At 69.2% G+C, this 57,245-nt stretch carries 47 protein-coding genes and 2 pseudogenes (1 of these 49 running past the window's edge); 32 read left to right on the top strand and 17 right to left on the bottom strand.

What is annotated here, in order from left to right:
* The 3 genes from AB0L65_RS53520 to AB0L65_RS53510 form a co-directional block, all read left to right on the top strand.
* Window positions 1–816 carry the 3' portion of a trypsin-like peptidase domain-containing protein gene (locus AB0L65_RS53520; RefSeq protein WP_364263596.1) on the top strand. The gene continues 411 nt to the left of window position 1, outside the view, so the window shows 816 of its 1,227 coding nt (coding positions 412–1,227); the start codon falls outside the window, past its left edge; its stop codon occupies window positions 814–816.
* 210 nt (window positions 817–1,026) lie between these two features.
* Entirely contained in the window at window positions 1,027–1,764 is a 738-nt protein-coding gene (locus AB0L65_RS53515) for a thioredoxin domain-containing protein (RefSeq protein ID WP_364263593.1), read from the top strand.
* Window positions 1,745–2,356: a vitamin K epoxide reductase family protein gene (locus tag AB0L65_RS53510; RefSeq protein ID WP_364263590.1), complete on the top strand. Its 612-nt coding sequence runs from the start codon at window positions 1,745–1,747 to the stop codon at window positions 2,354–2,356. The genes AB0L65_RS53515 and AB0L65_RS53510 overlap by 20 nt, the downstream gene beginning before the upstream one ends.
* A gap of 39 nt (window positions 2,357–2,395) precedes the next feature.
* On the opposite strand, the gene AB0L65_RS53505 is transcribed toward AB0L65_RS53510, so the two are convergent.
* On the bottom strand, window positions 2,396–3,250 hold the full coding sequence (locus AB0L65_RS53505) for an NAD(P)H-binding protein (protein WP_364263587.1): 855 nt from the start codon (window positions 3,248–3,250) through the stop codon (window positions 2,396–2,398).
* A complete protein-coding gene (locus AB0L65_RS53500; protein ID WP_364263584.1) occupies window positions 3,247–4,278 on the bottom strand; it encodes an NADP-dependent oxidoreductase in 1,032 nt (343 codons plus the stop codon). Before AB0L65_RS53500 ends, AB0L65_RS53505 begins: the two co-directional genes overlap by 4 nt.
* 91 nt (window positions 4,279–4,369) lie before the next feature.
* On the opposite strand from AB0L65_RS53500, the gene AB0L65_RS53495 reads away from it, so the two are divergent.
* Both AB0L65_RS53495 and AB0L65_RS53490 read left to right on the top strand, forming a co-directional pair.
* Window positions 4,370–4,807 (top strand): MarR family winged helix-turn-helix transcriptional regulator, encoded by a 438-nt coding sequence (locus AB0L65_RS53495; protein ID WP_364263581.1) that lies wholly within the window; start codon window positions 4,370–4,372, stop codon window positions 4,805–4,807.
* A 134-nt stretch (window positions 4,808–4,941) separates the two neighbouring features.
* Window positions 4,942–5,055, top strand: a pseudogene (locus tag AB0L65_RS53490) (helix-turn-helix domain-containing protein); the annotation flags it as partial.
* Here the strand turns inward: AB0L65_RS53490 and AB0L65_RS53485 are convergent.
* The 3 genes from AB0L65_RS53485 to AB0L65_RS53475 are packed head-to-tail and all read right to left on the bottom strand — an operon-like array spanning window position 5,046 to window position 6,814.
* The gene (locus AB0L65_RS53485; RefSeq protein ID WP_364263608.1) at window positions 5,046–5,531 is read right to left on the bottom strand and encodes a DUF6069 family protein; all 486 of its coding nucleotides are present in this window, start codon (window positions 5,529–5,531) and stop codon (window positions 5,046–5,048) included. The pseudogene AB0L65_RS53490 and the gene AB0L65_RS53485 sit on opposite strands and share 10 nt — an antisense overlap.
* Window positions 5,532–5,552: 21 nt before the next feature.
* Window positions 5,553–5,810 (bottom strand): hypothetical protein, encoded by a 258-nt coding sequence (locus AB0L65_RS53480; RefSeq protein ID WP_364263578.1) that lies wholly within the window; start codon window positions 5,808–5,810, stop codon window positions 5,553–5,555.
* A 5-nt stretch (window positions 5,811–5,815) separates the two neighbouring features.
* Entirely contained in the window at window positions 5,816–6,814 is a 999-nt protein-coding gene (locus AB0L65_RS53475; protein ID WP_364263575.1) for an RNA polymerase subunit sigma-70, read from the bottom strand.
* A 410-nt stretch (window positions 6,815–7,224) separates the two neighbouring features.
* On the opposite strand from AB0L65_RS53475, the gene AB0L65_RS53470 reads away from it, so the two are divergent.
* The 7 genes from AB0L65_RS53470 (at window position 7,225) to AB0L65_RS53440 (ending at window position 16,491) form a co-directional block, all read left to right on the top strand.
* Window positions 7,225–7,503: a hypothetical protein gene (locus tag AB0L65_RS53470; protein WP_364263572.1), complete on the top strand. Its 279-nt coding sequence runs from the start codon at window positions 7,225–7,227 to the stop codon at window positions 7,501–7,503.
* 61 nt (window positions 7,504–7,564) lie between these two features.
* Window positions 7,565–8,668 carry an HEXXH motif-containing putative peptide modification protein gene (locus AB0L65_RS53465; RefSeq protein WP_364263569.1) on the top strand — a complete coding sequence of 368 codons (1,104 nt, stop codon included), beginning with the start codon at window positions 7,565–7,567 and terminating at the stop codon, window positions 8,666–8,668.
* Window positions 8,669–8,686: 18 nt separating this feature from the next.
* Window positions 8,687–8,842: a hypothetical protein gene (locus AB0L65_RS53460; protein WP_364263566.1), complete on the top strand. Its 156-nt coding sequence runs from the start codon at window positions 8,687–8,689 to the stop codon at window positions 8,840–8,842.
* 64 nt (window positions 8,843–8,906) lie between these two features.
* Window positions 8,907–10,394 (top strand): hypothetical protein, encoded by a 1,488-nt coding sequence (locus AB0L65_RS53455; protein ID WP_364263563.1) that lies wholly within the window; start codon window positions 8,907–8,909, stop codon window positions 10,392–10,394.
* A complete protein-coding gene (locus tag AB0L65_RS53450; protein WP_364263560.1) occupies window positions 10,391–12,034 on the top strand; it encodes an ABC transporter ATP-binding protein in 1,644 nt (547 codons plus the stop codon). Before AB0L65_RS53455 ends, AB0L65_RS53450 begins: the two co-directional genes overlap by 4 nt.
* Window positions 12,027–13,796, top strand: coding sequence for an ABC transporter ATP-binding protein (locus AB0L65_RS53445; RefSeq protein WP_364263557.1), 1,770 nt, complete (start codon window positions 12,027–12,029; stop codon window positions 13,794–13,796). Before AB0L65_RS53450 ends, AB0L65_RS53445 begins: the two co-directional genes overlap by 8 nt.
* On the top strand, window positions 13,789–16,491 hold the full coding sequence (locus AB0L65_RS53440; RefSeq protein WP_364263554.1) for a thiopeptide-type bacteriocin biosynthesis protein: 2,703 nt from the start codon (window positions 13,789–13,791) through the stop codon (window positions 16,489–16,491). Before AB0L65_RS53445 ends, AB0L65_RS53440 begins: the two co-directional genes overlap by 8 nt.
* A gap of 595 nt (window positions 16,492–17,086) precedes the next feature.
* Here AB0L65_RS53440 and AB0L65_RS53435 read toward each other — a convergent pair.
* The 3 genes from AB0L65_RS53435 to AB0L65_RS53425 all read right to left on the bottom strand — a co-directional run bounded on the left by AB0L65_RS53435 (window position 17,087) and on the right by AB0L65_RS53425 (window position 21,429).
* The gene (locus AB0L65_RS53435) at window positions 17,087–17,251 is read right to left on the bottom strand and encodes a hypothetical protein (protein WP_364263551.1); all 165 of its coding nucleotides are present in this window, start codon (window positions 17,249–17,251) and stop codon (window positions 17,087–17,089) included.
* 363 nt (window positions 17,252–17,614) lie between these two features.
* Window positions 17,615–18,610: an AraC family transcriptional regulator gene (locus tag AB0L65_RS53430; protein WP_364263548.1), complete on the bottom strand. Its 996-nt coding sequence runs from the start codon at window positions 18,608–18,610 to the stop codon at window positions 17,615–17,617.
* Window positions 18,611–19,140: 530 nt separating this feature from the next.
* Window positions 19,141–21,429 (bottom strand): hypothetical protein, encoded by a 2,289-nt coding sequence (locus AB0L65_RS53425; RefSeq protein ID WP_364263546.1) that lies wholly within the window; start codon window positions 21,427–21,429, stop codon window positions 19,141–19,143.
* A 172-nt stretch (window positions 21,430–21,601) separates the two neighbouring features.
* Between AB0L65_RS53425 and AB0L65_RS53420 the strand changes: the two genes are divergently transcribed.
* The 8 genes from AB0L65_RS53420 to AB0L65_RS53385 all read left to right on the top strand — a co-directional run bounded on the left by AB0L65_RS53420 (window position 21,602) and on the right by AB0L65_RS53385 (window position 32,402).
* A complete protein-coding gene (locus AB0L65_RS53420; RefSeq protein WP_364263543.1) occupies window positions 21,602–22,966 on the top strand; it encodes an extracellular solute-binding protein in 1,365 nt (454 codons plus the stop codon).
* The gene (locus AB0L65_RS53415; protein ID WP_364263541.1) at window positions 22,963–23,829 is read left to right on the top strand and encodes a sugar ABC transporter permease; all 867 of its coding nucleotides are present in this window, start codon (window positions 22,963–22,965) and stop codon (window positions 23,827–23,829) included. The genes AB0L65_RS53420 and AB0L65_RS53415 overlap by 4 nt, the downstream gene beginning before the upstream one ends.
* Before the next feature lie 38 nt (window positions 23,830–23,867).
* The gene (locus AB0L65_RS53410) at window positions 23,868–24,680 is read left to right on the top strand and encodes a carbohydrate ABC transporter permease (RefSeq protein WP_364263538.1); all 813 of its coding nucleotides are present in this window, start codon (window positions 23,868–23,870) and stop codon (window positions 24,678–24,680) included.
* Window positions 24,677–25,525: an NAD(P)-dependent oxidoreductase gene (locus AB0L65_RS53405; RefSeq protein ID WP_364263535.1), complete on the top strand. Its 849-nt coding sequence runs from the start codon at window positions 24,677–24,679 to the stop codon at window positions 25,523–25,525. The genes AB0L65_RS53410 and AB0L65_RS53405 overlap by 4 nt, the downstream gene beginning before the upstream one ends.
* Window positions 25,522–26,778, top strand: coding sequence for an enolase C-terminal domain-like protein (locus AB0L65_RS53400; RefSeq protein WP_364263532.1), 1,257 nt, complete (start codon window positions 25,522–25,524; stop codon window positions 26,776–26,778). The genes AB0L65_RS53405 and AB0L65_RS53400 overlap by 4 nt, the downstream gene beginning before the upstream one ends.
* A 25-nt stretch (window positions 26,779–26,803) precedes the next feature.
* The gene (locus AB0L65_RS53395) at window positions 26,804–27,829 is read left to right on the top strand and encodes a LacI family DNA-binding transcriptional regulator (protein ID WP_364263529.1); all 1,026 of its coding nucleotides are present in this window, start codon (window positions 26,804–26,806) and stop codon (window positions 27,827–27,829) included.
* Between the two features lie 21 nt (window positions 27,830–27,850).
* Entirely contained in the window at window positions 27,851–29,452 is a 1,602-nt protein-coding gene (locus tag AB0L65_RS53390; RefSeq protein ID WP_364263526.1) for an FAD-dependent oxidoreductase, read from the top strand.
* A 550-nt stretch (window positions 29,453–30,002) separates the two neighbouring features.
* Window positions 30,003–32,402, top strand: coding sequence for a CHAP domain-containing protein (locus tag AB0L65_RS53385; RefSeq protein ID WP_364263523.1), 2,400 nt, complete (start codon window positions 30,003–30,005; stop codon window positions 32,400–32,402).
* A gap of 178 nt (window positions 32,403–32,580) precedes the next feature.
* Here AB0L65_RS53385 and AB0L65_RS53380 read toward each other — a convergent pair whose 3' ends face one another.
* Genes AB0L65_RS53380 through AB0L65_RS53370 form a run of 3 tightly spaced genes read right to left on the bottom strand, consistent with a single transcriptional unit; the run spans window position 32,581 to window position 35,337 of the window.
* Window positions 32,581–33,348 (bottom strand): phytanoyl-CoA dioxygenase family protein, encoded by a 768-nt coding sequence (locus AB0L65_RS53380; RefSeq protein WP_364263520.1) that lies wholly within the window; start codon window positions 33,346–33,348, stop codon window positions 32,581–32,583.
* Window positions 33,349–33,379: 31 nt separating this feature from the next.
* Window positions 33,380–34,369: a Gfo/Idh/MocA family oxidoreductase gene (locus AB0L65_RS53375; protein WP_364263517.1), complete on the bottom strand. Its 990-nt coding sequence runs from the start codon at window positions 34,367–34,369 to the stop codon at window positions 33,380–33,382.
* Window positions 34,366–35,337: a Gfo/Idh/MocA family oxidoreductase gene (locus AB0L65_RS53370; RefSeq protein WP_364263515.1), complete on the bottom strand. Its 972-nt coding sequence runs from the start codon at window positions 35,335–35,337 to the stop codon at window positions 34,366–34,368. The genes AB0L65_RS53375 and AB0L65_RS53370 overlap by 4 nt, the downstream gene beginning before the upstream one ends.
* A 255-nt stretch (window positions 35,338–35,592) precedes the next feature.
* Between AB0L65_RS53370 and AB0L65_RS53365 the strand changes: the two genes are divergently transcribed.
* The 6 genes from AB0L65_RS53365 to AB0L65_RS53340 all read left to right on the top strand — a co-directional run bounded on the left by AB0L65_RS53365 (window position 35,593) and on the right by AB0L65_RS53340 (window position 44,083).
* Window positions 35,593–37,575 (top strand): hypothetical protein, encoded by a 1,983-nt coding sequence (locus AB0L65_RS53365; RefSeq protein WP_364263512.1) that lies wholly within the window; start codon window positions 35,593–35,595, stop codon window positions 37,573–37,575.
* Between the two features lie 226 nt (window positions 37,576–37,801).
* A complete protein-coding gene (locus tag AB0L65_RS53360) occupies window positions 37,802–38,842 on the top strand; it encodes a LacI family DNA-binding transcriptional regulator (protein WP_364263509.1) in 1,041 nt (346 codons plus the stop codon).
* Window positions 38,843–38,953: 111 nt separating this feature from the next.
* Window positions 38,954–40,765, top strand: coding sequence for an endo-1,4-beta-xylanase (locus tag AB0L65_RS53355; RefSeq protein WP_364263506.1), 1,812 nt, complete (start codon window positions 38,954–38,956; stop codon window positions 40,763–40,765).
* A gap of 51 nt (window positions 40,766–40,816) precedes the next feature.
* Window positions 40,817–42,277, top strand: a complete 1,461-nt coding sequence (locus AB0L65_RS53350; protein WP_364263503.1) for an extracellular solute-binding protein — start codon at window positions 40,817–40,819, stop codon at window positions 42,275–42,277.
* Between the two features lie 4 nt (window positions 42,278–42,281).
* Complete coding sequence (locus AB0L65_RS53345; protein WP_364263500.1) at window positions 42,282–43,262, top strand: sugar ABC transporter permease; 981 nt, start codon at window positions 42,282–42,284, stop codon at window positions 43,260–43,262.
* Window positions 43,259–44,083, top strand: a complete 825-nt coding sequence (locus tag AB0L65_RS53340) for a carbohydrate ABC transporter permease (protein WP_363964505.1) — start codon at window positions 43,259–43,261, stop codon at window positions 44,081–44,083. Before AB0L65_RS53345 ends, AB0L65_RS53340 begins: the two co-directional genes overlap by 4 nt.
* A gap of 36 nt (window positions 44,084–44,119) precedes the next feature.
* Here AB0L65_RS53340 and AB0L65_RS53335 read toward each other — a convergent pair whose 3' ends face one another.
* A complete protein-coding gene (locus AB0L65_RS53335) occupies window positions 44,120–44,938 on the bottom strand; it encodes a phytanoyl-CoA dioxygenase family protein (RefSeq protein WP_364263497.1) in 819 nt (272 codons plus the stop codon).
* Window positions 44,939–45,018: 80 nt separating this feature from the next.
* On the opposite strand from AB0L65_RS53335, the gene AB0L65_RS53330 reads away from it, so the two are divergent.
* Complete coding sequence (locus tag AB0L65_RS53330; protein ID WP_364263494.1) at window positions 45,019–45,852, top strand: AraC family transcriptional regulator; 834 nt, start codon at window positions 45,019–45,021, stop codon at window positions 45,850–45,852.
* Between the two features lie 27 nt (window positions 45,853–45,879).
* Here the strand turns inward: AB0L65_RS53330 and AB0L65_RS53325 are convergent, their stop codons facing one another.
* The 4 genes and pseudogenes from AB0L65_RS53325 to AB0L65_RS53310 form a co-directional block, all read right to left on the bottom strand.
* Entirely contained in the window at window positions 45,880–46,935 is a 1,056-nt protein-coding gene (locus AB0L65_RS53325; protein WP_364263491.1) for an MBL fold metallo-hydrolase, read from the bottom strand.
* Between the two features lie 98 nt (window positions 46,936–47,033).
* A pseudogene (locus AB0L65_RS53320) lies at window positions 47,034–47,531 on the bottom strand (alpha/beta hydrolase); the annotation flags it as partial.
* Between the two features lie 50 nt (window positions 47,532–47,581).
* On the bottom strand, window positions 47,582–47,728 hold the full coding sequence (locus AB0L65_RS53315) for a hypothetical protein (RefSeq protein WP_364263614.1): 147 nt from the start codon (window positions 47,726–47,728) through the stop codon (window positions 47,582–47,584).
* Window positions 47,729–47,749: 21 nt separating this feature from the next.
* Window positions 47,750–48,799, bottom strand: coding sequence for an alpha/beta hydrolase (locus tag AB0L65_RS53310; RefSeq protein WP_364263488.1), 1,050 nt, complete (start codon window positions 48,797–48,799; stop codon window positions 47,750–47,752).
* Window positions 48,800–48,946: 147 nt separating this feature from the next.
* On the opposite strand from AB0L65_RS53310, the gene AB0L65_RS53305 reads away from it, so the two are divergent.
* From AB0L65_RS53305 to AB0L65_RS53285, 5 genes are all read left to right on the top strand, one after another.
* Entirely contained in the window at window positions 48,947–51,235 is a 2,289-nt protein-coding gene (locus tag AB0L65_RS53305) for a helix-turn-helix domain-containing protein (RefSeq protein WP_364263485.1), read from the top strand.
* A 158-nt stretch (window positions 51,236–51,393) separates the two neighbouring features.
* On the top strand, window positions 51,394–51,528 hold the full coding sequence (locus tag AB0L65_RS53300) for a hypothetical protein (protein WP_364263482.1): 135 nt from the start codon (window positions 51,394–51,396) through the stop codon (window positions 51,526–51,528).
* Window positions 51,529–51,579: 51 nt separating this feature from the next.
* A complete protein-coding gene (locus tag AB0L65_RS53295; protein ID WP_364263479.1) occupies window positions 51,580–54,465 on the top strand; it encodes an AAA family ATPase in 2,886 nt (961 codons plus the stop codon).
* Window positions 54,466–54,527: 62 nt separating this feature from the next.
* Window positions 54,528–55,292, top strand: coding sequence for an alpha/beta hydrolase (locus AB0L65_RS53290; protein ID WP_364263476.1), 765 nt, complete (start codon window positions 54,528–54,530; stop codon window positions 55,290–55,292).
* Between the two features lie 25 nt (window positions 55,293–55,317).
* Window positions 55,318–56,118 carry an alpha/beta hydrolase gene (locus AB0L65_RS53285; protein ID WP_364263473.1) on the top strand — a complete coding sequence of 267 codons (801 nt, stop codon included), beginning with the start codon at window positions 55,318–55,320 and terminating at the stop codon, window positions 56,116–56,118.
* 296 nt (window positions 56,119–56,414) lie between these two features.
* On the opposite strand, the gene AB0L65_RS53280 is transcribed toward AB0L65_RS53285, so the two are convergent.
* A complete protein-coding gene (locus tag AB0L65_RS53280; RefSeq protein ID WP_364263470.1) occupies window positions 56,415–57,122 on the bottom strand; it encodes a class I SAM-dependent methyltransferase in 708 nt (235 codons plus the stop codon).
* Between the last annotated feature and the right edge of the window lie 123 nt (window positions 57,123–57,245).

The following is a 57,245-nucleotide window of genomic DNA, read 5'->3' as shown; positions in this document are numbered from 1 at the left end:
ACCAACAACCACGTGGTCGAAGGGGCCAGCCAGGGCGGCGGGCAGATGACCGTCAAGTTCAGCGACGGCAAGACGGCCAAGGCCGGCGTGGTCGGCACCGACCCGGCCACCGACCTCGCCGTCATCAGGGCGGAAGGCGTCTCCGGGCTGGCCAAGGCCACCCTCGGCGACAGCGGCGCGCTCAAGGTCGGCGACCCGGTGCTGGCCATCGGAAGCCCGCTCGGGCTGGACGGATCGGTTACGGCGGGCATCGTCAGCGCGCTCGACCGTACCCTCACCACCGGCCCTGACCAGCGGCAGCAGATCCCGCCGGGCTTGGGCCAGGAGCAGCCGCAGAGCGCTGGGACCACGATCGGCGGCGCCATTCAGACCGACGCCGCCATCAACCCCGGCAACTCCGGCGGCGCGCTGGTGAACGCCACCGGCGAGCTGATCGGCATCAACACCGCGATCGCCTCGAACGCCGCGGGCGGCGGCGTCGGCTTCGCCATCCCGGTCAACACCGCCAAGCAGGTCTCCGAGCAGCTCATCAGCAGCGGCAAGGTCACCCACGCGTTCCTCGGCGTGAGCGTCACCGACGCGACAGGCGACGTTCCCGGCGCCCTGATCGGGCAGATCACCGCGGGGAGCCCGGCGGACAAGGCGGGCCTGAAGCAGGGAGACCTGATCACCAAGATCGGCGACACGACGGTTGACGCAGGGGAAACAGTGGTGGGGCAGGTGAGAGGTTTCAAACCGGGCCAACAGGTCAAGATCACGTACATGAGGGACGGCAAGCTCAACGAGGTCACCGTCACCCTCCAAGAGAAGAAGTAGCGGCACTCCCCTGCCCGTCGGACCTTGTCCATCAGGAGAAGGTCTGACCTCATCTTGCGCGACCGCAGCGGACGCCGCCCGACCATCGAGCTTGACGCCGAACCGACAGCAGCCCAAAGCGATTTATGTCGAGAGTATGCCCGCATCTTCTACACTGCGTAGAACTTCGGCCACCCCGGGCCGATCAGACGTGGTTGGGAGGAGTTGCAGGTGTCGCGAGAGCAAGAGCGGACCGAGACCCGGCGCGCCAAGGTAGAGGCGGTCCGGGAGGAGGGTAGACGGCAGGACGCTCGCCGCCGCAATCTCAAGGTCTCGCTCGTGGTGGTCGGCGTGTTCGTCATGGTCGTGGCCGCGTTCGTGTTGATCAACCGGCTGGACGCCGCCGGCGAGCAGGCGGGGCAGCTGGCGGCAGGTGAGACCCAGTTCGTCCGCAAGGACAGCCACAAGCTGCAGACCGCCCCTGACGGCAAGGTCACGCTCGTGGAGTTCCTCGATTTCGAGTGTGAGGCGTGCAAGGCGTACTTCCCGACCGTGGAGGAGATCCGGAAGCAGTACGCCGGGAAGGTCACCTTCGTGGCGCGATACTTCCCGATCGCCAGTCACTTCAACGCCGAACGGGCCGCCCGCGCGGTCGAGGCGGCCGCGCAGCAGGGCAAGTTCGAGCCCATGTACCAGCAGATGTACGAGACCCAGAGCCAGTGGGCTGAGAAGAAGGTGGCGGCCGATCCCTTCTTCCGCCAACTCGCTCAGCGTCTGGGACTGGACATGGCAGCCTGGGACAAGGCCTACGACGACCCGGCCACGCTGGCCCGGGTGAAGAAGGACGCAGCCGACGGGCAGGCTCTGGGAGTCCAGGGCACCCCCACGTTCTTCCTGAACGAGAAGAAGATCGAACCGCGCTCATCCGACGAGTTCAAGGCGGCCATCGATGCTGCGCTCGCCAAGTAAGCTCGACGAGCCGCGGGCGGCCACCGATCCGTTCCCCCGGCTCCTGCCTCGGCTTCTGCTGGTCGGCGGCTTGATCGGGTTCGTAGCGTCGTTCGTGCTGACGGTCGAGAAGATCGCGCTGTTGAAGAACCCGGCCTACGTGCCCAGCTGCAGCATCAACCCGGTCCTGTCCTGCGGCTCGATCATGCGTACGCCACAGGCAGAGCTGCTCGGCTTTCCCAACCCGCTGCTGGGCATAGCCGGGTTCGCCGTTGTCACCGCCGTAGGGGCGGCGCTCCTGGCGGGTGCACGTCCACGCCGCTGGTTCTGGCTCGGGCTGCAGGCGGGCGTGATCGCCGGGGCGGTTTTCATCCACTGGTTGATCTTCCAGAGCCTCTACGTCATCGGCGCGCTCTGCCCGTACTGCATGGTTGTCTGGGCGGTGACCATGCCGATCTTCTGGTACGTCAGCCTGCACAACCTCAGTGGCGCGTCGAGCGGAACGAGGCGCAAGCTGACTGAATACCACACGGTGACGCTTACGGTCTGGTACCTGGCCATCCTCACGTTGATCGGGATCCGGTTCTGGTCGTACTGGAGCAGTCTGCTGTAGTCGTCTCGGTGACGATCACCAGTCCCGGCCGGCACGCGACTATGGGACCGGCATCGGGCTTGTCCTCCATTCGTCGAGGTGGGCGTCGATGAACTCGCGTATCGACGTGGGCTCACGTCCGGAGATCTGCTTCACGGCCCCCGCGACCTCGCCGAAGCCACCATGTCGGACACGGCGGTAGAGGTCGTCGAGAATGTCCGCTGTCCACGGGTCGAGGCCGTGGAGGGTCTCCTGCGGGGCGGGGTCCTCGGCGCGGATCCGGTGGCCGAGGCGCGCGGAGAGCTCCTGTGCGACGGACGCGACTGGCACCGGCTCCGGACCGGTGATCGTGTACGCCTGGTCGTGGTGCTCCTCCGGCGCGTTGAGGACGGCCACGGCGACGTCGGCGATGTCACGTGCGTCCACCCACGCGATCGGGGCGCCCCCCGAGGGCAGGCTCAGGACGTGGTCGTCCCGTATGGCGTCGCGGTAGAACCGGGGGTCGGTCAGGACCTGGTGGAACCAGGACGGACGGAGGAGTGTCCAGGAAGCGGCCCGGGTGGCGACCGCGTCCTCGACCCGACGGGCCCAGTGGTCCGGCGAGAGGGTTTCGGCTCCCTGCTCGGACAGCAGGACGACGTGCGCGTCCGGGTTCACCTCGATCAGGCCGGCGACGAGTTCGGGGGCGGCGGGAAGGTCGGGGCGCATCAGGTAGATCGCGTCCACGGCTGTGGCCGCCTCGCGCCAGGTCGCCTGCTCGTGCCAGTCGAACCGGACCGGATCGGTCCCGGTGGCCGGCGTCCTGACGGGCTGCGTCGACCCGGCGCGGACGAGGATCCCGGAGCGGCGTAGCCGGGCGGTCACCTCGCGTCCTGTCTTGCCTCGGGCTCCGGTCACCAGCACTGTACGGATCATGCCTGCTCCTCGAGCCGCACGACGGCCTTGCCGATCGTGGGCGCTCCGCCGTGCAGCAGGCCCAGCAGGGCTTCGGGCACCCGCTCGATGCCGTCCAGCACCGTCTGCCGGTGGACGATCTCACCCGAGCGCACCCAGGAACCCACCTCCGTGCGGAAGGCGGGCATCTGGTCCTGGTGGTCGGTGACCAGGAAGCCGCGCGCGGTCGCCCGTTTGGTGACCAGCTGGTACAGGTTCCGCAGGCCGTACGGCTCCCGGCCGTCGTACTGGCTGGCCATCCCGCACAGGGCCAGCCGGGCGCCGACCCGCAGCTGGTCGATCGCGGCCTCCAACTGGGTACCGCCGACGTTGTCGAAAACCACGTCGATGCCATCCGGCGCGGCCTGCGCAAGGTGTTCACCGGCCGCACCGTCGTGATAGTCGAAGGCGGTGTCGAAACCGAGGTCGTCCACCAGATGGCGGACCTTGGCGGACGATCCCGCGCTGCCGATCACCCGCTTGGCTCCCCGCAGCCTGGCGATCTGACCGGCGATGCTCCCGACCGCCCCGGCCGCTCCGGTGACGAACACCGTGTCGCCGGATCGTACCGACGCCACCTGGGTGATACCCAGCCAAGCGGTCAGGCCCGTCACACCGAGCACACCGAGATAGGTTTCGGCGGGCAGATCGCCGGTGTCGATCGGGACGACCCCGGCCGCATCGATCACGGTGGCCTCGCGCAGCCCCAGGAAGTGCTCGACCACCTGGCCCGGCTTGACGCCGTCCGCGCGGGACTCGACGACCACGCCGACCGCTCCCCCCTCCAGCGGCGCGTTCAGCGGGAACGGAGGGATGTAGGACGGGCGGTCGTCCATCCGGCCACGCATGTACGGGTCCACCGACAGGTGTGTGTTGCGTACCAGGACCTGGCCGGGCCGCAATTCGGGAATCTGGGCTTCGACCAGCGCGAAGTCGTCTGCTGACGCCTGCGCCGGCGGCCGTCGTGTCAGGTGCCACGCCCGTGCCCGTCCCCTGCTGGTGACCGTCATCGGAATGCCCTTCCCATAGATACTTGATTCACTCAAGCATCTACCTTGACATACATACTTGATTGCATCAAGTTCTTGGTAGAGTGGCCCTATGGCCGTACCCACGGGGCCCGTCACCGCCTCGACCGATGCCGAACGGGCGATGTTCGACTTCGTCGATGCCTACGACCGCGCCTACGAAACCGCCGCCCTGGAGCACGGGCTGAGCGTGGCGCAGGCCTGTGTGCTCGGGCGGCTCACCCGGCAGATCGGGATGCGGGAACTGGCCGACGAACTCGGCTGCGACGCATCCAACATCACCCAGATCGTCAGCCGGCTCGAGGCGCGCGATCTCGTCCGCCGGCACCCCCACCCCGACGACCGCCGCTCCCGGCAGATCGTCCGAACCCCCGACGGAACCGCCCTCTACGCCGCCTTCGAGGAGTCCTTCGAGTTCGCCCGGTCCGCCACCGCCAATCTCAGCGCCCGCGAACAGGACCAACTGGCCACCCTGCTCCGCAAGGCCCTCAACGGAACAGCCAAACCGTGAGTGGTGCCGCAAGGGACTGAAGATCCCGCCCGGTGAGAACGAACGCTGGGCCGTCGGGACGAGTGGGCTGCCGAGCTGCCTCTGACCTGGGATTCCTGGACCCTCGTGGGACGGTGTGGGATGATCGGCCCGGGATGCTGGCTCTTGCCGAACTTCTGCGAGCTCTGAAGGAGCGCAGCGGGCAGAGTTATGCCGATCTGTCCCGCAGGACCTACGTCAGCTCGTCTACCCTGCATCGTTACTGCACGGGAAAGGTGAGGACCCCCGACGCCGGGCTCGTCACGTGGATCGCCCGGAGGCTCCGCGCCAGGGTGGGGATCATCACCGTCGCAGGGACGAGGTGTAGCACGAGGAGGGCGGTGATGGTGGCGGTGTTCGCCCCGGAGAGGAAGGGCGGGACCAACGAGATCGCGGTCAGCGACACCGCCGTCCACACGAATCGCCCGGCGGGGCGAGCGCTCCAACGAAGAAGAGCGACGGCAATGACGATGCCCACGACCGAGAAGAAGCCGGTCACCACGGCGAACCCGGCCAACGGGATCGCCTCGCCACCATCGGGGACCTCGAAATCGACGCCAACGGCCTGGGCAAGCGCGGCGGCGAGGGTGGCGGCCACCATCGCCGCGAGCGTGGCGATGACGCCGGTGCCGGCGAGCCCGCGGAGTCGGTGGGTGTGGCTGGTCTGGCCCGATGCCGGGCCTGCGACGCCACCGGTGTCATTCATGCTGTTCATGTCGTTCCTCCATCATTCGGTAACTGGCGTGACGGTCCTGGCCCCGGGGACGACAATGTGCACCATCGCCGTGCGACGGCCGGGGTTCCGCAGGGCACGGACGCCGGTGCCGCGGAGCCAGAACCCGGCGCCGCGTCCGAGGACCGGCCCGGGCTCGCCGTCGCGCAACTCCAGCTGCACCCGCCCGCGGGTGACGACGCCGAACGCGTCGTACCACTCCTCCGCGACCACCGCGACACGCGCGCCACCGCGCAGCGCGAGCGTCCGCACCGGGACTACTCCGTGCCGTCCGCCGGCAGGCGCTCCGGCAGCCCGAGCCGCGGGAACCGGTCGTCGTGGAACGTGACGATCTCGGTGATCTCCCCGCCGGTGACGCGCAGGACGTCGATCGTCAGCGGCAGGTACGCGCCCTCCCGCTCCCGCCAGAGGTAGAAGGCGACGGCGGGCTGCCGGTTCACGGAGGTGGGGACGGCGCGCAGGTGCTTCATGTCCTCGAAGCCGCTCTCGACCCAGTCGTTCACCACCGTGTCGCGGCCGACGTACAGGCCCGGCGTGGGCGGCATCGAGCAGCGGACGTCGTCCCGCAGCAGTGCGGCGAGCCCGTCGATGTCCGTGGCCACGCTGGCGTCGGTGTAGCGGCGCACCAGCTCGCGCGTCCCGGCGTCCTCCTCGCCGCCGGTCCAGTCCTGCCGCTCGGCGGGCAGGTGCTCCCGCATGCCGGCGCGGGCCCGCTGCAGCGCGCTGTTCACGGAGTTGACGGAGTCCCCGAGGAGCTCCGCGACGTCCTTCGCCGGCCAGCCGAGCACGTCCCGCAGGATCAGCACGGCCCGCGGGCGCGGCGCGAGGTGCTGGACTGCGACCAGGTACGCCAGCTCGATCGTCTCCCGCGCGACGGCGACGGTCTCCGGCTCGTCCGCGTCACCCGCGGGCAGCTCGTCGAGCAGCCGGTCCGGGTAGGGCTGCAGCCACGGCACCTCGCCGCCGGTCGCAGGCTCCGGGCGGCACTTGGCGAGCAGGTCCAGGCAGGCGTTGGTGGCGATCCGGTACAGCCAGGCCCGGAACGTCGACCGCCCCTCGAAGGTCTCCCGCCGCCGCCAGGCACGGAGGAACGTCTCCTGCACGGTGTCCTCGGCATCCTCGAACGACCCGAGCATCCGGTAGCAGTGCACGTGCAGCTCCCGCCGGTGCCGCTCCGCCAGCCCCGAGAACGCCGGCTCGTCGACCTCGCCCAGCCCGCTCACGCCCAGTTCCTCCAGCCGCGTGTCCGCACTCATCACGTCATCCTTCCGCCTCGTGTCCCGTCGTAGGTGTGACGGGTGCGGGCGCGACAACTCATCACTTGGGTCGGTCGGCATGGCTGATCCGGTGGCGGAGCACGACGCGCGGTACGGCGGGGAGAGCGCGGACCCACCGGCCGAGAACGCTGCGGCCCTCACGCCCGGACACCGGGACCCCCACCGCACATCAAGATCGATTCAGGCCTGACCTTATCGCAAAATATCCAGGTCAAACCATAAGCAATATCGCACAATATTTACGATCCCACGAAAATAGGAGCGTCCAATCCAAATCCGGCATGAGCCGCTCACAAGCCCGAGTGGATAACAGAAAATCCCCTTGTCAGCCAATCGACGACATTGCTATGGTCGGTAGTCGGAGACGAACTGCGACCTTCGGGAATCACATGGCCGATTCTGTTATTCGCCGGACCATGGGCTGGGAGTTGGAACGCTTCGCCGATCTGACAGGCGCCTTCATATTCGTTCGCAAACCCGTCGCGACATTGATCGTCGACAGATTCAAGCTCTATTTGCTGGAGATCTGCGACGGCCAGACCGCGGCGGCGACGGCGCAGCGCGTTTCTCACATCATGCCTGCGGTCCACATCGATCAGTGCATTGCTCTGGTGAACGAGCAACTACGTCAACTCGCGGCCCACGATCTGATTTCCCTGGAAGGGTAATACCGTGTCGTCGACACCAGTGCATCGATCGGCTGTTGAGGCGGAGACAACGGTTTCGGAGGTGGAGAGCCACCTGGGCACAGGAATGTTCGGCGATGGCGACAACGCCGACCGGACGGCCGACGTTTATTACCGTGGGCTCGGCAGACTGTGCGCCGATGTGATGCAGATCGACCGGGAGGCGCTCAACGCCTGTGCGGCCCCTCAGCTTGAGGCCCTGCGCCGGGGTGCTCTGGATCTCGCGCTCCGCGAATTCCAAGCCGGGCGGAAGGAAGCCGCTCATGCGGCCATCAACGATTTCCTGACCATCGCAAGCGGCAGCGACGGGCAGCTCGCCGTCGACGAGTCGCGGTCCAGGCATCTCCGCCCTCGCGTATGCCGCGCCATGCGGGGCACGTGCGCCGGCGAGGAGGTCCTGTCCCGCTGGAACGCCCAGACCGTCGCGGACGGCGAAAACCTTCTGGTGGAAGCCGCTGAGGTCGGAGACGATCTGGCGCGGGCCGCCGACGAGGCGATGGACCTGCTCGCCGAAGCCCTGCCCGTGGTCGCTCCCGACGTCATGCGGTGCGCCTACGGTCTCGTGCCGCTCACCGGAGCGATCATCAGCGGGCACTTCGCCCAGACGCCCAAGCTGATTTTCGTCAATGTGTCCGCGCTGCGGAATGTCTACGATGCCGCCGAGTCGATCTTGCATGAGTCGCTCCACCAGAAGCTCTTCGACATCGGGCTTGCCCGCACGATCTTCCGGCCGGGCTACGTGGACGCGGAGAGTCACACCATTCCCATCCCCTGGAGCGGGGACGCACTGAGAGTCCGCCGGTTCAGTGCCGATCGCGCCATCAGCGCCTACCACGTGTACGTGCACCAAACTCTGCTCTACCTGGCGTTGCTGACCCGCCGTCGCTCTTGTGCCGAACCGGACCCGGAGATTCTGCACAGAACCGCGGTCGCATGGGCGCGGGCGCGCGAGTTCAGACGAGGCCTGCATGGGGATGGCGCCCGGACCGAACTCGGCGAGGACGGGCTGGCCTTCCTCCACTGGCTGGACAGGGCGCACGACGCTCTCGGAGCCGTCGTTCTGCCCGACGGCTCCGCGCTTGCCGGCCATGAAGGGAGTTACGCCTCATCCGCTTACAGACGACCCGCGGCGTCCGCCACGGGTTAGCCAAGAAAGGGGAGCCAAATGAATGAGATTGAACTGCTGGAACGGGATCTGGCCGACTTGTTCGCCGATGTGGAATCGCTCGACATCCGGGAGACCCCCGTGGTCGGCACCGAGATCCGCGAGATCCGCGACGACCTCACGATCCTGGCGATGAACAAGCCGAAGACCAACTGACCCCTTCCGGCGTGCCCTGCCGCCACGGCGGCAGGGCACGCCTCTTTATCATCAAGCAGGATTGATGGATGAATTCTTGGCGGTTGAGCAGAACCTGCTCACCGAGCTTGTCCGGGAGATAATGGAGCTGCCTTACGAGGACCTGCCGGACTGGCGGTTGCTTCACCACCGACTCGCGGGCGTCGACGTCACTCGGGGCATCTTGGCCGAACACGAGCTCGACCGGGCCGCGGAGACACTCAGGTCGCTCCTGCTGAGACGCGCTCACGCGATGAGCGAACAGAGATTCCGCTCGCCCGACACGATGCTCCGGACGGTACTGCCCAGCGGGTGCGAGCTCGACCACAGCTATGAACGGAACATGACGGCTTCTCACCTGGAAGCACGGCTGGCTGCTGCCGTGGCGGAGCGTGTTCCCACCGGATGGGCGCTGGAGAGCGTCGCCTTCTCCAGCGGAATGGCCGCACTCACCCATGTGCTGCAATCGCTCATTCATATGATGCACCCGACCGAGGCACACCCGTTGAAAATCGCATACTGGGGTGACTATTTCGAAACCGACCTCCTCCTGGAGTACCTTGCGTCTTCCGCCGTCTCTCACAAGAAGATCCCGCCGTCGGCATTGACGGACCCGGCATCGTTTTCCGGCGCCGACGTGCTCCTCATCGAGCCGGTTCGTTACAGCCGCACTCTGGATGTTCTGCCGCTGCGGCGGTGGCTGCGCGCCTGGGCGGAAGATCCGGCTCGCCCCCGGGTGGTGATCGCGGATACCACGCTGATCTCCCCGGCCTGGCCGATGCGGCAGGTGCTGGAAGCGATGGCGGGTCGTGACGCTGTCACGTTCATCGAGGTGCGCTCGGCGCTCAAACTCGACCAGCAGGGGCTGGAACTGGCCAATCTCGGCGTCGCCAATGTCCTCCATCATCAAGGGATGGTCGGCGGGGTGCCGCGGGCGGGCGAACTGGCGAAAGTGCTGCGGCTGGTGCGTGGGGTGACCGGTGCCGGGCCGAGCGCCGCCGATATCGCGGCGCTGGACGCTCCCTTCCTGTTCCGCCCGGCCTGGCATCGACGGCACGCGGGCCAGGTGTACGCCAACAATCGATATGTCGCCGAGAGACTGGCAACGGTCAGCGGCGTGTTCAGCTCGGTGGTTCACCCCTCGCTCGCCTCGGAGAACGACATCATCCGCGACGCCCCGTTCGTCATCATCGAGCTGGCCGAGGACAGCGCCGAGGACAGCGTCGCCAATCATGGGTTCGTCCTGGGTGTGCTGCGCCACGTGGCCGCCACCCGAGGAATCCGCCTCGTCCACGGCGCGAGCTTCGGTTTCCGATCGCACCGGTTCGACGCGGTCATCCCGCGTGTCAGCCAGCCGCGCGGTCTGCTCAAATTCGCCGCGGGATCACGAAGGGGACCATTCCTCGACGCCGCAGCCGACCTCCTCGCCGAGATCGGCCGCGTCGCTGGAATGGATGCCCTGCGAGCGCTTTATCCGGACGTGAAGGAGATCCCCCTCCTACCCCCTGAGGCGGATGCCGAGGAGCAGTCGTGAACCACCTTGCGCTGTCGGACCCCATTCGGGAGAACAAGAGGACGGTCGGCCTTCTCGTCGGGCTGGCCATGGTGCAATGGGGCGCGGAAGCGTTGATCCCATGGTCGCTGGGCAGAATTCTCGCGATTCTGATCGACACGACCTCCGGCCTTGTGGGTTCGATTGCGCTCCTGGCCATGCTGGCGGCGGTCACCATCGCCGCATCGATCACCCGTTATGTCGTGGCTGCCAAGTTGAAGATCCGGGTGTCATTCGACTTGAAGGCCCGTCTGGGCGATCGGGTCACCAGAGGGGTGCGGGGCTCCACGGGCGAGCTGGGCACCTCGGTCAACTCCGACACCGACGCGATCGGAGGCTTCCCGAATGCCATCGCACGGCTGCTCGGTTCGATCGCCGCGATGGCGGTGATCGCCACGTACCTGCTCGCGGAGTCCCTGACGCTCGGCGGGGCCGTCCTGCTCGGCGTCGTGCTCGTCTCCGTCCTCACCACAAGGATCGCGGTGCCGCTGGAGGGCCGGCAACGGGCCCACAGGAAACTTCTCGGCACGCTGAACGAACTGGGGGTCGACCTCGCGGGAGGGCTGCGGGTGCTCCGTGGTCTCGGGGCGCAGGCCACCTTCGAGGAGCACTACCGGGTCGTGTCGAAGCAGACGCTCCGAGCGGGCGTCGCGGTGGGAGGCACCCAAGCGCTGCTGTCGGCCTCCGCCGTCTTTCTGCCGAACCTGCTGCTCATTCTGGTCACCTGGGCCGGCGGACGACTGGCGCTGAGCGGCGAGATCGAACCAGGCGCACTGGTCGCGTTCTGTGCCGCGGCGGTGTTCCTGGTCGAGCCCGTTGGATCGGTCTCAGACTTCGTGAGGACCCGGGCCGGTGCATTGGTCGCGATAGAGAATTACAACGCCTGCTTGGGAGGCCCCGACCGGGAGCGGCTTCCCGTGGGCGAACCGGGCGTGCTCACAGGTGAACTGACCACACCTCGTACGGGAATCGTGGTCCGACCGGGAGAGCTGGTCGTCGTCGTTCCCGAATCGCCGGCCGACGAGACGCGGATCGCGGAACACCTGGCGGGGCTGCGAGCCGATGATCCCGCCTGGCGAGCCTCGATCGGCGGCACCGCACTGGCCGAAGCCCCTCGCTCCGACGTACGCAAGACCGTGCTCTATCACGGCGCGCAGCCGTTCCTCTTCTCCGGAACCATCCGTGAGGCCGTTGAATCGACCGGTGGTCTCAGCGATGACGAAGTGCTGGAGGCCCTGCGCACAGCCGTCTGCGACGACCTGCTGACCATGAGCTCCGAAGGCCTGGACCTGACGGTGGGACCGCGTGCACGCAATCTGTCGGGCGGTCAGCGCCAACGGCTGGCTCTCGCCTCCGCTCTCGCACGTCAGAGCCCCTATCTGGTCATGGTACGGCCGACAGAGGCACTGGACAGCGCCACCGAGCAGGAGGTCGCGTCGCGCCTACGCTCCTTCCGGCAGAAATCGGGCACCGTGGTGCTGACCCGGAGCCCGGCGTTCCTGGAGCTTGCCGATCGGGTGCTCTACCTGGAACGCGACCTCGTCAGCGGAACCCACCGTCAGCTGCTGACGACCTGCAAGACCTACCGAGCCGTGGTCGCACGGGAGATCCAGGATGTCTGACGCCACCCTGCCGACAGCCGACAACGCGAGGATCCGCGCCGAAGTCCTGCGGCTGCTGAGGTCCAACCGCGGCACACTGGGCGCCGTCGTCTGCCTCTACCTTGTGGCGGTGGCCGTCGGGCTGGTGCCGCCGATGCTCCTTGGCGATGTCGTCGACAGCATCGCGCACAGGTCGCCAGGATTTCCCCTTGACCTCGCCGTCGCGGGAATCGCGGCGTGTGTCCTGCTCCAGGGCGTCCTGGTGTTCTTCGCCAGGAAGTCGGCCTTCAGGCTGGGCGAGAGAGTGTTCGCCGATCTGCGCGAGACGTTCGTCAGCCGCGTACTGCGAATGCCGTTGCAGCGGGTCGAGAGCGTGGGGACGGGTGAGATCCTCTCCCGGTCCACCAACGACATGGAGGTCATCCATGAGGTCGTGAGATCCGGGTTGCCGGAGACGGTGGCCGCGCTGCTCACACTGGTGCTCACGGTCACCGCTTCCTTCGTGGCCAACCCTCTGCTGGGCTGGACGGTGCTGGTCGGTGTTCCGATCATCGTGGTGGCGACGCGCAGGTATGCCAAGCGGCTCCGGAAGGCCTATCAGAACGAGCTCGCCGCCCAGTCACGGCTGTCTACCCTGGTGCTGGAGACCGCGCAGGGCGCACAGGTGGTAGAGGCGTTCGACCTTGGCGGCCGGCGTGGTCGATTGATCGCTTCCGGCGTGGCCGAGGCCAGGGACGCTGCTGTCACCCCTGTCGATCTGTCGGCCCGGTGGTTTCCCCTCGTACAGATCGGTTATTTCCTGCCCTTGGTCGTCACCGCCGGCGTCGGGGCGTGGATGGTCGGCATCGGGCTGGCGGACGTCGGCGAGGTGACAACCGTTGTCCTCTACACGCAAGCCCTGATCGGGCCGCTCGACGACCTCGCCGACTGGTTCGACGAGTTTCAGAGTGGTTCAGCCGGGCTGGCCAGAATCGTCGGAGTGCCGGAGACGCCGTGGGAGATCGAGGAGTCCGGCGCCGAACCGATCGACCGATCGGTGGTGGTGGAAGGCGTGACCTTCGCGTACAAGCCGGGCCATCCCGTGGTCGAAGACGCCCACCTGCGCATCGAACACGGCACAAGAACGGCCATCGTGGGCCCGTCAGGGGCAGGCAAAACCACCCTGGCTCTGCTCATCGCCGGAGTCCAGCCCGCGTCGCAGGGACGCATACTTGTCGGCGGCACCGACATCGCCAGTTTTCCGACAAGCGTTCTGCGCCGTCACATCGCGCTGGTCACTCAGGAAGACCACGTCTTCAAACGGAGCGCCGCGGCCAACCTGCGCCTGTTCATGCCTGCAGCCACCGACGAGCAGGTGACCGCCGCTTTGGAAGCCACCGGCGCGATGTCCTGGATCTCGCGGTTGGACGGAGGTATCGACGCCGAGCTGGGAGAAGAGGCGTATGTCCCGACTCCAGCGGAGTCGCAGCAACTCGCCTTGGCTCGAATCCTGCTGAATCCCCCGGCGATCCTCATTCTCGACGAGGCCACCTCCGCGCTCCCCAGAACGACGCGGCGGCGGCTGGACGACGTGCTCCGCCGCTCACTTCGTGGCCACACGGTCATCCAGATCGCTCACAAGCTGGACACGGCCGCCCAGGCGGACCAGATCATCGCCATGTCGGGCGGCCGTATCGCTGAGGTGGGCTCCCATGACGAGCTGCTCCGCCGCGACGACATTTACGCAAGGCTGTGGCGCGTCTGGAACACCGGCAGCAGCCTGGAGCATACGCCGAATGCCTGAGCGAGAAGCGTGGTCGGCGCTACCGCTCGTGATGGTCCGCATGCCCGTCCTGCCGTACGACATGCGAGACCACAGCCACGAGGGGGATCCCATCCTCCGGCTGTGGTCGAACGCCGTCCTGGCCGAGGCTGTCTGGGTGGCCAACCCGCGCTTCGCGAGCCGCCTGGATCTCTATGCGTCGGGAGCCTGGCAGCCCGATCCCGAGGCCCGGCAGCGCATGCAGCGGACCTTCCTCAAGTACGTCAACCGTATGAGCCATCGTCCCACGCCCTTCGGTCTGTTCGCCGCCACGGGCTTCACCACCTGGGGCGCGGACCAGGGCGAGATCCGCCCACGCGCCTTCACCAAGAGGGTCCGGTTGGACGCCACCGTGGCGTGCCGTCTCGCTGACAGCACCGCTGCCACGGTCGAGGTGAACCCGAGCCGGCGGGTGACCGCTCGGCGGATCCTGTTCGCGCCGCCCGGTAACAACGTGACCATGCGTTCGGTACGACGACTCCCCGCCGTCGACACGATCTGCGACTACTGCACCGAGCCACGTGACATCGACTCCGTTGTCGAACTGGTTCACCTCACGGACCCGGGGATCCTCGATCCTCGCGCCTTCGTCAGCCGGCTGCGGGAGGGCGGGTTGCTGGTGAGCTCTGCACGTCGACCTGCGCCACACGAGTTGGGCTATCGGGCTCCCCTGCTGCGTCACCTCGAGCAATATCCTCTCGGGGAGGGGATCGACGCGGTCAAGAAGGCGACTGAGGTCTTTGACTGGCGGGATGCCCGCGCGTGCCTGGCCATGGATCTGGCCATGTCCGTGGACGGCCGAGCACCGAACGCGCTGAAGCACGCCCTGCTCGCGGCCCTGCCGGTCCTCCTGCGATTGGCCGTGGCGCAAGAGCCGGACCAGTGGATCGCCGACTTCGCAGAGAGGTTCGCACGACGTTTCGGGCATGAGGAGGTCCCCTTTGAGCGAGTGCTGGACGAGGAACGGCCACCGGCATCAGGCGTGACCGATTCCCCGCGACTGACAGCACTCCGGGCTGCCCTGATCCGGCGGGCGGCAGCGAACAGGGTCTCGATCGTTCCGGAGGACGTCGCCACCCTGCCTGTTCTGAGCCGGGCTGCCGTGTCGTACGACGTCTTCGTCCAACGGACCAAGACGGGCTGGGTGCTGGGGCCACGAGGATCGGCCGGCCCCGGCGGCCGGGCCTTTTCACGCTTCGCCGGACTGGACCCGCGGGTAGAGGAACATGTCGCGGCGGCGGTGCGTCGTGAGGGCTCGGAGGCGCTTTTCCTGGCCATCGACTATTGGCAGGACGCTTTGCGCAACCTCGCCACCGGCTGTTCTCCCTACGAAGGGCTGCTCGCCTGGTCGTCGGCTCCCTCAACCGCGGAACGGCCCGTGACACGACCCGCCGACCTGGTGGTCGGTGTTTCGGATAGCGTGCCGTACCTGCGGTCGCGGACTGACGGGCGCAAGGTCGTCGCACGTACCCACCACCTGGTCAATACCGGTGACGCGCCCCCACTACTGGATTTCGCCCATCGGGTGTCCACCTACGGCACTGCCGTTCCCGGCTGGGACTGGGGCGCCCTGCTCGCGACGAACAGTGCGCTGCCGCGGGTGGAGATCGGCGAACTGATCGTCTCCCCGGCCAGGTGGCGGATCGACGCAGCGCTCGGCGGCCCGGCGATGCCCAGGTACGTGCATGTCGGGGAGGGCGATACCCGGCTTCTGCTCGACCTTGAAAATCCCCTGCATCGGGATCTCCTCGCGGATGAAAGGCGCCGTGGACGTGAATGGGTCGAGGAGTCCTTTGTCAGCGAGATGGCCGACCGCCCCGTCGAATTCGTCGTCACCATGGTCAACACGGAACATCCCCGCATACCGGCGGACGTCTCCCAGGTGACCGAGCCGGTCGTGCACCTTCCTGGCGACCGGTGGTGGGCCTTCCACATCGTCGCGGATCCCGATGACGAGGACGAGGTGATCCGCGTCCTCGGTAACCATCTTGAGCGCCGGAAGGCGCATTGGTTCTTCGTCCGGTACGACGATCCCGTCCGGCATCTCCGAATCAGGATCCGGAGCGAGGACGCGAATGTCATCGAAATGAGTCAGGTGCTTCGGGTACTGGCCGGCAGGGACCTCGTGACCACCTTCTCCATTGAGCCCTACCGCCCGGAGACCCGCCGATATGGGGGTGCTGAAGGCCTGGAAGCCTGCGAACGCTCCTTCTGCGAAGACAGCAGATCCGCACTCGCCTGCCTCAGACCTCTTCGGCAGGCGCAACAGGACAGGGCCGTGCTGGCGGCCGCCTTGACCCATCTCTATCTCGGCTCTTTGCGCGCTCCTGCTGATGTCGTCACTGAGGTGCTGACCCGCATGAGCGCGGGGCCGCCGGCTCGGAAGGTGTCACGACGACGTGCGCATGAGGCCCGCAAGGAGCTCATGAACTTGCTGACGGAGGGGCAAGCGCCCTGGCTCACGCACATTCGAGGGTTGTATGAAACCCGCACGCCGGACAGCCTCTCAGATGTGGCCGGCAATATCGGCGTGGTCCGCAGCCTGACCCATATGCATCTGAACAGACGCGGCATAATGCCGGCCGATGAGCAAGTGGGAGCGCTGTGGCTACTGGAGACTCAGCGACGGCTTTCGGGCCGCCATCGCTCCAGTAGGGCAGAGAGGCGATCTCAGTGAATCTTCCTCCAGCGCCCTTTGAGTGGCGAGCGGTGAACCGGCTCCTCCAGGTCGCCCAGGACGAGTCGATCATCGAGCTCGGACGGCGCAAGGCGTGCCAGGCGGCTGAGGTTCCGCAGGCCACCTGATACCGCAAGAACCGCCAAAGCCCAGCTCAAGTCCGCCCGGACCAGAGCGCGCAAGCCGCACCCGGCCGCATTGTCGCCGACCGAACGTGAGCGCGTCCGCGGCCTGGCTGACGTCGGCCAGGCCGCCGTCACTGGTGACCGGCGCGCCGCCGACCGGCCGAACCGGACCTGTCGTACGCCGCCGTGCCTATGGTGAGCGAGCCCGCAGCGGACGGCTGCGGCACAGCGTGCCGGTACCGCTGACCGAGGCCGATATCTGGCGGGCTTACCAACTCGAGCCGCGTGAGCGCGGCGAGCCGTGGGGGTTCAACCCCTTCGAGTCACGCTGAACGCCGGCCGCGGCTCCCGAACCCATCATCAGGCACAGCGCGGTGTGCAGGAAACTGCACGCCTTATCAGCTATATCGGATCTACTCAGTCGCCGGCCGTTGTTCCTGGCCGGCGACCGGAGCTTCGCTGTTGCCTATTCAGAAATCGCGGTTCCCGACCGAGAAGTCGCGGTTGCCTACCGAGAAGTCGCGGTTGCCGGCTGAGAAGTCGCGGTTCTCGGCGCTCGCCGGAGCGGCGGCGAATGCGAGTCCAGCCCCGGTGAACGCCAAAGTCGCGGCCAGGGCGAGAACGCTCTTGCGCACTTTTCCTCCTGATGCTCGTGTCTCTCGATCTCCTGCAGTGGATCGTACGGAGAGCTGGAATGCCGGACTATCCGATAAGCGAACGGCCTACGGCGCGATCCGGATACCGGACGATCGTTTCCGGAACGGGCCGCGCGTCACGAGCGGACCGTTCAGCCACGGTCAAGCATCGGCCGCCCTGGTGGGGTCGTTTTGGCCAGGGCGATGATCTGGCCGCGTTCGCTTTCGGTGAGCCGGGCGCGCTGGATCCAGGCACCGGCCAACCGGCGCACATCGCGGAGCCCGCGCGAACAGTGGCGAGCACCTGGACCTCATGGCGCCCTTCAACCGGTCGGACGCGTCTCGCAGCCTCAAGCGTCGCCTTCACTGTCGTCCTCGACGTGTGACGGAGGGCGCGTGACCGTAGGTCTGGCGGTAGAGGGAGGCGAACCGGCTCAGATGCACGAAACCCCAGCGGAGCGCCACCTCTGTAACAGTGGTCTGGCTGCCTGTCGCTGCGATGTGGACAAGATCGGCGTGAGCCCGGGCCAGCCGTACATTACGCAGATAGGCCATGGGCGTTGTCTGCAGGTGTTCGCGGAAGCTCGATTGAAGGGTACGGACGCTCACCCTGGCCGCAGTGGCGATGTCTCTTAGGGTGATCGGCTCAGCGGCGTGCTCTTCGCAGAAGTGGCGCGCGCGTCGAAGCGCTGCGGAGGTCGATGGGGCACTGGGTTCGCCGAGGTCGGCAGAGTAGGTATGGGGCTGTGAGCCGATCATTGTATGCAGCAAGAACTGCTCGAAATGGTGTTCGGCGAGAGATGAGGCCGCAAAGGGGAACGGTATTCCTGCCGTAGCAGGGAGGGAAAGTGCGGTGAGTGCTCGACCCAGAGGGCTCTCATCGGTGACTTGTGGCTCGAAGTGCATATCTTTTTTCGGGGCGCCACCGAGCTGATCCTCAAGGAGGCGATCGACAAGCACCTCAGGAATCTGGATGATCATGATATCGTGATCGACGCTCCAGTTCATGTCGATGCGCCGCCGGGGGCCGATGATGGTAAGTGGTGCGGCAACGTCCTGGCGCCCGACCGTTAATCTTCCACCGCCGGTCAGCGGCACGTGAATGTTGTAGAAGTCGGGCAGCGCTGGTACTTCGACACGGATTTCGGCCCCGTACGCCAGTGTGTGCAAGACGATGTTCCCGCGGTGCAGAAGCCTGTACCGGCCACCGTTTGAATGGCTTTTGATGACCTTGAGGCCGTGCGGCGAGAAGTTCTGCGAGACCTGCGCTCGCATTTCCTCTACGTCGCCTTTGAATATCAAGGGTTGTGCGGACGGACTCGGGAGGCTTCCCGAGTCCTGTGATCTCAATTCATTCATGGTCTTGATCCCCCTGCTCCCGTGGCTGGACCTACCCAATGGGCCGGACAGAGGTGTGTCAAGCGATCCGGCCCGCAGGAGCCGACCAAGTCACCTTCTGAGCGTGCCTCGTCGCCTATCGAGGTCGCCCGTGTCGCCTCGCTCGGAAGGGCGGGTCCGCCGCTCGGTGGAGACAGCGTCTCCGGCCCTGATCGAGCTCGCTCTGGCGACCCGGGCCGAGCCGGAGGGTGAGCTGCGCCGACGCGCGGACGCCCAGTTCGTCCAGGACGAACGAGCGGATCGAGCCCAAGCCGAGCCCTGCCAAGGGTGCCCTCGTGGCGTCGTCAGCATCCGGCCTGACCCTCACCGTCCACCAGCAGGGTGCCGGTCCTGGCGCCATTGCCCTGAGGCAACGGCACCCGGCGGTTGTCCGTGATCACCCGGGACCGGTGGCGACATGGCATCGGCGTGAGTCCCTGGCGCACGGCGCGGATGGCCGGCGCTCTCCGCGCCCAGGGCAGGGGAGAGTCTCGCCGCTGGGTGGAGTGGCCTCAGGGCAGTTGGTCAGGGGTCGCCGTCAGACCGAAGTAGATGCGCGGGGCGCCGTCCAGCCGGACCTTGACCTTGCCTTCGCGGGCGGTGAGCCGTCGTTCCCTGCCGATGCAGTCGAGCTCCCTCACCGAGCTCCCGGCGGCGGCCACCTTCAGGTCCGTCTTGGTCGGCCAGCCGTCCACCCACGGTTCCGGTGCGGCGAACCAGGTGGAGCCCGGCGCGTGGTCGGTGTTGAGCAGGTATCCGTCCTTCCTGCTCCACAGGATCGAGACGGGTCCTTCCGGCGTGCTGAACAGCAGTCCCTTCAGGTCGGGGTCGGCCAGCTTCAACCAGCGTACGAACGTCGCCCTGTCCAGCACCTGCGCGGCCGTGGCATAGGCGAGCATGGACGGCTTGGCGCTGGTGTCGCGGTTCATGAGCCCGTAGTGGTACTCGGGGTTGGCCGGGTCGGCCATCTGCGGCTTGCCGAGGACGCTGTCGTGCAGCTGGTACCAGTTCACGCAGCGCACCCCCTCGGCCTTGGCCAGCGCCAGGGTGAGCAGGACGTTCTCCGCGGCCTGCCGGTAGGTGTCGTGCCACCAGCTGTTCGGCTTCGTGCAGGCGTAGGCCTCGGTCAGCCACAACTCCTTGTGCCCGTACTCCGCGATCATCTCGCGGGCCTTGCGCAGGCCGCCGAGGAAGTTCCAGTAGGAGCCGTTGTTGCCCTGCGTCCATTCCTCAGGAGGCGGCGCGTAGTCCGGCGTGAAGTTGCCCCTGCCCGGATGGAAGGCGAACCCGTCGATGAGGTCCCAGCCGCCGGCGTCGTGGAAGTTCTTGGTCCAGACGTGATCCATGCCGGCCAGGCCGGCGTTGAGCACCTTGGTGGGCGCTCCCGCGGCGGTCAACCGGTCGCGGACCGGGCGTAGTCCGTCCCGCACGTAGGCTGCGGCGGTCTCGCCGCTCATCCATGGCTTGTTCACCTCGTTGGCGACCTCGAAGTAGCCGGCGCCCGACCCGATCGCCTTCTGCGTGTTCGTGTCGGCCCAGGCGGCGACCTCGGCGGCCGTTCCGCCCAGGGGGATCCCGGCGAGCTCGATGTTGTGACCGATCCCCGCCGCGTCGAGGGTCGCGGGCGGGAGACCCGGCCCGCCGTCGTAGGAGATGCGGACACGCTGGATGCCCAGGCGTTTCATCAGTCCCACGACGGCGGCGGCGTCGGGCTGGAGCAGCCAGGGGTAGTTGGCGATGCCGAACATGCTGTCGGCGCCCGCCTGGTAGGTGTGCGGCGGCAGGACGGCGAGGTTGGTGCGGGCGAACGCGCTGTCGGCGCCCGCGGTGGCGCTCACCTCGGTGAACACGATCCCGCGGGGTGGCGAGGTGACGGTGAAGGTCTGTTTCCACGCGGCTCCCGCCGCGACCGTGCCGGTCACGCTGCCACTGGCCAGCGTCCTGCCGTCGAAGTCGCGCGCCCACCACGACAGCTTCACGGTGCGGGCGGCGTTCCCCCCGTTGGCGACCTCCGCGTGCAGGGCCATCGGCCGGCCGCCGGCGTCCCAGAGGGAGAAGGGCTGGTCGGTCCAGACCTCCACGCCGAGTGGAAGGCCCGCGCCCATGGTGCCGCCCGCCGCGGGCCGCATCGAGCCGAGCACCAGGTCGGCCTCCGTCACGGCCGCGCTCGCGGTCCCGGTGCCCGGCGCGTGGATCCAGGTGGCGTTGGTCCAGGCAGGGGTGGTGGTGGCCAGCCGGAAGTAGGCGCGGGTGTCGGCCCAGGTCTCCTGGTAGACGACCCCGGCATTGCTTTCGTACGGCACTCCTCCCCCGGCGTCGCGGTTCCACGTCGTCAGCGCGGCGAAGGACTCGGGCGCCGACGGAGAGACGACGGTGCGGCCGAGCATGAAACCGGCCGGGATCAGCGTGGTCGAGCCGCCGACCTCCCAGCGGAGCTTCGCGCGGTGCGGCGCGACGCTGAAGACGCCGCGGACGGTGATTCCCGCGGCCGTGCCGGGGAGCGTGTAGTCGACCTGGATGGCCCGCGTGCCGTCCTGGAGCGTGATGAGCGACGGCGTTCCGCCGGTGGTGCGCTGGATGCCGGTGACGGAGTCCTTGGCCATGAACCCGGTGAGCCTGACCCGCTCGACGCCACCGCCGTCGCGGACGGTGATGCCGCCGTCGGTGGCCGCGGTCAGCGTGATGCCGTCGGCGGAGATCGAAGGGGTGTCGGCCTGGGCTTGTGCCGCGGGAACCAGCGCCCCTGCGAGTCCGGCCGCTACGGCTCCGCCGAGGAAGCGGCGTCGGGGGATGTCGGACATGAAGATCTCTTCCCTGTCGACCTAATGCGGATTAGGAAGAGGTGTACTCCGGCCGGAACGAGAGTGTCAAGGGTGATTTGTGTGCATCACGTAATCTGCCGGTAACGCCTTGACACGTTCTCCTAATGCGGATTAGATGCCACCTAATCCGCATTAACCCAGAGGAGTAGCCATGGATGTGCCAGCCCCCAGAAGGTGGATGGCGGGGGCGCTCATGCTCGCCGCCGCGACGGCGGGCTGCTCGTCCGGCGCGTCGGGTGAGGACTCGGGCAAGACCACGATCACCGTGGCGGGCATGCCTCCCACGACCGCCGCGAAGACCCGCGCGCAGTTCCTCGACGCGGTCGCCGCGTTCGAGAAGGCCAACCCCACCATCAAGATCAAGCCGACCGACACGCAGTGGGACGCCAGGACGTTCGCGACCAGGCTGGCCGGCGGAAACGCGGAGACGGTGCTGACCGTGCCGCTCACCGAGCCGCCGGGGCTCATCGCCCGGCGCCAGGTCGCCGACCTCAGCGCCGAGATCAAGAGCCTGCCGCACGCGGGAGACTTCGACCCCCGCGCGCTGGCTCCCGCGACCGGTGCGGACGGCAAGGTCTACGGCCTGCCCGTCACCGAGTACGCGCTGGGCCTGGTCTACAACCGCGCCCTGTTCACGAAGGCGGGGCTCGACCCGGACCGGCCACCCGCCACATGGGACGAGGTCAGGGCGGCGGCCAAGAAGATCGCCGGGACGGGAGCCGCGGGGTACACGCAGATGACGGTCAAGAACACCGGCGGCTGGATCCTGACCGCGATGACCTACTCCTTCGGCGGTCGGATGGAGAAGCAGGAAGGCGACAGGTACGTGCCCGCGCTCCTGGACGGCCCGGCGGAGCAGGCGCTCCGGCACCTGTCCACGATGCGGTGGCAGGACGACTCCATGGGCGCCAACCAGCTGCGCACCCAGCAGGACGCGGAGCGCGACTTCGCCGCCGGCAAGATCGGCATGATGATCGGCACCGTCAACAGCTACAGCCGCTTCACCACCCTCTACTCCGGCAAGCCGGACGACTTCGGCATCGCGGCGCTGCCGCAGCAGGGCGGCGGCAAGGCGACGCTGCTGGGCGGGCTGGTGGCGGCCGTCAACGCCAAAGCCACGGCCGCGCAGCGAGCCGCCGCGGTGAAGTGGATCGACTTCTACTACCTCAAACCCAACTACGACCCGGCCGCCGCCGAGCAGCTGGCCGTGGCCAACGCCGCGGACAAGCTGGCGGTCGGCCTGCCCACGCTGCCGTTCTACGGCACGTCGGTGTCAGGCCCGGTGAACGCCGCGATCGCCAAGCACGGCAACATCCCGGTGTCGAACTTCGCGCCCTACGTGAAGGACACCGACAAGCTGGAGTACGTCGTCGAACCCCCCGTCGCCGCCCAGGACCTGTACGGCGCACTCGACACCGCCGTGCAGGCCGTTCTGACCCGCAAGGACGCCGACCCGCGCGACGAGCTGACCAAGGCGGCGGCACGGGTCGCGCCGCTGCTTGAGAAAGCCCAGTGACCCGGGGTAAGGGCGTCGCGGCCGCGCTGTTCCTCATCCCGACGGTGCTGGTCTTCGGCCTGTTCTCGTGGTGGCCGATCATCCGCAGCGTGGTGCTCGGATTCCAGCAGACCAACCTGGTCGAGGCGGCGACCTTCGCGGGCCTGGACAACTTCCGCACCCTGCTCGCCGACCCCCTGCTGGGCACGGCGGTGCGCAACACCCTGCTGTTCACCGGCCTGGCCCTGCTGATCGGCTTTCCGCTGCCGATCTTCCTGGCGGTGCTGATGTCGGAGCTGCGGCGCGGCTCCGGGCTGATGCGGGTGCTGGTCTACCTGCCGGTGGTGGTGCCGCCGGTGGTGGCCGTGCTGATGTGGAAGTGGTTCTACGACCCGGACTCCGGCCTGTTCAACCAACTGCTCGGGCTGGTCGGGCTGGGACCGTACCCCTGGTTGCAGTCCACGGGCATGGCGATGCCGAGCCTGGTCCTGGAGGCGACCTGGGCGGGCGCCGGCGGCGTCGTGCTCATCTACCTGGCCGCGCTGTCCAGCGTGCCGACCGAGCTGTACGAGGCGGCCGAGCTGGACGGGGCGTCGGTGTGGCGCAGGTTGTGGCATGTGACGCTGCCGCAGCTCCGGCCCATCCTGCTGATCATGCTGCTGCTCCAGGTGATCAACACCTTCCAGGTGTTCACCGAGCCGTTCGTGCTGACCGACGGCGGGCCGGAGGACTCCACGGTCACGGTGCTGCTACTGATCTACAGGTACGCGTTCGTCAACGGCGACTACGGCACGGCGGCGGCGTTGAGCGTGAGCCTGGCCGTGGTGCTGGCGGTGCTGTCCGCCGGGTACCTGCGGCTCACCAGAGCTTGGGGGACGAAGTGAGGGGAGTGATCTCCGACACCGAACGGCGTGGGCGCGGGATGCGCCTCGGACTGGGCACCACCCAGGTGCTGCTCATCGTGGCCCTGCTCCTGGAGGGCACCGGGCCGATCTACTGGATCTTCAAGGGCGCGATCTCCTCCACCCAGGAGTCCCTACGCCGTCCGCTGGCCCTGTGGCCGGCGGACGTGCGATGGTCCAACCTGGCGGAGGCGTGGACGACCCTGGAGGTCGGCCACTACCTGACGAACACCGTCGTCCTCGTCGGCGGCTCCTGGTTCGCGCAGCTGTTCGTCGCGACGACAGGCGCCTACGCGCTGTCGGTCCTGCGACCCTCCTACGGCAGGTACGTCTACGCCGCGGTCCTGGCGACGCTGTTCCTGCCCGGCACCGTCTCGATGGTCTCGCTGTACCTGACCGTCCTGGACCTGTCCATCGCCAACACCCCGCTGTCGGTGTGGCTGCCCGCCGGGGCGCACGCCTTCAACGTCCTGCTGGTCAAGCAGTTCTTCGACGGCATACCCAAGGAGTTGTTCGAGGCGGCGCGCCTCGACGGCGCGGGACCATGGCGGATCTTCACCCGGGTGGTGCTGCCGATGTCGCGTCCGATCCTGGCCGTGGTATCACTGCTGGCTGTCATGAACGCGTGGAAGGACTTCCTCTGGCCCATGATCGCCATCACCGACACCGAGAGCCAGCCGCTGGCGGTGGCCCTGCCCCGGCTGGCGGACACCTCGGACCAGGCTCTGCTCATCGCCGGGATGCTGATCGCGATCATCCCGCCTGTCCTGGTATTCCTGCTGTTCCAGCGGCAGATCATCCGGGGCATCGCCTTCACGGGGCTGAAGGGATGAGGGTCCTGGTCACCGGCGCGGCAGGCCGCCTCGGCTCCGCCGTACTGGCAGAACTCGCGTCGCGGGACATCGCCGTGACCGCGCTCGTCGCGCAGGATCCCGGCCCGACGGCGGCGGAGCGGGTCGTCGTGGGCGACGCCCGCGACCCAGCCGCCGTCCGTACGGCCCTCGAAGGGGCCGACGCCGTCGTTCACACGGCGGCGCTGGCCTCGCCCGAGGTGGCGGCGCCCGAGGTGGTGTTCTCGGCCAACACGCAGGCGACGTTCGTGGTGCTGAACGAAGCGGGAGAGCAGGGGGTACGGCGGGCGGTCATCGCCGGCAGCCTGTCGGTCACCGGCCTGCCGTTCGCCAGGTCGCGCCCGAGCCCGCCGTACCTGCCGCTGGACGAGCGGGTGCCGTTGCAGATCGAGGACCCGTACGCGCTGTCCAAGCAGGTGGACGAGGCGACGGCGGCGATGATGCACCGGCGGCACGGCATGACCGTCGCCGCGCTGCGCTTCCCCTTCCTCGGTGACCAGGCCAGGCTCGCCGCGCGCGCGGAGCGGCTGGCCGGGGATCCCGCGGCCGGGGCCGCGGAGGTATGGAGCTACCTCGACCTGCGCGACGCCGCGCATGCCTGCCTGCTCGGGCTGACGGCCCCGCTGCACGGCGCGCCGGTCATCTTCGTCGCCGCGGACGACACGCTCGTGGCGACCCCCACCGAGGAGTTGCTCGCGGCGCACCACCCCGGCGTGCCGCGCCGTACGGCATTGCCCGGCAGGACCGTGGCCATCGATCTCGAGCCGGCCAGGCGACTGCTCGGATTCACTGCTCGGCATCCGTTCCCAGAGGAGCGACAATCATGATCATGCCGGAGACGCAGGCGCCGTGGCAGGCCAGGGACGGGCTGCGCATCACCGGCGTGCGCGCGATCGTCACCGCTCCAGGCGGGGTCCCGCTCGTCGTCGTGCGCATCGACACCTCGGAACCCGGGTTGTACGGCCTGGGCTGCGCCACCTTCACCCAGCGCTTCCACGCCGTGGTCGCCGCGATCGAGCGGCACCTCGCTCCCATGGTCATCGGCCGGCACCCGGCCGACATCGAGGACATCGGCCGGATGCTGCACTACTCCTCGTACTGGCGGGGCGGGCCCGTCCACAACAACGCGCTGTCCGGCATCGACCAGGCGTTGTGGGACATCGCGGGCAAACGCTTCGGTGTGCCGGTGTACGAGCTGCTGGGCGGGCGGGTCAGGGCGGCCGCCGCCGTCTACACCGGGGCTCGCGGTGGCGAGGTCGAGGAGTCGATCGAGCGGGCCGCCGCGCTCGCCGAGCAGGGCTACCGTTACGTGCGGCTGCAGGCGGGCGGGCCGGGGCTCGGCACGTACGGCGGCGTCGGCACGCCCGGCGGGTATCCGGGCAGCCCCCATCCCGACGGCTGGGACGTCGGCCACTACCTGCGGAGCACGCCGAAGTTGTTCGAGCGTGCCCGCGAGGTCCTCGGTGAGGAGCTCGGCCTGCTGCACGACGCGCACAACCGGCTCACGCCGAAGGAGGCCGTGGGGCTCGCGCGGTCGCTGGAGCCGTACCGGCTGTTCTTCCTGGAGGACCCGCTCGCACCCGAGCACTTCGACCGGCTGCCCGAGGTGCGGGCGGCCGCGCCGATGCCGATCGCCTCCGGCGAGCTGGTCTCCTCGGTGACCGACGCGGCGCGTCTCATCACCTCCGGCGGCGTCGACTACCTGCGCCTGCACGTCTCGGCCGTCGGCGGGCTGACGCCCGTGCGCAAGCTCGCCGCGCTGTGCGAGCTGACCGGGGTGCGGACGGCCTGGCACGGGCCGCCCGACGTGTCACCGGTGGGCGCGGCGGCCAACGTCACGCTCGACGTCACCAGCCCCGCGTTCGGGATCCAGGAGGCGCATGTCTACCCGGAGACCGTGCACGAGGTGTTCCCGGGAACGTTGAGGACGGTGAACGGCTACATCACCCCCTCCGATCGACCCGGCTGGGGCGTCGACCTCGACGAGAACGCCGCCAGACGATACCCACCGGAAACGCACCTGCACGAGCGGTGGGCCGCGCGGGTGCGCAGGCCCGACGGCGGGATCGAGGCTCCGTGATCTACTACTTCTTGGGGGATATGCCATGAGACCCAGCGGTCGCCCTCGTCAGGCGGACATCGCTCGACTGGCCGGCGTCTCACAGCCGACCGTGTCCCTGATCCTCGGCGGCGGCGCCGCTGCCATGGGCATCGCCCAGGAGACCCAGCGCAAGGTCATGGAGGCCGCCGAGCAGCTCGGGTACGTGCCCGACCCGATCGCCACCCGCCTGGCGGCCGGGCAGAACAACCTGCTCGGCCTCTACACCTTCACCTCGACCTTCCCCAATGAGATATCCCACGCCTACTACCCGTTCCTGGTGGGTATCGAGGAGGAGTCGGCGGCGCAGGGCTACGACCTGCTGATGTTCATCGCCTCCAGCACCACGGGCGAGCGCCCGCACGCCCAGGTGCTCAACCGGGTACGGCTGGCCGACGGCTGCCTGTTCCTGGGCAGGCACCTGCCCGTGCGGGAGATGGACCGCCTACTGGCCACCGATCTGCCTGTCGTCTACATAGGGCGGCACGACGAGTTCGGCGACCGCCTGGCCTACATCGGCGCCGACTACGTGTCCGCCGGCGCCGCCGTGGTGCGGCACCTGACGGGGCTGGGCCACGAGCGCATCCTGTACGTGCGCGAAGCCGACGAGGCGATCACCTCCGTCGACAGGGAGGCGGGCTTCCGGAGCGGCATGGAAGAGTGCGGGCTGGCAGCCGAGGTGGTGCGCACCGACGGCGCCGACCTGACCCCCGACCGGCTGCGCGCCTGGCGCGACCAGGGCATCACCGCGGTGGTCACCGAGGCCACCGACACCGACGCCGCCCACCGCGCCCTCCTGGCGGCCGCCGAGCGCGCGGAGCTCCGCTTCCCCGACGACCTCTCCCTGGCCACGTTCGGCGACCCCCGCGACCGCGCGGCAGGGCTCACCGGCTTCGCCGTACCCCGTCGCGAGATGGGGGCCGCGGCCGTCCGGCTGCTCACGAAACTCATCGCGGGAGACCGTACGGTCCCCAGGCACCAGCTCCTGACCTGCGAGCTTGAGCCAGGCGAGACCGCGGCACCGCCCCGCTAGCCCTCTCGAAAGGCATCACCCATGACCGACATCCTCATCGTCGGCGGTGGGCTGGGCGGCGTCGCCGCAGCCCTGGCCGCCTGCCGTGCGGGCCACGACGTCGTCCTCACCGAGGAGACGGACTGGATCGGCGGCCAGCTCACCGCGCAGGCCGTACCCCCCGACGAGCACCCGTGGATCGAGAGCTACGGCTCCACCGCTGCCTATCGTGAGGTGCGCGGCTCCATCCGCGACTACTACCGGCGCTGGTACCCCATGACCGGCGGCGCGCAGCGCTGGCGCGAGCTGAACCCCGGCGCCGGATATGTCAGCAAGTTGTGCCACGAACCACGCGTCTCCCTGGCGGTCCTGCAGGCCATGCTGGCTCCCCACGTGGCCGCCGGGCGCCTGCGCGTCCTCCTTGAGCACCGTCCTGTCGATGTCGAGGTGGACCGTGACCGCGTCAGAGCCGTCACGCTGCTGGACCTCCGCTCCGGCGACTCACACACCGTCGCCGCCGCCTATGTCCTCGACGCGACGGAGACCGGCGATCTGCTGCCGCTGGCGAGGACGGAGTACGTCACGGGCGCGGAGGCCCGCGGCGAGCACGACGAGCCGCACGCGCCGGACGAGTACCAGCCGCTGAACATGCAGGGCATCACCTACTGCTTCGCCGTCTCCCACCACGACGGTGAGAACCACGTCATCGACCGGCCTGCGGACTACGGATTCTGGCGCGACTACCGGCCCGAGTTCTGGCCCGGGCCGCTGCTCGGCTTCAGCGCACCGGACCCGCGCACCCTGGAGCCCGAAGCCCGCTGGTTCGACCCCAACCCGGCTGGTGACCCCCGCGGGGTGCTGGCCGACCAGAGCGCCCAATCAGGGGACAAGGATCTGTGGATGTTCCGCAGGATCCTCGCCCGCGACCTGTTCGAGCCCGGCTTCGCCGCTTCTGACATCACGTTGGTCAACTGGCCGCTGAACGACTACTGGCTGCGCCCGATCATCGAGGTGGACGCCGACACGGCGGCGCTGGCGCACAGGGAGGCCAGGCAACTGTCGCTGTCGCTGCTGTACTGGCTCCAGACCGAAGCGCCCCGCCCTGACGGCGGCACCGGCTTTCCCGGGCTCCGGCTCCGCCACGACGTGGTCGGCACCGCGGACGGACTGGCGAAGTCCGCCTATGTCAGGGAATCGAGGCGCATCCGCGCGGTCACCACCGTCACCGAGCACCATGTCTCCAGGGCCGTCCGCGGCGACCGCGGCACGCTGCGGCACCATGACTCCGTCGGAGTCGGCGCGTACCGCATCGACCTGCACCCGTCGACCGGTGGGGACAACTACATCGACATCGCCAGCGTGCCCTTCGAGATCCCGCTCGGCGCGTTGCTGCCTGTCAGGATGCGGAACCTGCTGCCCGCCGGGAAGAACATCGGCACCACGCACATCTCGAACGGGTGTTTTCGCCTGCATCCTGTGGAGTGGAACGTGGGTGAGGTCGCGGGCCAGCTGGCCTCGTACTGCCTGCGCCGGGAGGTGGAACCGCAGGAGGTCAGGGAGAAGGAGACCTTGCTGGAGGAGTTCACCGGGGAACTGGACAAGATCGGGATCGAACGCCACTGGCCGGCACCGGCGGGCTACTGACCCTCGGCCCACGGCGTCGAAGCGCCGCTGTTGACCGATACGACGCCGAGTTCATGACCGGCCCCCGCCTGGCCGCCATCGCCGAGGTCGGCTGATCACCCGCCTCGACCTTGGTGGCCAGGGCGCCCGCTGGGACATCCGACACTCGTGGGCGCTCGGCCCCCAGGCGAGGCCTGTGCCGTCGGAGCCCGCGAAAGGCCCATTCACGACGAGTACGGGCATGACACCTCGCGACTGTCGCGAAGCCACTCGACACACGTGAGTCCGACACCACGAGTGGGACCCGCTGACGGGCGCTTGTTAGCGAATTTAGGTAGATCTTTCCATATATATCCCATCGGGCGACACATCGGACACCGCCTTCTACCTGGGACTTTACCTTCACCGGAAGCGTTGAACCCTCCTTGGGGCGCACTTGACCTGCGGAAACATCAGGCTACTCTCGCCCTATCGCAGACTTCCGGTTTATTCACATTGGTCACAAGATTACCAATTTTGTCAGGATCAATGTGCATATATCCGGTCTTGTTCAGGAGGTTCCCTCACTTCCATGACGCCAGAGACACAGAGGTTCATCGAACTGCTCCAGCGCCAGCTCGGCTATGCCGACAAGGGCGCGAGCACCAAGTTCGGCGAATGGTACGGCAGCAACGTCGAGTTCGACGCCGACTACAGCTCGGCCCCGTGGTGCGACATGTACATCTCGTGGGCGGCGCACAAGCTCGGCTACCAGGCATGGGTCGGCCAGTTCGCGTGGACGGTGGCACACGCGAAGTGGTTCAAGGAACAGCACGCGTGGGGGAAGGTTCCGACGCCCGGCGCGTTGGTCTTCTTCGACTGGAGCGGCTCCGGCAAGATCGACGACATCGACCACGTCGGCGTCGTGACGAAGGTGCGAGGCGACACGATCTTCACGATCGAGGGCAACACCGACGGCGGCGTCGTGGAGAGCAAAGAGCGCAGCACGAGCAGTGTCGTCGGGTACGGCTATCCGGAACGGGTCAAGGCCAACCTGGACACGACCAAGTCCGTACTCCAGCTGGTTCAGGCGCGGCCTGGACCCGAGGCGCCGCAGCAGGCGGCCGGCGACTGGTCCGCCGAAGCACGACCCGGTTCCCAGACGCGGCAAGATCAATACGCCGACCAGATGTCTGAGGCATCACCCGACACCCACAAGAACCAGGAACAACCCGGTCACCGGCCCGCTGACTCGCGGCCCGACGCGGACACGACCAGCAACCAACCCTCCGACCGGGCACCCCGCCAGCCCTCCGGCGATCACACAGGACAAGCGCAGCCGTCCGGCGGTCACACAGGACAAGAACAGCCGTCCGGCGGTCACACGGGACAAGCGCGGCCGTCCGGCGACAAGACAGTCCAGAGCCCCCACGACCAGAACCCTCAGGCCACCGACGACCACGCGACCCCGGCAGGCGGTCGGCCCGGGGCTGACGACCCGGGCCGGAACACCGCCGACGGACCGGGCACCCACGCCACGCACGAGCCGGGCTGGGCCACCGCAGACGGACCGACCACGGGCGCTGCGGACGGCTCGCACTCTCAGGGGCAGTCGGCTGACCCTGAGAGCCCAGGCGCCAACCGGGACGACCCTCACTCCCCCACCGCACCCGAACACACCCAGGCTTCGGACTCACCGCCGAACGCGACAGCCCCAACCCGGGATTCCGCCGACATTCCGCCCGCCACGGTTGCTCCGGCCCCGAGTTCCTCCGACAACCCGAGCGCCAGTCCGACATCGGACACGCCGTCCATCACCCCCACCCCGACCTCCGACACCCCAACCGGCACCCCCACTCCGACTTCCGACAGTCCGACCGCCACGGTCACCCCGACCTCCGACACGCCCTCGGCCACGGCCACCGCCACCGCCATCCCAACGCCAACCGTCTCCGAGACACCCCCCACAGCCAGCGCGACCCCGACCTCCGACGCGCCCTCTGCCACACCGTCGGCCACGCCCTCGACGACGACCCCGACCCCGGCCACATCTACGCCCACGGCCACGGCCACGGCCAGCGCATCGGTGCCGCAGACGGCTCCGGAAACCACTCCTTCGCCGACCGCCACCACCGCCGAGCCGACCGCTTCTCCCGAACCCGAGCCGACCGCTTCCCCGACAGAGGCGCCGGCCACGTCCCAGTCCGAGCCGACTGCCACCCCCACGCCGACCACCGCCCCCTTCTCGGCCGAGCCGCTCGCGTCCTCCGAGGCCGAGCCGGTCCCCGAGGAGAGCACCCCTGCCGCGTCGAAAGCGGCTGACACCGCGGTCGCGACGCCGTTCCCCACGCATCTCCAGGCCTCGGTCAGCGGTCCGCTGCCGAGCCTGTCCACTCCGGTGTTGGTCACCTCGGCCGTGGTCACCGTCGTGGTTCTGTTCGCGGTGTTCGTGGTGCTCAAGACGCGCGCCGGCGCCCGCTCGGCCGCCACAGCCGCCGCCGGGTACGCTCCCCCGAGCCCGCCCGTGCCGGTCGTCCCCCGGCACGGCGTCGCCGAGCCGGACGAGGGCACGGTGTGGAGATGGGAGCTCCTGGAAGCCATCGAGGCTGCCGTAGCCCTCGACACCACCCCACCCGGCGAGCAGGACGGCGCTCCCGTCCCCTCCCAGCAGGAGAACCGGCGACCCGACCCCGCTCTCGGCCCTCAGGATGAAGACGCCCTGACCGAGCCGCTGGAGCCGACCGTCGACACCGGACCGCTGGAGCCGACCGTCGACACCGGGCCGCTCGAGTCGATCGTCGACACCGGGCCCGTCGAGCACATCGTCATCCCCGCGGCGACGAGCCCGTTCAACGCCTTCACCCCGGCCGAGTCCACGGACGAGAACGTCCCCGACCCGACCCGCGACGGGCGCAGCGGACACGGCGGCCAGCACGCCGGCGATGAGGATGCCACCGGCGGGAAGACGCCCCCGGCCCCCGACGCGCTCTAGCTTGAGCGCCTGCCCCTGACCGTCGGCGCGCTGCCACCCGCCGTACGGGAGATCGTCCGTGCCGCCCACGCCGACGCCGGCTCGGACAGCGCATCCCGGTCTCGTGCTGTACGGCGGGACCTACGTACCGGCCTGCGGCAACGACGGCCGCAGGCCGGTACGTAGGTCCCGTCCGCTGCTACCGCCGCGTGACCTCCGCCCCCGCGAAACGGTAGTGCCGTGCCGGGTCGAAGTCGGGCCATGGCTGATAGGCGTTCACGCCGGGTTCGCCGCGCAGGTGGAACGCGCTCGGGTAAGGCCGCTCGTCCGCCGTGATGCGGGTCGAGGTCGGGATGTAGCGGATGGTCAGCCCGCATCGCCGCTCCGGCGAGGTGTTCGCGTTGCTGCCGTGCACGATGTTCGGGTGGTGCACCTCGACGTCGCCCGGCGCCAGCACCATGTCCACGGCCGCCGACTCCTCCACCTCGGCCGCGATCTCTTCGCCGAGCACATTGTCCACCGTCGTGTTGGGACGCATCGCCTGGATGTCACCGCGGTGGCTGCCGGGGATCAGCCGTACGCAGCCGTTCCCCGGCGTTGAGTGGTCGATGGCCAGCCAGAGCGTGACCACCCGCATCGGCTCCAGCGGCCAGAACGCCGCGTCCTGGTGCCAGAGCACCGGCTGCCCGGAGTACGGCGGCTTGCTGATGTAGTGCGAGGCGAACAGCGCGATGTCCGGGCCGATGAAGGTCTGCGCGATGTCCAGCAGCCGGTCGTCCGAGATCAACCGCAGCCAGAACGGGTCGTCGCGCAGCAGCGTGTGGCCCAGATGTTCGGGCCGCAGGTCCGGGTGGCGGCGCTGCAGCCAGTCGACGTGACCGGCCGCCTCCCGCACCAGCTCCCGGTCGATGACATCGCGGAAGACGGCGTAGCCGTCGCGGTCGAATCGCTCGAGGACGTCACTCATGATGCTCTCCCGGAATGCGCAGCGGGGCCCGTCACAGGGTGATCTCTCGTTTCTCCTGCGCGGACCGGTAGGCCGCGAGAATGACCTTGAGCACGTCCGTGCCCTCTTCGTGGGTGTGCACCGGCCGCGATCCGGCACGTATCCGGCGGACGAAGTCGGCGCAGACGGCCGGAATGGAGTCGACGGCCGGAAATTCGAGCGTGGTGGCGGCCCCGCCGCGTGGCTTGTGGCACAGCGTCGTACCGTCGCTCCACAGGCTGCCGAGCTCGCCGACCGCCGAGAACTTCTCGGTGTACGGCGCCGCTTCGTACGCCCAGCTGGTCACCACCTCGCCCACCGCGCCGTCGGCGAAGCGCACCAGCACCCGGGCGGAATCCTCGCCCTCCATGAAGGCCAGCCGGTGGGTGCTGAGCATCGCCGTCACCGCGGCCGGGCGGGCGGAGGCCAGGTACAGCAGCAGGTAGGTGGGGTGGTAGCCGGTGTCGATGAGCTCGCCGCCGCCGCTGGTGGCCGCATGGGCGCGCCAGCCCATCGTCGACGGGTCGAAGTCGTTGAAGAAGCTGTCGGTGGTGCGCAGTTCGTACACCCGGCCCAGCGCGCCGGAGTCGATGAGCTCGCGGGCGTGGGCGACCGCGGGCAGGGTGAGCTGGTTGTGCGCGCACATCAGGGTGACCCCGGCTGTGCCCACCGCGTCGGCGATCCGCTCGGCCTCGGCGATCGTCAGGCACAGCGGCTTCTCGCACAGGATGTGTTTGCCGGCCTTGGCGGCGGCGATGGCGGCGTCGGCATGCAGATGGTGGGGCAGACAGATGTCGACGGCGTCAACGGGGGCCTCCTCCAGCATGCGCTCGTAGGAGCGGTACGCCTGGGCGCCACCCGCCTGCTGGGCGCGCTCGGTGGCGGTGTCGAGGTCCACGTCGGCGACGGCGGTGACGGCCGCCTCGTCCGGGACGGCGAGATAGCCGCGCAGATGGGAGCGGGAGATGCTCCCGCAGCCGATGAGGCCGATGGAGAGGGTCATACGCGGCTTCCTTCCTCGCGGCTGTCGCGGGTGGCGGCGGCCATCAAGCGGGTCAGGTCGAGGCCGAGGGCGAGGTTCTCCTCGTCACGGGTGCCGTCGGCGACATGGCGTACGAACAGCTCGAAAGGCGCGCCGGTACGCGGCGGCACGGGCAGTTCGCGCCAGGCGCCGCCGGTGCTGAGCAGCATCCGCGGCTCGGGCGTCCCGTACACCAGGGAGCCTTCGGTGCCGTGCAGCTCGATGGTGAACGGGGAGGCCGGTGCGACGAAGGACGCCTCCACCACGCCGAGCGTGCCATCCGCGCAGCGCAGCACCGCGACGGCGTTGTCCTCGACGGCACGCTCCGTCACATGGCCGAAGGACCCGGTCACGGTCTCGGGCATGCGGCCGAGGAACAGCCGGGTCAGGTACATGGGGTGGCAGCCGAGGTCGATGAGGGCGCCGCCCGCGGTGGCGGCCGGGTCGTAGAAGTGCTCGGGGAGCCAGCCCGCGCCGACCGAGCCGCCGTGGGCCAGGCGGATCCGGACGAGGGTGAGGCGGCCGAGTTCGCCGTCGGCCAGCACCTTGCGGATGGCCGTCGTGTAGCCGTCGTACAGCCTGGGGAGCGCGAGCATCAGCGCGACGCCGGACTTCTCCGCGGCGGCGGTGATCTCCGCGCACTCGGCCGGGGTCGGGGCGAGGACCTTCTCGGTGAAGATGTGCTTGCCGGCCGCCGCGGCGGCCGTGATGACCTCGCGGTGCGCGGTGGTCGGGCAGGTGACGACCACGGCGTCGACGTCACCGCGCGCGAGTAGTCCGCCGAGGTCGGGATGGAAGTCGGCGCCGAGGTCGTCGGCCCAGGTCCGCCCGCGGGCGGCGTCCTCGTCCCAGACGGCGGTGACCTCGGTGCCGGGGTGCTCGGATGCCTGGCGGGCGTAGTCGGGAGCGTGCACGTGCCAGAAGCTGAGGATGGCGAGGCGCAGGGGCACGAATGATCCTTGCGTTATGGGTGGATTCAGCCTTCGGAGGTGGTCGTAATCTTGTCGAACCGGTCCAAAACCCTATTCGGGACGGTAGACCTGGACCGGTTCGATGGCAATACGTGAACGAAAAACGGCTGTAATACTGCGGTGACTCTTGCGATGACTACGGGCCGATGTCAGCATCGGTCACGAGCGCCGGTCGTCCGCGCCCTTCGGAGAGATCTCCCCCACCCAGCCACCCGTCAGGCAAGGGATTGACGCATGCCTTACGCAGTTGACGAGTTCGCCTTCGACCTGCGCCAGAGCGTGGCGCCCGGCCACACCTGGGTCACCAGCGGCTGGACCACCGTCCACGCCCCACCGGGCTCGGTGTGCGGAGTCGGCGGGTGGTTCGCGCCGCCGTACGCGGCCCCCGACGCCGCGCTGGCCGTCGAACTGGACGTGGACGGGCACCGGATCGCCGACGGTGCGGCGCCCGGCGTGGCCGGAGTGGGCCTGCTCCACGCGGGTGGCACCTGGTGGCCTGGCCGGATCGAGAGGCAGGGCACGTACCACCGCCGCCACCACGGCGAACTCGTGTCGTTCGGGGTGCGGAGCACCCTCACCCCGCTGTACGGCCAGGCCGGGTTCGTCCTGGAGGTGGAGATCACCAACCGGTCCGGGCGCGACGTCGCCGTGACCCTGCACCCGCGCGCCGATCCCGGCGGTCCCCGCCGTGTCTCGCTCGGCGAATGGGGCTGGGTCCCGCCCGAACCCGGTCCTGAGGCCACGCGCACGGGACCGTGGACCTGGCAGGCCGGGGACGTCGCCGTCGAGCTCTCCCACGAGGGACTCCACCAGGACGTCCCGGCGGGCGGGAGCGCGGTGTTCGCGCTGGCCGTTCGCGCCGGCGCGGGAACGCCGCCCGGGCGGCTGCGGGAGCCGGCCGCCGAATCCCGCCGCCAGTCGGAGCGCCGGCTGGCCGCGGCGCTGGCGCGGGTGCCGCGGCTGGCCAGCGACATCCCGGGGCTGGAGGCGTACTGGCGCGGCTCTCTGTCCAGCGGGCTGGCCTGTCTCTGGGACAACCCCGGCTTCATCACCTCGCCGTTCGTGGCCACCTCCGGACTGGACGGCGGGGCGCTGTGCTCCTACGCGTGGGACACCGGCGGGTACGCCCCCCACCTGCTCTCCCTCATGCTCGGCGACGCCACCACCGCTGTTCTGGAATCGCTCATGAAGGTGGACCTCACCAGCCACTACGCGATCGCTCCCGACGGCACGGGCCAGGGCGTCCCGTACGCCTACAGCGGCTGGTCCCTGGTCACCCTCGCCACCGCCGTCGCCGCCCACCAGGGCATCTCCCCCGCCCTGGTCACCCAGCTCCACGAACTGGTCGAGGGGCTGGACGCCCGCTTCACCCCGGCCGGGGCGCTACGCGACTACGGCACCCAGCACAACCTGCTGGAGATGCGCGGCACCGGCTGGGAGCACGTGGTCGCCAGCCCCAACGCCGAACGCGCCTGGTGTCTCGACCGGCTCGCCGAGCTGGCCGAGGTGTCCGGCGCGCGGCTGCCCGTCGGCGAGTTGCGCTCCCGCGCCCGTGACATCAGGCAGGCGGTCGCCCGCGAGCTGTGGGACGAGCGCGAGGGCTGGTTCCGCTGCCGTTACCCCGACGGGCACACCGAGCTCGTCCAGCACGTCCAGGCGTTCGACGCGATGCGGAACGGCGCCTGCACGCCGGAGATGGCCTCGGCCATGCTGAGGCGGCTGCGTGACGGCACGTTCCTCGCACCGTACGGCGTCAGCGCCGTGGCCGCGGACGACCGGCTGCACTACGAGCTCGGCGACACCGACTGGTCGGGCGGCGGGGCGTACACCGGGGAGGGCCCGCAGCTCGCCCTGACGCTCTGGGAGCACGGCGAGCCGTCCCTCGCCTGGGGCGTCATGAAACGGCTGCTCTGGATGGGACAGCACTTCCCGTACTACCCCCAGGAGCACTACTGCGACCGTCCGGCGGCACCGCCCGCGGGCCGCCGGGTCAACATCGTCGCCGGGCTGGCCGGCGCGGAGGCGATCCTGACCGGCGCGGCGGGCGTGCGCTTCCGGCTCGACGGCAGCCTGGTCGTCACCCCGGCAACGCTCCCCGACGGGGACGTGGAGCTGACCGGGCTGGTCCACCGGGGGCGCGTGATCGACGTCTCGACCGCCTCAGGCGTCGTCACCGTCGACGGCCGCCCGCGCAAGGCCGGCGAAGTGATCGAGTAACGGCGACGCCGGGCCACGGGTCAGCGCCCAGGTGGCCGGGCTGCTCATGCCGGGCGGCACGACCGCCGGGCCGGCACGCCATCGGCACGTATTCGTCGCAAGAGTTACGGGCGAGTTACTCCTGTTTTTCGTCGAAGTATTGCTATCGAACCGGTCCAGCGCTACCGTCCCAGGAAATGGTGTTGGACCGGTTTGACAAAAGGCCGGAAGCAGCTGGGGAACGGGCATGGAGAAAATCACGATCCGCGATATAGCACGGCTGGCCGGCGTATCGAAATCCACGGTGTCGCTGGTGATCAACAACAGCCCGCGGGTCGACCCGGCCACCCGGCGGCGCGTGCTGGCGGTCATCACCCGCCACAACTACGTGCCCAGCGCCACCGCGAGCGCGCTGGCGAAGGGGCGGCCGCCGTTCATCGGCATGATCGTGCCCGGGCTGACGTGGCGGATGGTGGCCCCGCTGAACTTCGGGGTCGCCTCCGTCATCGAGCGCACGCCGTACGAGATCATCCTCTACACGAGCACCAACGACCGCGACTACGGGCCGGTCATCGACCGCATGCTCGCCTCGGGGTTGTCGGCCGGGGTCCTGGTGATCAACCAGGACCAGCCCATGAAACCCCTGCTCGACCTGCACGGGCAGGGCGTGCCCGTGGTCCTCATCAACACCCTCGGCTCCCACTTCGACCTGCCGTCGGTCGAGGCCGACAACTACGAGGGCGCCCGCGGCGCGGTGCGCCACCTGCTGGACCTCGGTCACCGGCGGATCGCGTCGCTGGCCGGGCCGATGACGTACCCGTGCTGCCAGGACCGGCAGCGCGGCTACGAGGACGCGCTGGCCGAGGCCGGAGTCCCGATCGACGCCTCGCTCACCGCGCAGAGCGCGTTCGAGCCGCCGCGGGCCCGCGAGCTGGTGCGCGAGCTGCTGGATCGCGCCGACCGGCCGACGGCGGTGTTCGCGCACAACGACGTCACGGCCTACGCCGCCATGGAGGCCGCCGCCGACCGCGGTCTGCGGGTGCCCGAGGACCTGTCCGTGGTCGGATTCGACGACATACCGTCGTCGGCGCACGTCAAGCCCGCCCTCACCACGGTCGGCCAGCCGTTCGAGGCGATGGGCCAGCAGGCGGCCCGGATGCTGCTCGCCATCGTCTCCCCCGAGTCCGAGCCCGGGTCCGGGTCCGGGGAAGACCCGCCACCGCCCACCCGCATCCAGCTGCCGACCACTCTCGTCGTCCGGGACAGCACGGGCCCCGCTCCCGCCTGACACGCATCTCACCTCGACTCTCACCTCCACTTTCACATCGACGAAGCGAAGACCGGCGCCCTGGCGGCACCGGTCGTGATCCCCCCTGCCCGTCGAAAGAAAGGCCCCCTCATGGGTCGCTTCACCAAGGCGCTGGCGTACGTGATCCCCGGAGTGCTGCTCGCGGCGCTGATGGGACCGGCGGCGCCCGCGACCGCCGCCGCACCGACCGAGGTCATGCCGGCCGACATCCTCGAATCGTTCACCCAGTTCACGGGTAATCCCGCACCCCAGACGAAGATAGTCACCGTTCAAGGGCAGCCGGACTTCGACCAGGCGCTGCAGGTCACGGTGACCGGGCAGCCGAGCTCGTCCGGCCTGGACGGCGAGTACTCCTTCGGCGTGGGCGTCCCGTCCGCGCAGCCCACGGTCAAGGGTGAGGCGATGCTGGCCACCTTCTGGGCGCGGTCGGTCACGCCGACCCCGTCCGGATCCGGCCTGGCCCACTTCGTGTTCGAGCAGAACGGCGGGAGCTACAGCAAGTCCACCCAGGCGGCGATGAAGTTCGGGGCCGTGTGGCAGCGCTTCCAGCTGCCGTTCCGGATGGCCGCCGACTACGCGGCCGGGCAGGTCCGCGTCAACTTCTGGCTCGGGTACGGGCCGCAGGTGCTGCAGATCGCGGGCGTGTCGGTGCTGCGGTACGGACCGGGGACCCCGGCCGGTTGGCCGCAGGCCACCTACGCCGGTCGCGACGCGGCCGCGTCCTGGCGGGCCGCCGCCGCTGACCGGATCGAACGCGACCGCAAGGGCAACATCTACGTCAAGGTCGTCGACTCCCAGGGCCATCTCGTCCCAGGCGCCACCGTTCAGGCGGAGATGACCAGGCACGCCTTCAAGTTCGGCTCGGCCGCGGACGGTGTGCGGCTGATGACCCAGAACACCGCGGGGCAGAAGTACCGCGACACGCTGCTGGCCAACTTCAACCAGTTCACGCTCGGCAACAACCTCAAGTGGAACCACTGGGAGAACCTGACCGAGCGGAACACGTACACGCTGCCCGCGCTCCAGTGGGGACGCGACAACGGCCTGTTCGTCCGCGGGCACACCCTGATCTGGCCCTCGTGCGGCAACATGCCCGCCGACGTCTGCGGCCTGCGCAACGACCCGGCCGCGCTGCGGAACAGGATCGACACCCACATCACCGACGAGGCGAGCACGCTCGCCGGCAAGATCGACGAGTGGGACGTGGTCAACGAGCCGTACGCCAACCATGACGTGCAGAACGTGCTCGGCGACGGCGAGATCGACCGCTGGTTCCGGCTGACCCGGCAGGCCGACGCGGGCCCCAGGCTCTACCTCAACGACTACGACATCATCGAGGACAACGGCTGGGAGGTCCGCCACCAGGACCGGTTCGCCGCCCTGGCCCGCTCGCTGAAGGACGGCGGGGCACCCATCGGCGGGATCGGCATCCAGGGGCACTTCGCCGGTGAGCAGCTCACCTCGCCGCAGGACCTGATCACACTGATCAACAAGTTCGGCGGGATCGGCCTGCCCGTCGCGATCACCGAGTTCGACGTGGGCACCACCGACGAGCAGCTCCAGGCCGACTACACGCGTGACTTCCTCACCGTGATGTTCAGCATGCCGCAGGTCACCGGGGTCAGCACGTTCGGGTTCTGGGAGGGCGACACCTGGGATCCCAAGCGGGCCCTGTTCCGGACCGACTACACGCCCAAGCCGAACGCCGTGGCCTGGCGCGACCTCATCTACGGCAAGTGGTGGACGAGGGCGACGGCCACGACCGGGGCGACCGGATCGACCACGGTGCGGGGCTTCCTCGGCGACTACACCGTCAAGGTCACGGCCGGCGGCGTCACCAAGGAGGTCGCCGTCTCGATGCCGACCATCGCCGGCAAGGCGATCACAGTGGTCGTCGGCTGACGTCAGCACATCGAGTCAGCACATCGAGTCGGCTCATCGAAAGGAAAGTCCATGTCAGCCATTCAGCTCAGCCGCCGGCAACTCCTGGGGGCCGCCGTCGCCACCGGCGGCGCCGCGTTCCTCGCCGGCTGCGGCGACTCCCGGCAGAACGCCGCCCCGGCGCAGGGCACCACGCTGGCGTACTGGGACTGGTACGTCAGCCAGGCGCCGTGGGTGGACAACGAGGTCAAGCTCTTCCAGCAGGCCAACGGCAAGACCACGATCAAGAAGACCACCCAGGTCACCGACAAGTACCTTGACCTCGTGGCGCTGGCCTTCCGCAGCGGCACCGCCCCCGACGTCCTCTTGCTGCCCACCAAGCCGAAACTGGAGACGCACGTCGGCGAGGGCTGGCTGATGCCCCTGGACAAGTGGGCCACCCCCGAGTGGCGGTCGAGGTTCCCCGCCAACAGTTTCGTCGAGGGCGTCAACATCTTCGGCGGCAAGGTCTACTCCGCGCCCTTCAGCGGCCTGGCGCCGGCACTGCAGCTCTACATCCACAACGGGGTCTTCAAGGAGGCCGGCCTGACCAACCCCGACGGGTCGGTGCTCATCCCGAAGACGTGGGACGACATCACCCGCGCCGCCGAGGCGATCACGAGCAAGAGCGGCGGCAAGGTCTTCGGGCTCGGCTTCGGCAACGCGCAGAAGGGGGCCCTGCCGTGGCTGATCGAGCTGTTCTGCCGCGGCGCCGGGTCGCCCGGGGGCACCCAGTCGGTCGACTACCGCACCGGCAGATGGACGTACGGGACCGACCGCAACTACGCCGACTTCCTCGCCCTTCTCCTCGACTGGAAGAGCCGCGGCTTCATCTACCCGAACTCGATGAGCATCTCGGACGAGCAGGCCAGGGCGTTCTTCTCGAAGGGCCGGTTCGGCATGATCGTCGGCGGCGTGTGGAACCAGGCGCCCTGGGAGGAGGCCGGTTTCAAGGACTACAGCCTCATGACGCTCCCGTCGCCGACCGGCACCCCGCAGGGCTTCTTCTACGGGGCCCCGGGCAGCTACCTGATGGGCCTCTCGGCCAAGGCCAGGAACCCCGACCAGGCGTGGGCCTGGCTCGACTGGTTCTACAGCCCCGCCGCCGGCAAGCGCTGGGTGCAGGGCGGCTACGGCCTGTCGGTCTACCCCGAGAACAACGACCCGGCGGGGGTGACCTCGCCGACCTTCAAGCAGTACGTGGCCATGGCGAACACGGCCCTCGTCGGCCCGGTGCCCGCCATCCGCAACCCGGAGATCGCCAAGGTGGAGGTGGCGCCGGTCCAGCCGGACCTCCCGGACGTCGCGGCCGGCATCTACACCGGCCAGCTCAAGGACACGCCCAAGGCGCTCAAGGAACTCGAGGACCGCCTCAACGGCGCCCTGGGCGAGGCCGTGTCGAAGGCCCGCGGGCAGGGACTCAAGGTCAGCATGGACGACTACGTGTTCGCCGACTGGGACATCGCCAAGCCGTACACCACCAAGCGCGGATGAGCTGATGACGGACATCCAACTGGTCGGCCGGCCCCGCGCGCTGATCGCGGGCAGGGCGTCCCGCCTGCGGCGGCGGATCGCCGCGGCGCGCTGGTCCTACCTGTACGTCCTGCCGATGCTGGTGCTGCTGCTGGCGTTCGTGATCTATCCGATCATCGCGTCGCTCGGCTACACCTTCTACCGGTGGGACGGGATCGGCGAGCCCGGCGACTTCGTCGGGCTCGCCAACTTCGCCCGGGTGATGACGGACTCCATCTTCTGGGGAGCCCTGCGCAACACGTTCTTCTACGTGCTGCTCGTGGTGCCCGTCCAGCTCGTTCTCGCGCTCGCGCTCGCCCTCGTGCTGAACAACCGCCGGCTGCGCGGGAGGACTCTGTACCGGACGCTCTTCTTCCTTCCGGTGGTGACGTCGGCCGCGGTCGTCGGCGTGGTCGTCCAGCTGCTCTTCTCCAATTTCGGCGACGTGGTCAACGACGTGCTGATGTCGATCGGCCTCACGGACGAGTACGTGGACTGGCTCGGCGACCCGAGTTTCGCGATGATCATCATCATCGGGGTCGGGATCTGGCACACGCTGGGCTACAACCTCGTCTATTTCCTGGCCGGTCTGCAGACGATCCCCGACGAGCTGTACGAGGCGGCGCGGCTCGACGGCGCGGGCGCCCTCGCGAGCTTCCGCTACATCACCGTCCCCATGCTCAGGTCGGTGGGGGTCGTCATCGTCCTGCTGTCGGTCATCGGCTCGTTCCAGGTCTTCGACCTCGTGCAGGTGCTCACCAACGGCGGGCCGTACTTCGCCACCGAGGTCGTGAACACCTACGTCTACCACCTGGCGTTCGGCGGGTTCGGCGGCACCGGCGTCGAGCGGGACGTCGGCCTGGCCTCGGCGGCGTCGTTCTTCTACGGGATGCTGCTCATCGTCTTCGCCGTGGCCCAGGCCCTCTTCCTGCGGGTGCTGGTCAGGCGCAGGGGAGGTCGCGCATGACCCGGCGCGCGCCGTGGCTGACGCACGCGTTCCTGCTCCTCGGCGGGATCGCCTGGCTGTACCCGTTCCTGTGGACGCTGGGCAGCTCGCTGAAGAGCACCGACGAGTTCTTCGGCCGCGGCCTGAACCCGTTGCCCGGGACGCCGCTGTGGGCCAACTACGGGCAGGCCTGGCAGGGGGCGTCCTTCGGCCAGTACTTCCTCAACACCCTCACCATCACCGTCGCCACGGTGGTCATCACCCTGCTCGTCACCGCCATGGCCGGCTACACGCTGGCCCGCACCGAGTTCCCCGGCAAGGGGCTCGTCCTGGTCGTGGTCGCGGGGACGGTGTTCCTGCCCCACGGCTACACCATCATCCCGATCTTCGACATCATGGACGCGCTCGGCCTGCTCAACAGCCTCTGGTCGATCATCATCGTGCAGTCCGCGGGCGGGATCGTCTTCGGCACCTTCCTGTTCATGGGCTACTTCCGGGCCATCGACCACTCGCTGGAGGACGCCGCCCGGGTGGACGGGGCCGGCTTCCACCAGGTCTTCTGGCGGATCATGCTCCCGTTGTCGGGTCCGATGCTGGCCACGGTCGGCCTGTTCACCGCCATCTCGGCGTGGAACAGCTTCTTCATCCCGCTCGTGTTCACCCTCGCCCGTCCCGAGCTGCGCACCCTGGGTGTCGGGATGTACGCCTTCATCGGCGAGAACTCCACCGACTGGACGCTGCTGTGCGCCGGCTCCGTCATCACGCTCGCTCCCATCATCGCGATCTTCCTGGTGCTGCAGCGGTTCTTCGTGAACGGACTCGCCGGCGCCGTCAAGCAGTGACAGAAGGGTTTCCGTGTCCCATCCCCGGGGAGCCGGTCACCCTCTCCGGTGCAGAACAGGATTGAGCAGGGTGTCCGGGACGGCTCCCACCTCGGCTCCGGGCAACCACGCACGCAGGTCGTGCCACTGGTTGTCGTTGACCGGCCGGGAGACCGTGATGTCGGCGTCCATGTAGATCACGGTCATGACCCGGCGCGGGAGGTCCGAGCGGTTCGGCGCGGCGTGGTGGAACGTCCACCCGAGGTGGTAGCTCACCTCGCCGAGCCGGTACGGCGTCTCGACCGACGGAAAGTTCCGCTCGGCCAGCGCCCGCTGCAGCTCCCGCTCGGACTCGTCGCTGATGGGCAGGTCACGGCCGTATTCGAAGCGGTGGCTGCCGGCGGCGAAGGCCAGCGGCCCCATCTCGGCCGGCGTCTCCTGCAGGGGGATCCAGACCGTCACGGTCCGGTCGCCGGCCAGCGGCCAGTAGTACTGGTCGGCGTGCCACGGGGTGAGCCCGCCGCCCGGCTCCTTGTACAGCGCCTGGTCGTGATAGAGCCGGACGCCGTCCACGCCGAGCAGCTCGGCCGCGATGCGGGCCAGGCGCGGGGAGAAGGCGAACTCGCGGACGAGGTCGCTGTGCCGCCACAGGTTGGTGACCTGGAGGAACGCCTTGCCGTACGTGTCGCGTTCGGCGAGGGGGAGGTGCTGGGTGTTCAGGTCGATGACCTTCGCGGTGATCTCGGGTTCGTACGCCGCGATCGTCCCGGCGTCCAGCACGCCGGGCAGTTTCACGAAGCCGTTGTCGTCGAAATGCCGCCGCGCGGCGGCGTCGAGGTCGTACCGGGACTCGAGATCGTGGGGTGTGATCGTCATGCGACCAGCCTCGTCGCACCCTGGTGTTCGAGCCACGAGACGGATGACCGATTCCGATACTTTCATGACGACGGAGCACTATGCGCGCGTTCTACGAGCACATCGAGGCCACCTCCCAGCTCTCTTGGACGCTGCACGTCCGCCAGGCCACGCACTTCCGCTTCGCCTGGCACTTCCACCGCGAATACGAACTGACCCTGATCACCCGCGGCACCGGCACCCGGTTCGTGGGCGACTGCGTCGAGGAGTACGGTCCCGGCGACCTGACCCTGATCGGCCCTCAGCTGCCGCACACGTACCAGTCGGTGCCCGGTCACGGCAGCCACGAGGCGGTCGTCGCCCAGTTCCGCCGGGACTTCCTGGGACGGGACTTCTTCGACCGCCCCGAGTTCGCCGACGTGACCACGCTGCTCGAACGCTCGGCGCGGGGGCTGAGCTTTCCCCCGTACGCCGTGGACCTCGGCGAGCTCGACGCGATGCCGCCGCCCGAGCGGACCCTTGCGCTGATCGACGCGCTCGTCCGGCTGGCGCGTCGCGCCGACATGCGCCCGCTGGCCGGCGACCGGTACGTCCCCTCCCTCAACGGGGCCACGCGCGACCGCATCGACGCGATCGTCCGGCTGCTCAACGAGGAGTACGCCGGGCCGGTCACGCTCGAAGCCGTCGCCCGCGCCGCCCACCTGGCCCCGGCCTCGGCCAGCCGGTTCTTCCGCCGCACCACCGGCGCCACGATCACCGGCTACCTCACCATGCTGCGGGTCAACGCCGCCTGCCGGTTGCTGAGGGAGACCGACCGCACCGTCTCCGGCATCTCCGCCGACTGCGGCTTCGCCAACCTGTCCAACTTCAACCGCCGCTTCCGGGAGCTGAGGGGCATGTCGCCACGCGAGTACCGGGCGCTCTGGCGGACCTGACAACGGGACCACGGCCGCGCGGGCCGGTCAGGGGTGGATACCGAAGGGGCCGAGCAGGCCGGTGTCGATGCGCATGAACTCCAGCAGGCCGAAGGCGTTGTCCTCGGTGAACACGTCGGCGGCGGCCAGCGTGCCGAGGTATCTGGCGATGACCGGGGCGGCGGCCTGCTGGGCGACCGCGTTCAGGTAGCCGTCGAAGATGGCCCACGCGTTGCCTGCTGAACCGTACTTGTCGAAGAACGGCGTGGGATCGAGGCCGGCGACCGTGTCACGGACGCCGGCCTGCAGGTCGGCCAGGTATCGCTGTTGCAGGTGGCCGTCGGCGCGGGTGCCGAGGCGGCCGAGGCGGCCGCCGACGAGGGTGCGCCACGGATATCTCATGGCGATGTCGTGGGCCCGCAGCCAGCCTGGGATGTCCTGGGAGACGGCGAGGTTCTTGAACGGCACCCAGCCGGGATAGAGCACGTCGACCACCATCAGGGTCTCCTGCTTGGGGGCGTAGACGAAGATGTTGTCGGGTGAGTGGTTGGGGCCGTGGTAGGCCAGTTCGAGACTCTCGCCGCCCACGCGCAGGACGTGGTGGTCGTCGAAGGTGAGTGTGGGCGCCGGCCGGTTCGGGTCCGCGTCCCGGCGCAGGAGTCTCGCGGTCTCGGTATGTCCGATGCGGATGACGTCCTTGCCGAGGATCGAGGCGGCTCCGATGTGGTCGGCGTGCGAGTGGGAGTAGACGAGGTGGGTCACCTTCCTGGGGCGGCCGTTGGCCCGGGTGACCTCCTCGATGGCGCGCAGCAGGTTGTGCCCGATGGTGGGTGGCGCGTCCACGAGGACGACGCCCTGGCTCGTGGTCAGGAACATGGCCTGGTAGGAGCCGTCGGTGACCCAGTACAGGTCGCCGTCGATCCGGCCGACGAAGTAGCCCTTGTCGTTGAGCGCCGGGCCCTTTGACGCCTCGGGGATGGGCGCGTAGTCGGGGAGGGCGCCGGATGCCGGCGCGTCGCCGGCCCCGAGCAGGCCGGCGGCCAGGGGCAGCGCCGATGCGGCGGTCGCTTGGGTGAGGAAGGCTCTCCTACTCGAGTGGACCATGGGGGTTGTCTCCATTCGGAAGTGGCCAGGGCCGGAGCCGCGACAGGCGCCGGGGATCGCGCCTGTCGCGGTTCCGGGCGGATTGGTGTCATGTGGGATCAGCCGGCGGTGCGGGCTGCCGCTGTGATGAGAGCGGTGGTGGCGTCAGGTCGGGAGATCATGATCACGTGTGAGGCTTCCCTGACTTCGCTGGTGTGCGCGCCGGCGCGCTGGGCCATGAACCGCTGGGCCGCGGGTGGGATGGCCTGGTCGGCACCGGCGACCAGGTACCAGGAGGGGATGGTCTTCCAGGCGGGCGGTCCGCTCGGGGAGCCGAGCGCGGCCAGGGCGGCCGGGCGCTGGGTGGCGGCCATCAGCGCGGTGTCGCGGGCGGGCAGGTCGGCGGCGAAGGCGGCGTGGACCAGCACCACGGTGGGTTTGGCCCGGCTCGCCGCGGTGGAGGCGGCGGCCGGCGAGGAGAGAGCCGTGACCAGGATGGCCAGGACGGCCAGCGTCACGGGCAGCAGGGTCCGGATTCCCGGCCGGGAGCGCGGAGAGGTCTGTGGGGACATGGCGGATCTCCTTGGTGGGGGTGACGTTGTCAAGCGAGGCGCTGAGCCTTTCTCCGCCCGTCGGGCAGGGCCGGGGCGCGGAGCGGCGTGGTGCGCTAAGCCGGCGGCGGAGGACCCGCCACGCGCAGGCGGTACGCCTGGGCCGAGGCGACGATGGCTTCGACGTCGAAGGAGGCCGGCACGTCGTTCACGTCGGAGATGGGCGAGCTGTTGGCGGCGAACCACTCCTCGATGCTGTTCATGTGGGTGCTCCTGATTCGGTCTTAGTCCTTCTTGAGGAAGCGCAGGAGTATGCGGGTGAGCCGTTCGGGCTGTTCCTCGAAGATCCAGTGACCGGAGTCCTCGATGATGGTCCCGGTCACATGTCTGGCGTACTTGCGGACCTGGGTGGGGACGAAGTCACCGAGGCTGCCGCGGGCGCCGATGGCGAGCACGGGCATGGTGAGCTTCTTCGCGCCGTATGCGCGGTTGTCGGCGACGTCCTCGGGGAAGGCGCGGAACCATTCGAAACTCGCGCGCAGGTGAGCGTCATCGCGCAGGTGGCGGGCGTACTCGCGGACCTGTTCGTCGCTGACGCCGTTCTTCTTGACTTCGAGGGAGTCGACGAAGCGCTCCACCCACTGCTCCTCCCTGCCGTTCACCATGCGCTCGGGCAGGCCGTTGGTGAGGCTGAAGTAGCCGAAGTTCCAGGAGCCCGGCCCCTTCGCGGTGAGGGAGGGGAAGGTGTAGAGGCTCTTGTCGGGGATGGGTGCCTCGCTGAGGACCAGCTTGGTGACGTCGCCGGGGTGGGCGGCGGCGTAGGCGTAGGCGACCATCGTGCCGATGTCGTGCCCCACGAGCCTGATGTCCCGCTGGAGACCGAGCGTGGTCAACAACCCGCGCAGGTCGGCGGCGAGGGTCTTCTTGTCGTAGCCGCTGGCGGGCGCGTCGCTCTTGCCTGCGCCGCGTAGATCCGGCGCGATGACCGTGTAGTGCTTGGCGAGTTCGGGCAGGACTTCGCGCCAGGTGTACCAGGTCTGCGGGTACCCGTGCAGCAGGACCAGTGTCGGCCCCTGTCCACCGCGCACGTAGTTGATCGCGACGTCGCCGACCTGAACTCTCTGCTCGCGGAAACCCGCCGGAATGCGCGGCTGATTGCCGATCTTCGACGGCGTCTCGGAGGCGATGGCTGTGGTGGACACCGGTGTGGCCTGAGCGGAGGCGGCAGGGGCGAGGCAGGCGAGCATGCCGACCACCGCGATCGGGATGACTCCTCGGCCGCGGATCTTCGGGTCAAGTGTGAGAGGGAGAGCGCTGGAGCGCTGGGCGTTCATGGGGCAAACCGTAGAAATCGGCTCGCTCGCCGCGCGAGCGTCACCTGACTGCGTCACCGAGCGCTACGTGACCGCGGGTCCTGTTCCAGGCCGAAGGTGAACGAAGCGGCGGCCAAGGCCGCTGTCCCGGGTCTTCCCCGTAAGATTTTGGGTGGTCTCCACCAGATCGCGGCGAAGGAGCACTCGATCACCGCACCCAGCTTCGCGGAGGTGCTGCGTCGCCATCGGCACGCGGCACGTCTGACGCTGGAGCAGCTCGCCGAGGCCTCGGGGGTCAGCGCCCGGACGCTGTCGGACATGGAACGCGGACGCAGCAAGGGACCCCAGCATCGGACCGTCAGCGCGCTGGCCGACGCCCTCGGCCTGGCAGACGCCGACCGCAGACAGCTCGTCGAGCTGGCGCGCGAGGGCCGCCTGCGCGATCGCTGGGCCCGCCCGACCGGGCTGTGCGAGCTGCCGCGCTCCGTCGACGACTTCACCGGTCGAGCCGCGGGACTGGCCTGGACCAGCGAGCTCTTACGCGCCGGGAACGCGCCGGGCGCCGCGGGTGTGGGGCTCATCACCGGTTCTGCCGGGCTGGGCAAGACCACGTTGGCCGTCCGCGCCGCCCATGCCCTGCGGCCGGACTTCCCCGACGGGGTGTTCTTCCTCGACCTGTTCGGCATGTCTCCGCAGCCCCTGCCCGTCGACGACGCCTTGGGCATGCTGCTTCGCGCACTCGGCATTGCGGATCAGCAGATCCCGGGTGACGTCGCCGGGCGAGCGTCCCTGTACCGGTCCCTGCTGCGTGACCAGCGCGTGCTGATCGTGCTCGACAATGCCGCCGCCGAGGAGCAGGTCCGGCCGCTGCTGCCGGGCGGCGGCGCGGGCAAGGCCCTGGTGACCAGTCGCCGCCTGCTGGCCGGTCTGGAAGGAGTGCGCAGACTCGGCCTCGGGCCCTTGCCTCCGCCGGAAGCCACCGAGCTGCTGACCGGAATCCTGAAAGACCGCGGCGCCTCGGACGAAGGATCGGCCGTCTGGCAGCTCGCGCAGCTGTGCGGCGGTCTGCCCCTCGCACTCCGGATCGCCGGAAATCGGCTGGTCAGCCGGCCCGGGTGGAACGCCGCCGACCTCGCCGCCCGGCTGACGGACGAGGAGCGCCGCCTGGACCAGCTCAGCGCCGGCGATCTCAAGATCGCCACCGCGTTCGGGTTGTCCTACGAGCAGCTGGCCAACGCGACGCGACGGCTCTTCCGCCGACTCGCCCTGGTGCCGGGCCGCGACTTCGACGCCACTCTGGCCGCCGTGGCGGGCGGCACGTCGATCGAGGAGGCATGGAACGCCCTCGACGAACTCGTCGACCTCGGCCTGCTGCAGGACAACGCGTCGGGACGCTACCGCTTCCACGACCTGGTCCGGCTGTTCGCCCGCGACCGGCTTCAGCAGGAGGAACCCGCGGCCGAGCGCGACGCGTTCACCGTGGCGATGACGTCGTGGCTGCTGCGGACGGCCACGACCGCCGGGCGGTGGTTCGAGCCCGGGTACGGCGATCCTGACCAGGCTGACCCCGATGCCACTGAGCTGTCCTCCCCGGAGGAGGCCGACCACTGGCTGCGCGTGAATGCGGACAACTGGCTGGGCGCGTTACGCCACGGGGCGAGCATCGGCCGGTTCGCCGCCGTCCTCGACTGCGCCGAGTCGATGGACTGGTTCTCCGACCGGTGGATGCACGCGCCGCACTGGCACGAGGTCTTCACCCTCGGTGCCGAGGCCGCCGCCGCCCTGGGCGATCCGGCCCGGCAGGCCGTGCAGCTGAACATGCTGGCCTGGGCCCATCTGCTGCCGCGAGACGACCCGGAGACCACACTGCGGTACACAGCCCAGGCGATGGACCTGGCCACCCGCAGTGGTGCCACGACGCAGATCGCCTTGGCCCACCACCATGCGGGGGGTGCGCTCCGACGGCTCGGGCGGCTCGATGAGGCCATCGCGGCGGAAACCCGGGCGGCGGAGATCTACAAGATCAACGGCGACCTCGATCGGTACTGCCACTCTCTCGGCGCCCTCGGCACCTGCCTTCGCGACGCCGGACACTACACCGAGGCGCTGGAGCGGTACCTCGACTTGTTGGCCCTGCTGAACGACGACCGGTCGAGGACGACACCGAGCGTCGCGGCGACCATCCGGCCGATCGCGCTGGCCCGCGTCGGCGAGTGCCTGGGACTGCTCGGCGATCGGGCAGAGGCGATCATCAAGCTCACCGAGGCGATCGGCCTCATGGAGCAGGTCCAGTTGGCCGTCCCGCAGGCCCGCTCCCTGGAGACGCTGGCGGCCTTGCTGGCCGAGGAGGACCGGACCGGCGAGAGCCGCCACGCCTATGCGCGGGCGGCCGAGGTGTACGAGGCCATCGGCGACGCCAAGGCGAGCAGCCGCTGCCGCGACCTGGCGAACGCCTGACGGTTTCCGCGCTACTTCTGCGTCCTGTTCTGCGTGGCCGGGCCGCGTGCCCGCGCCTTGGATGGAGAGCAGCAGGCCAGGCGCCGGGCCTGTCCGTCCAGCTCAGGAGCGACCTTGACCACAAGCCCAGCTGGTATCTCGTCGCGACCGAGGACCGGATGATCCCGCCGCCGGCTCAGCGCATGATGGCCGAACGCGCCACAGCGAAGGTCGTCGAGGTCGTCGGCAGCCACGCCGTCCACGTCCCCCGGCCCGCCGCGGTCGCCGACCTCGGCCGCGAGACCGCCGCCTGACGACACACGCACCCGCAGACCTGAGCGCATCAGTGAAAGGCCGGAATCCTCATGACCCGCGTTCCCGACGAAGGCATGGTGCTCGTCCCCGGCGGCACCCTCATCGCCGCCACACCGGTCCGCTCCTACCCGGAAACCACGTTCGCTGGACGGGACCCCGAGCGCACGCGACCATGGCTTTATATGCCAGCAAACCATCCAGGAATAGCACTTTTCGGTCGGGAGCCCGAACAGCGGCGTCTCGGCGATTTCGTGGAGGGCGTCCGCAAGAGCGGCGGGGCGATGCTGGTGCGCGGCGAGGCGGGGATCGGGAAGTCGGCCCTGTTGCTGGACACGGCGGCGGTCGCGGCCGCGCGTGGCATGCGGATCTTGCGGACGGCCGGTGTGGAATCAGAGACGCACATGCCCTTCGCCGGTCTGCATCAGATGCTGCTCCCGCTTCGTACCGAGATCAGGGAACTGCCCGCCCCGCAGCGCGACGCGCTGGGAGCGGCGTTCGGGTTGACCGACACCCGGGTGCCGGACCCGTTCCTCATCGCCCTGGCGGCGCTGAACCTCCTGGGCGAGGCCGCCGCCCGCTCGCCCGTCCTGCTCCTTGTCGAGGACGCTCACTGGCTGGACCGCGCGAGCGCCGACGTGCTCGCGTTCGTCGCGCGGCGGCTGGACTCCGAACCGATCGTGCTGCTGGCCGCGATACGCGACGGTTTCCAGAGTCCCCTTGACGGGGCGGGGCTGCCGGAGTTGCTCCTCGATCGGCTCGATGACACCGCCGCGACCGCCTTGCTGGACTCCGGCAGCCCCACCCTGGCGCCGGCGGTGCGCACACGGGTGCTGCGGGAGGCTGCGGGAAACCCCTTGGCCCTCGTCGAGCTGCCGATCGCCGCGGGCACGCGGGACGGGAAAGGGCCCCTGCCGCCGGGGTGGCTCCCGCTGACCACCCGGCTGGAACAGACCTTCACCGCCCGCATGTCGGGGTTGCCGTCGACCCTTCGGACCATGCTGCTGGTGGCCGCGCTCAACGACAGCACCGCCCTTTCCGAGACCCTCGACGCCACTGCGCTGATCACCGGTGCACCGGTCACGGCAGAAGATCTGGCTCCCGCCGTCACCGTACGGCTGATCGACGTGCACGAAGCCTCGGTCTCGTTCCGGCACCCGCTCATGCGCTCGGCGATCTACCAGGGGGCGAGCATCTCCCAGAGGCACGCGGCGCACGCCGCCTTGGCCGACGTCCTCACCGGCCGGCCGGACCGTCGCCTCTGGCACCGCGCGGCATCCACCCCCAGGCCGGATGAGAGCATCGCCGCCGAGCTGGAGACCACGGCCAAGAGCGTGCGACGTCGGGGCGACCTGTTGTCGGCCGTCGCGGCCCTGGAGCACGCGGTCAGGCTCAGCGAGAATCCCGCTCACCGGTGTGAACGGCTGGTGCGAGCCGCCGAGTACGCGGCTGAGATGGGACGGCGCGACATCGTCATGCGGCTGCTGGGCGAAGACGAGCAGCCGCAGCTGTCGGCCCAGCAGCAGGCCCGTATCGTGTGGATCCGCGAGAGCTTCCAGGACGGCATCCGTGACGACAGCGCGGCAGCGCACTCTCTGGCCGATCTCGCCGAGACGATGGCGGCGCAGGGGGACGTCGATCTCGCGCTGAAACTCCTGTCCAGTGCGTCCCTGCGATGTTTCTGGGCTCATGCTGACGAGCGGTCGCGGCAACGCGTCGTCACCGTGGCCGAGGGCCTGCCCGTCGACGATCTGGACGGACGACTGCTGACGGTCCTGGCGTTCGCGGCTCCGATCGAGCGTGGCAAGGTCGTGATCGAGCGATTACGCCATCTGGCCGCCCACCCGACCGGCGGGCGGCCGGCGGCCCGCCTGCTCGGCAGTTCGGCGTTGATGGTGGGGGCGTTCGACCTGTCGGAGGAGTTCTGCGCCGCGTCGCTACCGGCCCTGCGCGCGCAGGGCAGGCTCAGCCTCCTGACACGAGACCTCGGGGCACAGGCGTGGAGCGCGGCCCGGCTGGCCGACCTGAGCGTGGCCATCCCCGCCGCCGAGGAGGCCGCCCGTCTGGCGCACGAGACGTCCCAGCCGCTGATGCACGCCATCGCTCAGGCCTCGGGCGCGGTGCTCGCCGCGCTGCGCGGCGAGCAGGATCGCGTGGAGAGCCTCGCGATGGCGGCCGAGCAGGTGGCCCTGCCCGTCGGAGCCCGCCCCGTGCTGGCCACGGTGCAGCTCGCGCGTGGACTCGCCGCACTGGGCGAGGGACGTTACGCCGACGCCTTCGACCATCTGCGACGGATGCACGACCCCGCCGATCCGGCCTTCCACCTGGCGCTGCGCTGCTTTTCCCTGGCCGAACTCGCAGATGCCGCGGCGCACAGCGGTCAAGGTCGCGCGGTGGCCGGCATCATCGAGGAACTGGAGGCGGTGGCGCTCACCACGCCGTCGCCGTCCTTGCACGCCGACCTGCGCTACGCCCGGGCCGTCCTGGCCGATGAGGCGGCGGCAGAGCCCTTCTTCGATGCCGCGCTCGGGGCCGACCTGCGGCGATGGCCCTTCGTACGGGCTCGGGTGCAGCTGGCGTACGGTGAATGGCTGCGGCGCCAGCGGCGTACGGCCGAGTCGCGGGCGCCCTTGCGTACGGCTCGCGAGACGTTCGACGCCTTGGGGGTGATCCCCTGGAGCGAGCGAGCGCGCCAGGAGTTGCGGGCCTCCGGCGAGAGCAGCCGCGGGCGCAGCAGTGAAGCGCGCGACGTGCTGACCGCGCAGGAACTCCAGATCGCCCAGATGGCGGCCGACGGCCTGACGAACCGGGAGATCGGCGAGAAGCTCTATCTGTCTCATCGAACCGTCAGCTCCCACCTCTACAGGATCTTCCCCAAACTGGGGGTCACCTCGCGATCGGCGTTGCACTCGGCGTTGAGCACGGCCCTGCGCGTGTGACGCTCGGTGACGCAGTCATGTGACGCTCGCGAGGCGCGCAAGAGGCTTTCTACGGTGAGGCCATGACCACAGGGAGATCCTTCAGAAACGGCAGCACGCCGACCGTCGTACTGGTCCACGGCGCCTTCACGGACGCGTCGAGCTGGGCCGGCGTGATCGCCGAGCTCCAGGCTTCCGGGATCCCCGTGACCGCGGTGGCCAACCCGCTGCGCGGACCGGCCACCGACGCCGCCTACCTCGCCGGCGTCGTCGCCGCGATCGACGGTCCGGTCCTGCTGGTGGGTCACTCCTACGGCGGTGTGGTCATCACCCGGGCGGGAGCCCAACCGGGCAATGTGATCGGGCTGGTCTACGTGACCGCTTTCGCCCTGGAGGAAGGGGAGAGCGTACTGGACGTCACGGGCCGCTTCCCCGACAGCCTGCTCGGCCCGGCGCTGCGGCCGGCCGTCTTCCGCACGGGCGACGGAGAGGAGGCCGTGGAGCTGTACCTCAAGGACGACCGGTTTCCCGCGGTGTTCGCCGCCGACCTGCCCCGGCGCCTCACCTCGGTGGCGGCCGCCGCGCAGCGCCCCATCGCGGCTGCGGCGTTCGAGGAGAGCTCTCCCGCCGCGAGCTGGAAGACCCTGCCGTCCTGGTACGTCGTCGCGACCGCCGACCGGGCGATCCACCCCGCCGCACAACGTTTCATGGCCCAGCGCGCCGGGGCCGACACCATCGAGATCGACGCGTCACACGCGATCGCGCTGTCGCAACCGGCAGCCGTGGCCGGCCACATCCGCGCCGCCGCCACCGCAACCCAGGCCGTCAAGCACACCCATCCGGCATGACTGCCGTGTTCCTGAGGAGCAACCGATGACCGCACCGACCATTCCCGTCATCTTCATCCACGGCCTGTGGCTACACGCCACCTCCTGGTCCTCCTGGACCGAGCTGTTCACGACCGCCGGCTACGCCGCGACGGCCCCCGGCTGGCCGGGCGACAGCGAAACCGTCGAACTGTCCAGAAAAGACCCCGACAGCATCGCCGACCACGGCATCGACGACGTCGTCGCCCACTACACGGAGATCATCAACGCTCTGGACTCCAAGCCGATCCTGATCGGCCACTCCTTCGGCGGCATGATCGCCGAGAAGCTGCTCGGGCAGGACCTGGCCAGAGCCGCGATCGCGATCGACGCCGCACAGATCAAGGGGGTGCTGCCGCTGCCGCTGTCGGCGCTGCGCTCGACCCTGCCGGTGTTCAAGAACCCGGCCAACAAGCACCGGGCCGTCTCCCTCACCCTCGACCAGTTCACCTACGCGTTCGGCAACGCCATCCCGGCTGAGGAGGCCGCCGAACTGTACGAGCGCTGGACCATCCCCGCACCGGGCAAGCCGCTGTTCGAGGCCGCCGCCGCCAACTTCTCCCCCCACTCGCCCGCCAAGGTCGACACCGGCAACAACGCCCGGGGGCCGCTGCTCCTGATCGCCGGCGGCAAGGACCACACCGTCCCCGAGACCGTCACCAAGGCGACCCTCAAGCAGTACCGGGACTCCACCGCGATCACCGACTTCCAGGAGTTCCCCGACCGCGGCCACTCCCTGACCATCGACCACGGCTGGCGTGAGATCGCCGACGCCTGCCTGACCTGGCTCACCAGGAACGACCTTTAGACGAAAGCCTTGATCGCCGTCGCCGCTGCGGATCCTGCCTCAGCAGGGCAAGATCGCGGTGGTGACCGGTGACGGCAAGAGAATCGGACCGGCCGTCACCTAGGCCCCACCCATCGTTCCGAACGGTACGGCACGAACGCGACGTTTCCTCCGTGGCGATCCGCCCGGGGGCGGTCCTCAGCCCGCTCGGGGACGCCGGCGGCAAGTTCCCCGGGGCATCGCCCTCACCCCGAACGGGACCACCGCATCCGTCATCAACAGCGGCTCGGACACGCTCGCTCTTTTGGCGTGGTCAGTTAGGCATCCGACGGCGGTACCTCGACGACGAAGACCAGGAAGGCGAGCTTGTCCGCGAAGTCCTGGAAGTCGTCCGGGAACAGCTCGCGGGCGGCCGGGTCGGGCTGCGGCTCGCTGATGACGGCAAGGCGGAAGCCGGCGGCGGTGAAGGCGTCGGTCATCGCGTGCAACGGCCTGCGCCAGAAGGTCATCGGGAAGGGCTTCCCGTCGAACGTCCACTCGTCGGTATAGCTGGTGGTCGCGAAATAGCTGCGCCGAGGAGGACTCTGGCTCATGTGCTCCACGAATGGGTGGTTCACCGACGCGATCAGCCGGCCTCCGGGCCTGAGCACTCGCCGGATCTCGGCCAGCGTCGGCCCCCAGTCCTCCAGGTAGTGCAGCACCAGCGACGCGACCACGTCGTCGAACGCGCCGTCGGCGAACGGAAGGGGGTCGCTCAGGTCGGCCACCTGCAGGTTCGCGTCATCGCCGAGCCGCTGCCGGGCCAACGCCAGCATCCCGGCGCTGGAGTCGATGCCGGTGACGACCGCACCGCGGTCGCGCAGTGCCGCGGACAGGGGGCCTGAGCCGCAGCCGGCGTCCAGGATCCGGCGACCGTCCACGTCTCCGACGAGGGCCAGGATCGAGTACCGCGCCCAGTACTCGTTCAGGATGTTGTTCTCGGTTTCCGCCGAGTACGCCTCGGCGAAACCGTCGTAGTCGTTCACCTGGTCCGGATCTGCAGGCTGGGTTGCGGGCGAAACCCAGGCAGGATGTCCTGTGGCGACATTCTCGGGCACGTCGGTTACTCGTTCCATCGTCGCAGCCTATTGTCCCCATCCCCGTCCGCG

This window comes from Nonomuraea sp. NPDC052116, assembly GCF_040680035.1.
GTDB lineage: Bacteria > Actinomycetota > Actinomycetes > Streptosporangiales > Streptosporangiaceae > Nonomuraea > Nonomuraea angiospora_A.
This window is presented reverse-complemented; position numbering and strand designations above follow the sequence as displayed.

Bases quoted from the DNA above. Each gene is read 5' to 3' on its own strand.
- AB0L65_RS53510 (WP_364263590.1), top strand. From the start codon at position 1,745: ATGCTGCGCTCGCCAAGTAAGCTCGACGAGCCGCGGGCGGCCACCGAT.
- AB0L65_RS53505 (WP_364263587.1), bottom strand. From the start codon at position 3,250: ATGATCCGTACAGTGCTGGTGACCGGAGCCCGAGGCAAGACAGGACGC.
- AB0L65_RS53500 (WP_364263584.1), bottom strand. From the start codon at position 4,278: ATGACGGTCACCAGCAGGGGACGGGCACGGGCGTGGCACCTGACACGA.
- AB0L65_RS53495 (WP_364263581.1), top strand. From the start codon at position 4,370: ATGGCCGTACCCACGGGGCCCGTCACCGCCTCGACCGATGCCGAACGG.
- AB0L65_RS53485 (WP_364263608.1), bottom strand. From the start codon at position 5,531: ATGAATGACACCGGTGGCGTCGCAGGCCCGGCATCGGGCCAGACCAGC.
- AB0L65_RS53475 (WP_364263575.1), bottom strand. From the start codon at position 6,814: ATGAGTGCGGACACGCGGCTGGAGGAACTGGGCGTGAGCGGGCTGGGC.
- AB0L65_RS53470 (WP_364263572.1), top strand. From the start codon at position 7,225: ATGGCCGATTCTGTTATTCGCCGGACCATGGGCTGGGAGTTGGAACGC.
- AB0L65_RS53460 (WP_364263566.1), top strand. From the start codon at position 8,687: ATGAATGAGATTGAACTGCTGGAACGGGATCTGGCCGACTTGTTCGCC.
- AB0L65_RS53455 (WP_364263563.1), top strand. From the start codon at position 8,907: ATGGATGAATTCTTGGCGGTTGAGCAGAACCTGCTCACCGAGCTTGTC.
- AB0L65_RS53445 (WP_364263557.1), top strand. From the start codon at position 12,027: ATGTCTGACGCCACCCTGCCGACAGCCGACAACGCGAGGATCCGCGCC.
- AB0L65_RS53440 (WP_364263554.1), top strand. From the start codon at position 13,789: ATGCCTGAGCGAGAAGCGTGGTCGGCGCTACCGCTCGTGATGGTCCGC.
- AB0L65_RS53430 (WP_364263548.1), bottom strand. From the start codon at position 18,610: ATGAATGAATTGAGATCACAGGACTCGGGAAGCCTCCCGAGTCCGTCC.
- AB0L65_RS53425 (WP_364263546.1), bottom strand. From the start codon at position 21,429: ATGTCCGACATCCCCCGACGCCGCTTCCTCGGCGGAGCCGTAGCGGCC.
- AB0L65_RS53420 (WP_364263543.1), top strand. From the start codon at position 21,602: ATGGATGTGCCAGCCCCCAGAAGGTGGATGGCGGGGGCGCTCATGCTC.
- AB0L65_RS53410 (WP_364263538.1), top strand. From the start codon at position 23,868: ATGCGCCTCGGACTGGGCACCACCCAGGTGCTGCTCATCGTGGCCCTG.
- AB0L65_RS53405 (WP_364263535.1), top strand. From the start codon at position 24,677: ATGAGGGTCCTGGTCACCGGCGCGGCAGGCCGCCTCGGCTCCGCCGTA.
- AB0L65_RS53400 (WP_364263532.1), top strand. From the start codon at position 25,522: ATGATCATGCCGGAGACGCAGGCGCCGTGGCAGGCCAGGGACGGGCTG.
- AB0L65_RS53395 (WP_364263529.1), top strand. From the start codon at position 26,804: ATGAGACCCAGCGGTCGCCCTCGTCAGGCGGACATCGCTCGACTGGCC.
- AB0L65_RS53390 (WP_364263526.1), top strand. From the start codon at position 27,851: ATGACCGACATCCTCATCGTCGGCGGTGGGCTGGGCGGCGTCGCCGCA.
- AB0L65_RS53385 (WP_364263523.1), top strand. From the start codon at position 30,003: ATGACGCCAGAGACACAGAGGTTCATCGAACTGCTCCAGCGCCAGCTC.
- AB0L65_RS53380 (WP_364263520.1), bottom strand. From the start codon at position 33,348: ATGAGTGACGTCCTCGAGCGATTCGACCGCGACGGCTACGCCGTCTTC.
- AB0L65_RS53375 (WP_364263517.1), bottom strand. From the start codon at position 34,369: ATGACCCTCTCCATCGGCCTCATCGGCTGCGGGAGCATCTCCCGCTCC.
- AB0L65_RS53365 (WP_364263512.1), top strand. From the start codon at position 35,593: ATGCCTTACGCAGTTGACGAGTTCGCCTTCGACCTGCGCCAGAGCGTG.
- AB0L65_RS53360 (WP_364263509.1), top strand. From the start codon at position 37,802: ATGGAGAAAATCACGATCCGCGATATAGCACGGCTGGCCGGCGTATCG.
- AB0L65_RS53355 (WP_364263506.1), top strand. From the start codon at position 38,954: ATGGGTCGCTTCACCAAGGCGCTGGCGTACGTGATCCCCGGAGTGCTG.
- AB0L65_RS53350 (WP_364263503.1), top strand. From the start codon at position 40,817: ATGTCAGCCATTCAGCTCAGCCGCCGGCAACTCCTGGGGGCCGCCGTC.
- AB0L65_RS53345 (WP_364263500.1), top strand. From the start codon at position 42,282: ATGACGGACATCCAACTGGTCGGCCGGCCCCGCGCGCTGATCGCGGGC.
- AB0L65_RS53340 (WP_363964505.1), top strand. From the start codon at position 43,259: ATGACCCGGCGCGCGCCGTGGCTGACGCACGCGTTCCTGCTCCTCGGC.
- AB0L65_RS53335 (WP_364263497.1), bottom strand. From the start codon at position 44,938: ATGACGATCACACCCCACGATCTCGAGTCCCGGTACGACCTCGACGCC.
- AB0L65_RS53330 (WP_364263494.1), top strand. From the start codon at position 45,019: ATGCGCGCGTTCTACGAGCACATCGAGGCCACCTCCCAGCTCTCTTGG.
- AB0L65_RS53325 (WP_364263491.1), bottom strand. From the start codon at position 46,935: ATGGTCCACTCGAGTAGGAGAGCCTTCCTCACCCAAGCGACCGCCGCA.
- AB0L65_RS53315 (WP_364263614.1), bottom strand. From the start codon at position 47,728: ATGAACAGCATCGAGGAGTGGTTCGCCGCCAACAGCTCGCCCATCTCC.
- AB0L65_RS53310 (WP_364263488.1), bottom strand. From the start codon at position 48,799: ATGAACGCCCAGCGCTCCAGCGCTCTCCCTCTCACACTTGACCCGAAG.
- AB0L65_RS53300 (WP_364263482.1), top strand. From the start codon at position 51,394: ATGATCCCGCCGCCGGCTCAGCGCATGATGGCCGAACGCGCCACAGCG.
- AB0L65_RS53295 (WP_364263479.1), top strand. From the start codon at position 51,580: ATGACCCGCGTTCCCGACGAAGGCATGGTGCTCGTCCCCGGCGGCACC.
- AB0L65_RS53290 (WP_364263476.1), top strand. From the start codon at position 54,528: ATGACCACAGGGAGATCCTTCAGAAACGGCAGCACGCCGACCGTCGTA.
- AB0L65_RS53285 (WP_364263473.1), top strand. From the start codon at position 55,318: ATGACCGCACCGACCATTCCCGTCATCTTCATCCACGGCCTGTGGCTA.